The sequence below is a fragment of the Marinobacter sp. DUT-3 genome, from assembly GCF_050379435.1.
GTDB lineage: Bacteria > Pseudomonadota > Gammaproteobacteria > Pseudomonadales > Oleiphilaceae > Marinobacter.
In genome coordinates this window covers 1-56,701 of the sequence record NZ_JBNRMG010000012.1, presented here as the reverse complement: position 1 = coordinate 56,701, position 56,701 = coordinate 1, and the positions used below count along the sequence as shown (strand labels likewise).

At 56.2% G+C, this 56,701-nt stretch carries 52 protein-coding genes, 1 tRNA gene and 1 pseudogene; 25 read left to right on the top strand and 29 right to left on the bottom strand.

Annotated elements, in window-relative coordinates; genetic code table 11:
- The first annotated feature begins 573 nt into the window (after positions 1–573).
- The 6 genes from ACQUWM_RS16275 to ACQUWM_RS16250 all read left to right on the top strand — a co-directional run bounded on the left by ACQUWM_RS16275 (position 574) and on the right by ACQUWM_RS16250 (position 5,912).
- Positions 574–1,116: a PEP-CTERM sorting domain-containing protein gene (locus ACQUWM_RS16275; RefSeq protein WP_407001347.1), complete on the top strand. Its 543-nt coding sequence runs from the start codon at positions 574–576 to the stop codon at positions 1,114–1,116.
- Positions 1,117–1,365: 249 nt separating this feature from the next.
- Positions 1,366–2,043 carry an SOS response-associated peptidase gene (locus ACQUWM_RS16270; protein ID WP_428922849.1) on the top strand — a complete coding sequence of 226 codons (678 nt, stop codon included), beginning with the start codon at positions 1,366–1,368 and terminating at the stop codon, positions 2,041–2,043.
- A gap of 266 nt (positions 2,044–2,309) precedes the next feature.
- On the top strand, positions 2,310–3,149 hold the full coding sequence (locus tag ACQUWM_RS16265; RefSeq protein ID WP_428922848.1) for a hypothetical protein: 840 nt from the start codon (positions 2,310–2,312) through the stop codon (positions 3,147–3,149).
- Between the two features lie 53 nt (positions 3,150–3,202).
- Positions 3,203–3,955: a DUF3427 domain-containing protein gene (locus ACQUWM_RS16260; RefSeq protein ID WP_428922847.1), complete on the top strand. Its 753-nt coding sequence runs from the start codon at positions 3,203–3,205 to the stop codon at positions 3,953–3,955.
- A 183-nt stretch (positions 3,956–4,138) separates the two neighbouring features.
- Positions 4,139–4,540, top strand: a complete 402-nt coding sequence (locus ACQUWM_RS16255) for a very short patch repair endonuclease (RefSeq protein ID WP_428922846.1) — start codon at positions 4,139–4,141, stop codon at positions 4,538–4,540.
- A 109-nt stretch (positions 4,541–4,649) separates the two neighbouring features.
- Complete coding sequence (locus tag ACQUWM_RS16250; protein WP_428922845.1) at positions 4,650–5,912, top strand: DNA cytosine methyltransferase; 1,263 nt, start codon at positions 4,650–4,652, stop codon at positions 5,910–5,912.
- Here ACQUWM_RS16250 and ACQUWM_RS16245 read toward each other — a convergent pair.
- Positions 5,909–8,650: an ATP-dependent helicase gene (locus ACQUWM_RS16245; RefSeq protein ID WP_428922844.1), complete on the bottom strand. Its 2,742-nt coding sequence runs from the start codon at positions 8,648–8,650 to the stop codon at positions 5,909–5,911. The genes ACQUWM_RS16250 and ACQUWM_RS16245 overlap by 4 nt on opposite strands.
- 292 nt (positions 8,651–8,942) lie before the next feature.
- On the opposite strand from ACQUWM_RS16245, the gene ACQUWM_RS16240 reads away from it, so the two are divergent.
- Together ACQUWM_RS16240 and ACQUWM_RS16235 are read left to right on the top strand one after the other, a co-directional pair.
- Positions 8,943–9,713, top strand: coding sequence for a hypothetical protein (locus ACQUWM_RS16240; protein ID WP_428922843.1), 771 nt, complete (start codon positions 8,943–8,945; stop codon positions 9,711–9,713).
- 2 nt (positions 9,714–9,715) lie between these two features.
- Complete coding sequence (locus ACQUWM_RS16235) at positions 9,716–10,645, top strand: thymidylate synthase (RefSeq protein ID WP_428922842.1); 930 nt, start codon at positions 9,716–9,718, stop codon at positions 10,643–10,645.
- Between the two features lie 37 nt (positions 10,646–10,682).
- On the opposite strand, the gene ACQUWM_RS16230 is transcribed toward ACQUWM_RS16235, so the two are convergent.
- Complete coding sequence (locus ACQUWM_RS16230; protein ID WP_428922841.1) at positions 10,683–11,795, bottom strand: hypothetical protein; 1,113 nt, start codon at positions 11,793–11,795, stop codon at positions 10,683–10,685.
- Between the two features lie 43 nt (positions 11,796–11,838).
- A complete protein-coding gene (locus ACQUWM_RS16225) occupies positions 11,839–12,663 on the bottom strand; it encodes an XRE family transcriptional regulator (RefSeq protein ID WP_428922840.1) in 825 nt (274 codons plus the stop codon).
- Positions 12,664–13,051: 388 nt separating this feature from the next.
- On the opposite strand from ACQUWM_RS16225, the pseudogene ACQUWM_RS16220 reads away from it, so the two are divergent.
- Both ACQUWM_RS16220 and ACQUWM_RS16215 read left to right on the top strand, forming a co-directional pair.
- Positions 13,052–13,201 (top strand): annotated as a pseudogene (locus ACQUWM_RS16220) (phage integrase); the annotation flags it as partial.
- A gap of 78 nt (positions 13,202–13,279) precedes the next feature.
- Entirely contained in the window at positions 13,280–13,888 is a 609-nt protein-coding gene (locus ACQUWM_RS16215) for a hypothetical protein (protein ID WP_428922839.1), read from the top strand.
- A gap of 78 nt (positions 13,889–13,966) precedes the next feature.
- Here the strand turns inward: ACQUWM_RS16215 and ACQUWM_RS16210 are convergent.
- The 4 genes from ACQUWM_RS16210 to rpsU all read right to left on the bottom strand — a co-directional run bounded on the left by ACQUWM_RS16210 (position 13,967) and on the right by rpsU (position 18,277).
- Positions 13,967–14,043: transfer RNA gene (locus tag ACQUWM_RS16210), tRNA-Ile, on the bottom strand.
- Positions 14,044–14,144: 101 nt separating this feature from the next.
- Positions 14,145–15,992, bottom strand: coding sequence for an RNA polymerase sigma factor RpoD (rpoD, locus tag ACQUWM_RS16205; RefSeq protein ID WP_407001346.1), 1,848 nt, complete (start codon positions 15,990–15,992; stop codon positions 14,145–14,147).
- Between the two features lie 177 nt (positions 15,993–16,169).
- The gene (dnaG, locus tag ACQUWM_RS16200) at positions 16,170–17,906 is read right to left on the bottom strand and encodes a DNA primase (protein WP_428922838.1); all 1,737 of its coding nucleotides are present in this window, start codon (positions 17,904–17,906) and stop codon (positions 16,170–16,172) included.
- 155 nt (positions 17,907–18,061) lie between these two features.
- Positions 18,062–18,277, bottom strand: a complete 216-nt coding sequence (rpsU, locus tag ACQUWM_RS16195; protein ID WP_007153483.1) for a 30S ribosomal protein S21 — start codon at positions 18,275–18,277, stop codon at positions 18,062–18,064.
- Between the two features lie 238 nt (positions 18,278–18,515).
- Between rpsU and tsaD the strand changes: the two genes are divergently transcribed.
- A complete protein-coding gene (gene tsaD, locus ACQUWM_RS16190) occupies positions 18,516–19,571 on the top strand; it encodes a tRNA (adenosine(37)-N6)-threonylcarbamoyltransferase complex transferase subunit TsaD (RefSeq protein ID WP_428922837.1) in 1,056 nt (351 codons plus the stop codon).
- A gap of 7 nt (positions 19,572–19,578) precedes the next feature.
- Here the strand turns inward: tsaD and plsY are convergent, their stop codons facing one another.
- Positions 19,579–20,163 carry a glycerol-3-phosphate 1-O-acyltransferase PlsY gene (gene plsY, locus ACQUWM_RS16185; RefSeq protein ID WP_428922836.1) on the bottom strand — a complete coding sequence of 195 codons (585 nt, stop codon included), beginning with the start codon at positions 20,161–20,163 and terminating at the stop codon, positions 19,579–19,581.
- Between the two features lie 153 nt (positions 20,164–20,316).
- On the opposite strand from plsY, the gene folB reads away from it, so the two are divergent.
- The gene (gene folB / locus ACQUWM_RS16180) at positions 20,317–20,673 is read left to right on the top strand and encodes a dihydroneopterin aldolase (RefSeq protein ID WP_406988936.1); all 357 of its coding nucleotides are present in this window, start codon (positions 20,317–20,319) and stop codon (positions 20,671–20,673) included.
- Positions 20,673–21,194, top strand: coding sequence for a 2-amino-4-hydroxy-6-hydroxymethyldihydropteridine diphosphokinase (gene folK / locus ACQUWM_RS16175; RefSeq protein ID WP_428922835.1), 522 nt, complete (start codon positions 20,673–20,675; stop codon positions 21,192–21,194). Before folB ends, folK (ACQUWM_RS16175) begins: the two co-directional genes overlap by 1 nt.
- On the opposite strand, the gene pgi is transcribed toward folK (ACQUWM_RS16175), so the two are convergent.
- From pgi to dksA, 10 genes are all read right to left on the bottom strand, one after another.
- Positions 21,180–22,838, bottom strand: coding sequence for a glucose-6-phosphate isomerase (pgi, locus tag ACQUWM_RS16170; protein WP_428922834.1), 1,659 nt, complete (start codon positions 22,836–22,838; stop codon positions 21,180–21,182). The two genes, folK (ACQUWM_RS16175) and pgi, sit on opposite strands and share 15 nt — an antisense overlap.
- A gap of 32 nt (positions 22,839–22,870) precedes the next feature.
- On the bottom strand, positions 22,871–23,719 hold the full coding sequence (panC, locus tag ACQUWM_RS16165) for a pantoate--beta-alanine ligase (protein WP_428922833.1): 849 nt from the start codon (positions 23,717–23,719) through the stop codon (positions 22,871–22,873).
- The gene (panB, locus tag ACQUWM_RS16160) at positions 23,716–24,510 is read right to left on the bottom strand and encodes a 3-methyl-2-oxobutanoate hydroxymethyltransferase (RefSeq protein WP_428922832.1); all 795 of its coding nucleotides are present in this window, start codon (positions 24,508–24,510) and stop codon (positions 23,716–23,718) included. Before panB ends, panC begins: the two co-directional genes overlap by 4 nt.
- 114 nt (positions 24,511–24,624) lie before the next feature.
- Positions 24,625–25,134: a 2-amino-4-hydroxy-6-hydroxymethyldihydropteridine diphosphokinase gene (gene folK, locus ACQUWM_RS16155; protein ID WP_428922881.1), complete on the bottom strand. Its 510-nt coding sequence runs from the start codon at positions 25,132–25,134 to the stop codon at positions 24,625–24,627.
- 8 nt (positions 25,135–25,142) lie between these two features.
- Positions 25,143–26,462, bottom strand: coding sequence for a polynucleotide adenylyltransferase PcnB (gene pcnB / locus ACQUWM_RS16150; protein ID WP_407001415.1), 1,320 nt, complete (start codon positions 26,460–26,462; stop codon positions 25,143–25,145).
- 810 nt (positions 26,463–27,272) lie between these two features.
- Positions 27,273–28,682 carry a sigma-54-dependent transcriptional regulator gene (locus ACQUWM_RS16145; protein ID WP_407001338.1) on the bottom strand — a complete coding sequence of 470 codons (1,410 nt, stop codon included), beginning with the start codon at positions 28,680–28,682 and terminating at the stop codon, positions 27,273–27,275.
- 6 nt (positions 28,683–28,688) lie between these two features.
- Positions 28,689–31,652, bottom strand: coding sequence for an ATP-binding protein (locus tag ACQUWM_RS16140; RefSeq protein ID WP_428922831.1), 2,964 nt, complete (start codon positions 31,650–31,652; stop codon positions 28,689–28,691).
- Positions 31,642–31,818: a hypothetical protein gene (locus ACQUWM_RS16135; protein WP_406988948.1), complete on the bottom strand. Its 177-nt coding sequence runs from the start codon at positions 31,816–31,818 to the stop codon at positions 31,642–31,644. Before ACQUWM_RS16135 ends, ACQUWM_RS16140 begins: the two co-directional genes overlap by 11 nt.
- 70 nt (positions 31,819–31,888) lie before the next feature.
- A complete protein-coding gene (gluQRS, locus tag ACQUWM_RS16130) occupies positions 31,889–32,761 on the bottom strand; it encodes a tRNA glutamyl-Q(34) synthetase GluQRS (protein WP_428922830.1) in 873 nt (290 codons plus the stop codon).
- A 60-nt stretch (positions 32,762–32,821) separates the two neighbouring features.
- Positions 32,822–33,262, bottom strand: coding sequence for an RNA polymerase-binding protein DksA (gene dksA, locus ACQUWM_RS16125; protein WP_406988951.1), 441 nt, complete (start codon positions 33,260–33,262; stop codon positions 32,822–32,824).
- A gap of 176 nt (positions 33,263–33,438) precedes the next feature.
- Here dksA and sfsA point away from each other — a divergent pair, with 176 nt between their 5' ends.
- The gene (gene sfsA / locus ACQUWM_RS16120; RefSeq protein ID WP_428922829.1) at positions 33,439–34,167 is read left to right on the top strand and encodes a DNA/RNA nuclease SfsA; all 729 of its coding nucleotides are present in this window, start codon (positions 33,439–33,441) and stop codon (positions 34,165–34,167) included.
- On the opposite strand, the gene ACQUWM_RS16115 is transcribed toward sfsA, so the two are convergent.
- Together ACQUWM_RS16115 and ACQUWM_RS16110 are read right to left on the bottom strand one after the other, a co-directional pair.
- Positions 34,151–34,519, bottom strand: coding sequence for a Rieske (2Fe-2S) protein (locus ACQUWM_RS16115; RefSeq protein ID WP_407001334.1), 369 nt, complete (start codon positions 34,517–34,519; stop codon positions 34,151–34,153). The genes sfsA and ACQUWM_RS16115 overlap by 17 nt on opposite strands.
- Positions 34,516–36,138, bottom strand: a complete 1,623-nt coding sequence (locus ACQUWM_RS16110; RefSeq protein ID WP_428922828.1) for an AAA family ATPase — start codon at positions 36,136–36,138, stop codon at positions 34,516–34,518. Before ACQUWM_RS16110 ends, ACQUWM_RS16115 begins: the two co-directional genes overlap by 4 nt.
- 71 nt (positions 36,139–36,209) lie before the next feature.
- Here ACQUWM_RS16110 and mrcB point away from each other — a divergent pair, with 71 nt between their 5' ends.
- Entirely contained in the window at positions 36,210–38,537 is a 2,328-nt protein-coding gene (gene mrcB, locus ACQUWM_RS16105; protein WP_428922827.1) for a penicillin-binding protein 1B, read from the top strand.
- A complete protein-coding gene (locus ACQUWM_RS16100; protein ID WP_428922826.1) occupies positions 38,534–39,106 on the top strand; it encodes a tetratricopeptide repeat protein in 573 nt (190 codons plus the stop codon). The genes mrcB and ACQUWM_RS16100 overlap by 4 nt, the downstream gene beginning before the upstream one ends.
- A 49-nt stretch (positions 39,107–39,155) precedes the next feature.
- Here the strand turns inward: ACQUWM_RS16100 and ACQUWM_RS16095 are convergent, their stop codons facing one another.
- On the bottom strand, positions 39,156–40,049 hold the full coding sequence (locus tag ACQUWM_RS16095) for a DUF4382 domain-containing protein (RefSeq protein ID WP_428922825.1): 894 nt from the start codon (positions 40,047–40,049) through the stop codon (positions 39,156–39,158).
- Positions 40,050–40,289: 240 nt separating this feature from the next.
- Here ACQUWM_RS16095 and ACQUWM_RS16090 point away from each other — a divergent pair, with 240 nt between their 5' ends.
- The 4 genes from ACQUWM_RS16090 to ACQUWM_RS16075 all read left to right on the top strand — a co-directional run bounded on the left by ACQUWM_RS16090 (position 40,290) and on the right by ACQUWM_RS16075 (position 43,580).
- Entirely contained in the window at positions 40,290–40,877 is a 588-nt protein-coding gene (locus tag ACQUWM_RS16090) for an RNA polymerase sigma factor (protein ID WP_407001329.1), read from the top strand.
- Between the two features lie 10 nt (positions 40,878–40,887).
- The gene (locus ACQUWM_RS16085; protein ID WP_428922824.1) at positions 40,888–41,595 is read left to right on the top strand and encodes an anti-sigma factor family protein; all 708 of its coding nucleotides are present in this window, start codon (positions 40,888–40,890) and stop codon (positions 41,593–41,595) included.
- Positions 41,592–42,074 (top strand): hypothetical protein, encoded by a 483-nt coding sequence (locus ACQUWM_RS16080; RefSeq protein ID WP_407001327.1) that lies wholly within the window; start codon positions 41,592–41,594, stop codon positions 42,072–42,074. Before ACQUWM_RS16085 ends, ACQUWM_RS16080 begins: the two co-directional genes overlap by 4 nt.
- 270 nt (positions 42,075–42,344) lie before the next feature.
- Entirely contained in the window at positions 42,345–43,580 is a 1,236-nt protein-coding gene (locus tag ACQUWM_RS16075; RefSeq protein WP_428922823.1) for a tetratricopeptide repeat protein, read from the top strand.
- A 44-nt stretch (positions 43,581–43,624) separates the two neighbouring features.
- Here ACQUWM_RS16075 and ACQUWM_RS16070 read toward each other — a convergent pair whose 3' ends face one another.
- The 6 genes from ACQUWM_RS16070 to ACQUWM_RS16045 all read right to left on the bottom strand — a co-directional run bounded on the left by ACQUWM_RS16070 (position 43,625) and on the right by ACQUWM_RS16045 (position 49,730).
- A complete protein-coding gene (locus tag ACQUWM_RS16070) occupies positions 43,625–44,542 on the bottom strand; it encodes a lipase family alpha/beta hydrolase (protein ID WP_407001325.1) in 918 nt (305 codons plus the stop codon).
- Between the two features lie 186 nt (positions 44,543–44,728).
- Positions 44,729–46,009 carry a glutamate-1-semialdehyde 2,1-aminomutase gene (gene hemL / locus ACQUWM_RS16065; RefSeq protein ID WP_428922822.1) on the bottom strand — a complete coding sequence of 427 codons (1,281 nt, stop codon included), beginning with the start codon at positions 46,007–46,009 and terminating at the stop codon, positions 44,729–44,731.
- 4 nt (positions 46,010–46,013) lie between these two features.
- Complete coding sequence (gene thiE, locus ACQUWM_RS16060; protein WP_428922821.1) at positions 46,014–46,724, bottom strand: thiamine phosphate synthase; 711 nt, start codon at positions 46,722–46,724, stop codon at positions 46,014–46,016.
- A gap of 4 nt (positions 46,725–46,728) precedes the next feature.
- On the bottom strand, positions 46,729–47,487 hold the full coding sequence (gene thiD / locus ACQUWM_RS16055; RefSeq protein WP_428922880.1) for a bifunctional hydroxymethylpyrimidine kinase/phosphomethylpyrimidine kinase: 759 nt from the start codon (positions 47,485–47,487) through the stop codon (positions 46,729–46,731).
- A 41-nt stretch (positions 47,488–47,528) separates the two neighbouring features.
- Positions 47,529–47,951, bottom strand: a complete 423-nt coding sequence (hemJ, locus tag ACQUWM_RS16050) for a protoporphyrinogen oxidase HemJ (protein ID WP_407001322.1) — start codon at positions 47,949–47,951, stop codon at positions 47,529–47,531.
- 3 nt (positions 47,952–47,954) lie between these two features.
- Positions 47,955–49,730: a chloride channel protein gene (locus ACQUWM_RS16045; protein WP_407001321.1), complete on the bottom strand. Its 1,776-nt coding sequence runs from the start codon at positions 49,728–49,730 to the stop codon at positions 47,955–47,957.
- Positions 49,731–49,877: 147 nt separating this feature from the next.
- Here ACQUWM_RS16045 and argC point away from each other — a divergent pair, with 147 nt between their 5' ends.
- The 4 genes from argC to erpA all read left to right on the top strand — a co-directional run bounded on the left by argC (position 49,878) and on the right by erpA (position 52,550).
- Positions 49,878–50,915 carry an N-acetyl-gamma-glutamyl-phosphate reductase gene (gene argC / locus ACQUWM_RS16040; RefSeq protein ID WP_407001320.1) on the top strand — a complete coding sequence of 346 codons (1,038 nt, stop codon included), beginning with the start codon at positions 49,878–49,880 and terminating at the stop codon, positions 50,913–50,915.
- A gap of 9 nt (positions 50,916–50,924) precedes the next feature.
- Complete coding sequence (locus ACQUWM_RS16035) at positions 50,925–51,665, top strand: DUF6776 family protein (RefSeq protein WP_407001319.1); 741 nt, start codon at positions 50,925–50,927, stop codon at positions 51,663–51,665.
- A gap of 1 nt (position 51,666) precedes the next feature.
- Complete coding sequence (locus ACQUWM_RS16030; protein WP_407001318.1) at positions 51,667–52,131, top strand: bactofilin family protein; 465 nt, start codon at positions 51,667–51,669, stop codon at positions 52,129–52,131.
- 86 nt (positions 52,132–52,217) lie between these two features.
- Entirely contained in the window at positions 52,218–52,550 is a 333-nt protein-coding gene (gene erpA / locus ACQUWM_RS16025; protein ID WP_406988987.1) for an iron-sulfur cluster insertion protein ErpA, read from the top strand.
- Here erpA and ACQUWM_RS16020 read toward each other — a convergent pair whose 3' ends face one another.
- Together ACQUWM_RS16020 and ACQUWM_RS16015 are read right to left on the bottom strand one after the other, a co-directional pair.
- Positions 52,551–53,648: an anhydro-N-acetylmuramic acid kinase gene (locus ACQUWM_RS16020; RefSeq protein WP_428922820.1), complete on the bottom strand. Its 1,098-nt coding sequence runs from the start codon at positions 53,646–53,648 to the stop codon at positions 52,551–52,553.
- 3 nt (positions 53,649–53,651) lie between these two features.
- Positions 53,652–55,037, bottom strand: coding sequence for an OapA family protein (locus ACQUWM_RS16015; RefSeq protein WP_428922819.1), 1,386 nt, complete (start codon positions 55,035–55,037; stop codon positions 53,652–53,654).
- A gap of 304 nt (positions 55,038–55,341) precedes the next feature.
- Between ACQUWM_RS16015 and tyrS the strand changes: the two genes are divergently transcribed.
- Positions 55,342–56,544 carry a tyrosine--tRNA ligase gene (tyrS, locus tag ACQUWM_RS16010; RefSeq protein WP_407001315.1) on the top strand — a complete coding sequence of 401 codons (1,203 nt, stop codon included), beginning with the start codon at positions 55,342–55,344 and terminating at the stop codon, positions 56,542–56,544.
- Positions 56,545–56,701: the final 157 nt, after the last annotated feature.

Below are 56,701 nucleotides of genomic sequence, written 5' to 3'. Positions count from 1 at the left end.
TTATTGTGAGTCGTTGCAGTTCTTGTGACCGCTTTATCATTAGTGGAGATAGTAGGCCTGGTGATCTGACTAAAGGTGTGGCTTTGGAGACGTAGGTGTAGTTAGCGGCAGGTCAATCCAGCTCACAACCCGCATGGTTGCCCGGTTCGGGAATAAATGCGACGAGAGTCCGTGTTAATTTTTGTTGTGTTTTTGTGACGCGGTTTGCAGTTTGCCCTCCAGCAGTGCTTGTAAATAAAACTGACGTCGGCGCGATTACGCCCGGCTCGCAAGGGCGCGGGGCTGGTTGAGCGGCCCCGGATTTGCGAGTCCCCGCTTCTTTATGTCGATGAAATTTACATTAACATGAACGTCCTCCCCCGACTTGTTAAGTCTGCGTGTTTCAGGCCCTTGTTTTGGCTTCATATCACCCTTTTGGCGTGCCTTGTGCATCTATCAAGACAGAAGTCAGATCCGGACAACCGGTGGCTCTCCAGTCATAGAGCCCTGACTATCAGACGTAACGCGTCCAAATAAGGGAGATGTCTGTTTGAACGGTGACCATTAACAGGCGATGTATAGCGGAGAATAACTATGAGAACGTTCTCAAAATCCCTGGCGCTGGTGGCTTCCATGTCACTGACCGGCGCCGCTTGGGGAAACATGATCGGGGGCGTTGATGTCGGGGAAGTAGACCCCCTGGAAGCGGAAACCAATAGTCTGAGTCCTTGCACGGGCGGCAGTAGTCCATCAGCGGAGTTGTGCTGGATAAACTCCGTTCTTGGTGGAGATGCAACCTACGGCGTGAAGGAAGAGGATGTCTCCTACCAGTTCGTAGAGGGCAGCTCATCCGTGATCGGGTTCGAGTTGGGCAGTCCGACCGAGTATTTCATGATCAAGAACTCTACCTGGTGGGGGCTGTTTGAGAACAAAAGCAGCCTTGATTGGGCTGTCATTGATACAGCGCTGCTGAGTGCAGGATTCAACCTGCCGGACGGTGAAGAGTTGATCATCAGCCACGTTGCTCCTATCGGCGACACTGTCGTGAGAGTCTCAGAGCCAGGCACCCTGGCACTACTTGGCCTTGGCTTGTTTGCCATAGGTCTTAAAGGTCGCTGGTCCAAGAAGCGGTCATAAAACGGCGGCTTGCCGCCGTGACACGCTGATCAGTGTGTTCATAACGCTCCTCCATGAGGGGCGTTTTTTGTGGGGCGGGGATAATGGTGGGCCCAGCAGGGCGAAGCAGGAATGAGCGAAAGCAGTGGTCTTGTCGCCCTGCGTCTCTTGTTTTTAGGATGCTATAAGCTTGGTAGATTGCCTCGCTAGATGTAACTGTTGGGGCTTGGTGGCATTCATCTTCCCTAAAGTTTCCGCGGGGGAAATACAATGTGCGGACGCTACAACGTAATAGACGACCCAAAGGTCCAGTACCTGCTGGAAATCCTGGGCATCCCAATCCGCGCCCAAACCCGCCTAAACATAGCGCCAGGTGCAAAAGGCCAGATTGTTTACGAAAACAACCAGGGCAGAACTCTGGAAGACGCCATCTGGTCACTACTCATCGAGCGCAAACCGGATGGCACCGGCTACCGCCCCTCACCAAAATACAGCACCTTCAACGCCCAATCGGGAAGCCTGGGAAGTAGCCCCTTATGGAAAAAGCGGTTTCAATCCCAACGCGCCATCATCCCGGCAAGCGGCTTCCACGAATGGACGGGAGAAAAGGGCAGGAAGCAGTGCTACAACATCCATCCCCTGGACAGTGCCATAGCCTTTGCGGGCCTCTACGAACTCTGGGATTTCCAGGGCGAAACAGTGCCATCGTTTACCATCGTCACCTTGCCCCCGCACCCCAGGTTCAGCCACATCCACCCCAAGAGCATTCCATTGATGCTCACCCCTGAAGATTTCGACATGTGGCTGGACCCGTACCTCACCAATATCGATCCCCTGCAGCACCTGTTGAAAACACAGATAAGACAACCATTGGCAGTGGAGCCCATTCGAACACCGGCAGACCTTGAGCCAGTCGGGCAGGGTGAGGAAATAGAAGCGGACGAATAACGGTAAAGCCTTGTGTAGGACTTCTCGCACACGCCCTTCAGGGAAAGCGCCTAATAACCTAATGCAGAATCAGTACACTGGCAGCGAGCCATTTGGTCAGGACGATCAGGGTTCATCGCCGGCAAGGATGCCTGGCAAACGCGACACCTGCAGAGTGGTGTGACTGGTCAGGGAGAGTACTGGCACCAACTTCTTTTCCGTAGTTGCCTTCCCCCCTTTTAATTCATATCTTGCTTGGAGTTTTTCGTTAATTCGCGGGGGCTTGTATGCAAGGATTGCTAAATGAATCTCTTTGCGTGTATTCACAACTAAGGGATGAAGTCAGGGCATTGTTGGGAGAGATTAAGTCAACTGATGAAACCTACTATTCTTTCTCAGCGAGCCAATTAAATTACTTTGCTGACCGTTGCCAGTCGGTAAATGTGTTACTGCAGGTTTGGAAGCTTTGGGACGCGGACATCGTCATGAGGTCCGCTCTCGAGTGTGTAACCCGCTTTATCTTCATAGGCATCGCTACCCCAGAGGAAAGACAGCATCGTATCTATGAATATGTGGTGGGCCTCAATGAGATAGAGGAACTTCAGCGATCAGAAAAGGCTAAGAGTTTTGTTTCTGTGAGTGCTGACGATATCGGAGCAATGTTAGTAGGTGGTGTTGTGCTATCTCCTGAGAGGGAAGCAGAATTGAGGACTCGGTGGCCAAAGAGTAGGCGCCATGTAATCAAGCAAAAATGGTCTTTTTCGGAAATGGCCAGGGAAATTACAGGGTTTCAGGATGGACTGCTCGACCTGACGAGCTACAAGGCCCTCCTCCATAGCTACGGATTAAGTAGTCACCTGATCCACGCAGACCAGACCGCGATAGATTTAATCTGTGACCGTGAGGCTCGAGCCCCTGAGGTAAGGGAGGTTTTAGAGCAGGCTCACTATGCTCGCTTAGCTACTGAACAGGTATCGATGCTTTTTATGTGTTGGCGAGTGATGGCCTATGCGATTGGTGCTGATTCAAGCTGTGTAGAGGTTGAAAAAGGTTTACGCCGATTACTCGAACGGGCTGATGCGTATCACAAAGCCTTTGCAAAGACGCAGGAGCATTTGTACAAGTAAGGACCTTGCGATATATCAGTTAAGAAAACGAATCAGATAGGTTGATTGACCACATGTACACAATCGGCTCCACCTACACCCGGAAAGATATATACGAAATTCTCCAAGTTCCCACTGACCAGAGGGGGGGTGATTGGCTCAACGGCTACCACCGTCACGGCACTGACTATTACATCTTCTGCAATGTGGGGGTTCCTGGGCGAACCGGCCACGACTACGACAACCATTGGGAAGGCGAGAAACTGATCTGGTACGGTCAGGATAAGTCTCACTTCGGGCAGGGCGCCATCCAAAACCTGGTCTCAAGCGAGTACCGGGTTTTTATCTTCTACAGGGAACAAGACCGGGCACCCTTTACCTATGCGGGTGTAGGCACCCCGATACCCCATACGCAAATGCAACGGCCAGCGAGGGTCGATTGGATATTTGGTTCCGATAGCACCGATGAGGCTCCGGTGTTCACTGATGAATACTACCCTGGGGCGAGCTATAGGGAAGGCCAGCGTACCCAGGTGCTAGTGAACCGGTATGAACGTGACCGCAATGCCAGGGATGCCTGTATCCAGCACTATGGCCCCCGTTGCGAGGTTTGCACTCTGGATTTCGAGGAAAAGTACGGAGAAATTGGGAAGGGATTCATCCACGTCCATCACACTGTTCCTGTCAGTAAGCTAGGCGAGGAATATACCGTCGATCCCATAAAGGACCTGGTTCCGGTGTGCCCGAATTGTCATGCGATGCTACACCGAAGAAACCCACCCTATTCTATCTCAGAACTGAAGTCTGCTTTGGAGGGGGAGGCCTGAGCCTCCCTTTTAAACCTAGCCTAGTCGTATATTAACCGAGATGCTTATTTTGACCGGACCGATTATCAGGAGCACGCTGGATAGGGTCAGGAGACCAATTACGAGTTCTAGGTAGTACATTTTTCATCCCATTGTGGTGTATTCCTACAATAGACTTCTTCTAATGCGAGAAACTGGGGAAAAATGACCTCCGAAAATCGCAGAAAAATAATGCAGGCCAATAAACCTGCCAATACCCGCCCTGAAATCCGGGTTAGGAAGGCCCTCCATGCCCTAGGATACCGGTTCCGAATCCACCGTAAGGATCTGCCAGGAAAACCGGACGTTGTCCTTCCCAAGTACAAACTAGCGATCTTCGTACATGGATGTTTTTGGCACCAGCACCCTGGGTGTTATCTCGCATCCAGGCCAAAGACCCGCGAGGATTTCTGGAAGGCAAAGTTCGATGCAAACCGATTGAGGGACAAGAAAAATCAGATCGCCCTGGAAGAAACAGGATGGAGGGTCGAAGTGATTTGGGAGTGCCAAACAAAGGATGAAGGCAAGTTGTTTGAATTCCTCCAAGACCTCGTTAATCCACAGTAAACTACCGCCGGAAGCCCTGTTACAATTCACTTCAATTAATCCTGGACATTATCCTGGACATCAGTAGAATACAGACAGAGTCATAAAGTGTGCCTGCAAGGAAGCCGAAGTGAAAAACGCTCCTGTATTCATAGACCTGTTTGCCGGTTGTGGAGGGCTATCCCTCGGCCTACTCCAGGCTGGCTGGAAAGGCGCCTTTGCCATTGAAAGGACTGCAGATGCGTTCCTGACATACCGCCATAATCTTATCGACAGTGTCCGCTTCCAATACGATTGGCCCGAGTGGCTTCCCAAACACGAACACGACATTGAAGCCTTTCTGGATGAATACAAGGACCAGTTAGCAAGTCTGAATGGGGAAGTGGACCTTATCGCAGGTGGACCTCCATGCCAGGGATTCTCGCCAGCAGGTAAACGGAATCCTAAGGATCCTCGGAACCGAATGGCGGAAAAGTACATCGAAGTCGTCCGAATCGTTAAGCCAAAGTTCCTACTCCTGGAGAACGTCCGTGGCTTCAATGCTCCCTTCGAGAAAGCATCCAAGGGAAAGAAGGCCGTCCCATATTCCCACGTCGTGAAGCGCCGGCTACAGAAGGAAGGCTACAACGTAGAATTCCGTGTACTTGTCAGCGCCCATTGGGGCGTACCTCAAATGCGCCCCAGGTTTATCCTAGTTGCGACACGTAAGGACCTAGAGCTCGATTGGAGTCCCTTCGGCGAATTGCTGGAGAATCGTCATTCATTCCTAAAAAGCCACGGTTTGGACTTTGGGTGCCTGCAAACAACGAAAGATGCCATCGATGACCTACGCGTAGAAGGGAAAGAACTCATCGATAGTACGGATGGGAGTGTGCGCGGCTTCAAGCAAATCAAGTATCAGGAACTGGCTTCCCCTTCGGCATTCCAGCGGCTAATGCGCATTGGTATAGGGGAAGGGCAGGGGCCGAATAGTCTTAGGCTTCCCAGGCACCGGACACATATCGTTGAACGCTTTAAGCGTATCCTCGAAGAATGCCCCAAGGGTAGGACTTTGACCCAGGAACAAAGGGACCGTTACGGCATCAAGAAGCACTCTATAACTCCCCTGTGTCCAGATCGTCCTTCGGCAACAGTGACAACATTGCCGGATGATTACCTTCATTACTGCGAGCCTCGCATTCTCACAGTAAGGGAAATGGCCCGTATCCAGTCGTTCCCTGACTGGTTTGAATTCCTGGGGCAGTACACCACGGGCGGCTCCCAGCGGACCAAGTCCTGCCCCCGATATACCCAAGTGGGCAATGCAGTTCCGCCCCTCCTGGGAGAGGCGTTAGGTGAGATGGTGATTGGGGCTATTGCGCAACTAGGAGCTTCACAACGCAAAGTTGCCTAGTTAACCCGCTGGAACCTACAAGGGCAGTCCTTCTTACCACACCGTTCATCTAGATTGTTGTTACGGATCTTATCGGCGGCAACCTTTATCTCGTCCTCGGCTTTGTGCATGTGCTCATTGTTGAGTCGGAAGTTGTTTTCCTGACCAGATGCAAAGTCATAGATTTGCAGGTAGTCGGCATTCTCTCCAGTTAATGCCTTGTAGCCCAGGGCATACAACAGGAGCTGCTTGATCCCAACGGCGTTGCGTTGGACATCGTATTCGGACTTAAAGTCAACGATGTAGGTTCTTGGCTCACCGTTAAGGTCCCGCTTCTTGATCAAGTCCATACGACCGTTCACGATGATGCCGTCCCCAAGGTCCAGCTCGATATCTTTCTCCGCATATTCTACATTCGTAAATTCACCTTCGTACTTTCCGTAGTACTCGTTGACAGCTTCACGGGCCTTTTCATGCATTTGATCCTTAACATCTTGGATCGCATAGGGAATGTGGACATGTCGTTCGAGCAGCTCATCAAGCTCGGCCTTTGACGGCGTATTGCCATCCATTGCCCGACGATGGATTTCCATCAGGGTGTCATGGATCGACTTACCATAGCCCATTCTCGGGCTCAGGGGCTCTTTGAAACCATAGAGGGTGTAGTACTTGAAGGAGTAGGGGCAGTTATAGAACGCTTCCAGAAGCGTGAAGTTTAGGACGATATCGCTTATCGATTTCTCGTCGCGTCTTGGTGCGGTTGGACGGTCCTCAAAGTGGTATTCAGGGTTACTGAAGATGTAGTGGGTGCCCTTGATGTGCTTCAAGAAATCGGATGGTTTCTTATCGAAACGTCCTTCTCCAGGAGCTTGGCTTATAAACAGGAATTTCTTGCTACGGGTTAACGCAACGTAGAGGAGTCGAAGCTCGTCCTCCGTTGTGCCCTTCAATCCCTCGTAGTTCTTGATCAACTTTGGGTCGAGGATGTGCCAAGGACCCAGGCCGCCCCTCCCCTTGGGTGGAAAATAGTTCTTGTTCATCCTGGGAAGGAATACGACGGGCCACTCAAGCCCCTTAGCTTGGTGGATGGTGGTAATCGTGACAGCATTGGGAGTGGTGATTGACCTGTTGAGCCAGCCTTCCGAATAGTGGTCTTCGGCAGTGTAATAAAGGAAGTTCAGGAAGTTGGTGAGTTTTTCATCTTGTTTATCCCGGAAGTGGATAACTTCGAAGTCCTCGATCACCTGCGAGAACATACCCATGTTGTAGAATACTACCTCAGCCATAGATAGGCCCTGGTCTGAGGTTCCTTGGATGCGCTCTTCTGTTATCTCGGCATTCTCCCGGAACGTAATGAAGATTTCTTGGAGATTAAAATACTCATGCCATTTTTCATTATCTGGAACAATCTTCGCCAGTTCCTCAATTGCATGGGTTAGGCGTCCATCGTCGAGTCCTGCGGAAACTGCCTTCCAGGAATCAAAGAGCTCGTCCGGACCAATTTGGCGGCCGATAAACTTATAGATATTGACGCAGGCCTGGATCTCTTCCTTCTCGAATAGCTGCGACACGCCGGTAACAACGTATGGAATCCCAGCCGCCTTTAGGGCTTCTGAAAGTTGTGTGGCAGGTTTCCAGGTCCGAAGTAGGATTGCCATATCGGAGTAGTCCAGCCCCCTAGCTTCACTATTGGCCTTATCCTGAAAGGCTTTATTCCGGATGTCCTGAATCTGCCTGACAATATAGGCGTCTTCCTCGTCGTAACACGAGAACTGCTCTAGCTGGAGGTCACCTTCCTCATACTGTTGGTGTCCTGCGGGGTTCATCTCCTTGTCTAGTCGATGGCCTGGGGCAATTGCCTGGATGGCCTTGTGGGCAACCTCTACGATGCCCCTAGAGCTCCGGAAGTTGTCGTTGAGCGTAACCGTCTGGACGTTGTGGTATTTATCCTGAAAGTGGAGGATGTTATCCAGCGAACTGCCCCGCCACTGGTAAATGGTTTGGTCGTCGTCACCCACGACACAGAGTTTCACGCCAATGGAGTGTAGTTCCTCAATGATCTGTTCCTGGATGAAGTTAACGTCTTGGTATTCGTCAACAATCAGGTACTTGATCTGCTCCCCCATCTTAGCCTTGGTTTCTGGCTTCCGGAGTTCGTCCAGAAAGCGTGTAAGGATCATGGTGAAGTCAAAGTAAGAGTGTTTGTCGAGTTGCTCTTCGTATTTTTCGACCGCATTCTGGATAACCTGTGGTACCTCCATGCCGTCGTTTACCTGGCATTCCCGGATGATATTCATCGTGTCGATAAATACACCGGTATCCCTGTACCTCCAGAGTTCCCTTTCTTTACCCTGGACGGTGACAGGAAGGTCTGCCATGCCCATTTTCCTGTAGCGCTGGTTAATGAAGAGCTGGAGGCGAATTTGATCTAGGACGGAATACTTCTGGTACCCAAAGATGTTTTCTTGGAGGTAGTGCATACACCATGCATGGATGGTCCCAATGTACAGTTCCGCCATCCCCTCAACGGACCCCAGACGTTCGTTGGCAAGGGTCAGTACCCGGTGTTTCAGCTCGGCAGCAGCTTTCTCTGTGTAGGTGAACGCAACGATATTCCGAGGTTGAACTCCATCCTGTTGGAGGATGTTGATAATCCTCTCTGAGACGACCTGGGTCTTCCCAGAGCCGGCACAGGCGATAATCTGAAGGTTGTCATCAATGGTACTTATCGCCTCTCTCTGGGATTCTGTAAGCTCCATGGCTCCTCCGAGTAGTCCGTTAATGTTTGAGATATAGATGGTTAAGGTACACTAGGTCAAGGAAGAGTGGTAAGCCGAAATTGTGGTGCCTTGTAAAATGAGCTTCCTTTTTGAAGGTCTATGCTTGAGTAAAAAGCTCCGCAATAAGCCAATAGTTGATAGGCTGCAGACTTTATAAATTATCACTTATTGTTCTAATTGATTTGTTCTGAGGTTTTCTGAGATAAGAAGTCAACGTTCAGGTGGCAAGTCGCCATTTAACATCATCTGATAGGTCGAATTAAAGGTTTTTATGCTATTAACTAAAGAGCTTATTAAATACTATGGTCTGGTAAAGGAAGGTGTTGATGATGGGTATAGGTCAACTACCTACGATTTAAGAATTTCTAAAATAATTGATTCTGATGGAAAAGAAGTAAGCGATGATTGCTATATAGAATCGAGTGGGATAGTCGAGCTGATTTCTGAAGAAGTTGTTTCTTTGCCGAATTTTGTAACTGCGTTTGCTCATGTGAAGACAGGTTTGTCGTCAGAAGGATTGTTGGCCCTTAATATAGGTCTAATAGACCCAGGTTGGTGTGGGCCATTGTCAACCACGCTTGTGAATTTTGGTAAGCATAGGAAGTTGCTGCAAAAAGGCGATCCCTTTTTAAGGGTTACTTTTATTCAGTCTATGCCTGTTGAGGATTGCAAGACGGTTGCGAAATTACGGTATGACTATGAGAAGGATAAGCGGAAGACTTTTGTTACAAATTTTGATCGAACATTTCTAGGGTTGGAAACGCATATCAAGAATAAAGTTAAACAAGTTAGTAGTTCTGATTTTGAAAAAAGGATCGGTATTATAGCACTAGTTTTTACTACGGTGTTTATTGTTGTTCAAATTGGAGCTAGCTATTTTCTGTACAGTGATCCTTGGGATAAGTCTATTAAAGATTACTATTATGAGCGACTAAATGATGCTCATAATTCAGTTGAAGCCCATGATCTCTCTTTGAGAGTTCAGCGTCTGGAAGAAAGTTTTCATGATGGGGCCTCTGGTGAAGTGGGTGGGGTTGAATAGCGATGTTAAATACATTCAATGATGTAAATCAGGTCCAGGTTTATTTTGCGAAAAAGATACTTGAGGACGGCGAAACTTGTTGTCCAAGAGGCATGGAAACGAAAGAGTTGCTTGGGTGTTCTTTTAAGATTAATAATCCAAGAAATCGCTTGACAACTTTGACCGAAAGACGCTGGAGTTTGCCTCTGGCAATAGGTGAACTTTGTTGGCATTTATCTGGATCCGATGATGTTTCTCCATTATTGTTTTATGCAAAATCCTGGTCAAAATTTTCTGAGAATGGACGAGTGCAAGGGAGTTGTTACGGTAATAGTATTGGCTACAATCGTGACATCTCGTTTAGTCAGTGGAAGATGGTGAGGCAGTTATTAATTCGTGATCCGGGTTCCCGAAGAGCCATTATTTTCTTGAATGTAGCAGATAATAGGCTTGATCCATTAGCAAAAGATGTTGCATGTGTCTCGTCGATTCAGTTTATTGTTCGTCAAGGTAAGTTGCACGCCATGACAAATATGAGAAGTAACGACTTGATTCTAGGTCTTCCTTACGATGTTTTCTTATTTTCATGGCTTCAAGAGTTAATGGCTTCCGAGCTTGGCTATGAGCTTGGCGAGTATTATCACAATGCGGCTTCTCTACATATTTATGATCGGCATTATGATTTGGCCTCTAGAATTGTTGGGTCGGACTTCGTTTCTGATTGCAAAATGCCAAAAATGGATGAATTGGAGTCCGTTATCAAGTTTGTGGAGCTGGAAGACAGGGTTAGAAAAGGTGCAAAGTTAGAGGTAAGTGTTGGTAGATATTGGGATGCCTTGTTGTCAAGTGTTGAATATTATTCAAATAAAAGGAATGGGAGGTCGGGTGGTAAGGATGTTGATGGCGAGAACTTTAGTATATATAAAGCAATAGTAGATAATATGAATTTATAATTCAAGGGTGGAGAACTATTCTCCACCCTTGAATAAATTAATTCTTGCTAGAAAGCGAGGCAAGTAGCTCGGCTTGATGCCTGCTCGGCTGTGCGTCGGATGAGCCATCTTCAAGAGGGGTCGTATTATAATTAGGAACTTCTAATTTCAGGCGCTCGCGTGTCGAAGTGAAGTCCTCCGAGCCAATTTTGTCAATCATCAAGTCTAATAGTTTGTGGCGCGTCTCTAAATCAATTACTCCGTCCATTTTGAATGCAGGTGTCTCTATCCCAAAAATTGCTCCATACGCCAATAGCAAGCCCATTAATGTTGACGCCTTTTTTCCAGGTATGTCAGGAAGTCGGAATTTTGACCATACAGATCCTGGAGACATGAACTCAGCAACTGTAGACATTGTTAGTTCATTTTTAGAAGCTAACATGTTCACAGCATCATTTATGTTTAGGTTGCCGCTAGCTATTGATGAAAGCTCTTTAGAAAAAGCTTCAATGTATGAAAGGAATGTAAATAGTTTTGCGATGTCGAAGTTTGAAATGTCTTCTTTTTTCTCGATTCTGGTTGAGAAATATACTTGGTCATCAGATTTAAAGACTGGATAGATTAAGTGGTATATGTCCGACCAGTATTTATCGATACAAAATACAGTTTGTCGAGAGTTTATTGATCTTTGCATAACTCCCGGTAGGGAACTTCTCTTAAATGATGGCCCCCAAATAACATCTCTTCGCAGTTCGAAATCCATTTTTGATAAGAGCGTTCCTTCCTCATCCTCAATTCTGACGGCTTCTTTGGAAATATATGGATGACCAACTATCCTTCCGACCAGCAGCTTTGACCTATCCATCGAAACCACCAAATCTCCCGGCTTCATTTGGGCAATGAAATTTCTCACTTGGCCATAGTGAGATGCTGCCCTGAATTTCCATGATGGATTGCCAGTTTCTTGAGCTTTAACATTCAGAATATTCTGTACGGTGCCTAAATTAGGGAAGTACTCCCCAGGGTAGGTATTGCTTTGACTTTCTCCATCGAGGTGACCGATTGCAACACATCTTGATCTTTTGAAGTGTGGTATGAAATTGCCACTGGAAGAGGCTCTTACAGCCCAAATTCTTTGACCAGGTGGTTTTTCGATAACTTTTTCTAGCACGCCTCACCCCTAAGTAAGTCAAGGTAATAAATCTACTCGTTTTTTATAGGTCTTTTCCAACCCAAACAACCTTCCCAATAACCTCTAGGCTCTCCAGATCGGAACTAGAAATCTCTTGCGGGGGATATTCCTTGTTGTCACTCAACAACTGCACCCCATCATTCCAAAGCGTCTGAATCCGCTTAACCAGCAAGTGATCCCCGTTCCGAATCACATATATGTGCCCGTCCCGCAACTTCCTTTCACTGGTATCCACCATCACTGTTTCATTGTCAGAAATCGTTGGTTCCATGGAGTCACCCTTAGCAAACACCAGCGCCAGGTCCTGCTCATGAAATCCCCGGAACCTGAGCCACTTTCTTCGAAAGGCCAGCTCCCTGGTTGGTGCTTCGTCTCCGGCAATGGCTCCATGTCCTGCAGCAACCTGAACGTTGTAGCCAGGGATCAGGGCAAACTCTTCCTCAAATTGGGAATCCGATTTTGTTGGTTGCTTGCCGGTCGCCAGCCACTCCACTGAAACATGTGCCGCTTCCGCAATGCGCAATAAATTGTCCAGTCGAGGCATCGCACCATTTAGGATTGCTCTTAGAGTGCTGTCCCCCATTCCTGCTTTCTGCGCAAAGCTGCGCGCTGACTGAGTCCCTATCAGCGATTTCAGCCTCTCTGAGAAACCTGTCTCATCAACGTTTTCTTGTGAACTCATTATCGGCTCGACGAAAATAATAAAGAAATGCTCTTTATGAGCAAATAAACGCTGATATTTACCTGTTGGCAAGCTATATTTTGCTTGTAAGCCAATTAAACGCTCAATGGTGAGCGTATAAACGTGCAAAGTAGTGTAGCAGAGCGCAAAACAGTGGACGAGCAAAATCAGATCATCTTGCTAGCAACCCCGGTAATGACTCAGGGACGCTTTGTGCAACTGCCCGGGCCCGCGGAAGGGGGCACACGAATGCGCGAACTGAAACGTCATCAGATCCGTATCTCTACGTCGGTCAAACTGAGAGTGACGCTTCTGGCTTTATCTGAGAGAGGCTCGATGAAGGGGGAGCCTAGTCGATACGCCCTACTGGGTGACTTACAACGCCACCAAGTCCGGTAAAAGTCGGTCAGTTCCACTTTCCAAGGAAATCGATAACCAGGTTATCCAGGAACTGTCGTTCCAGGCCTGCTACAGCGCCTTTAGGTCAGCGTTGGAAAGGGCGGAAATAGCAATGCCGAAAGGCCAGTTGATCTACATCTGACGGCGCACTTTCGCGAGCCATTTTGTGATGAGCGGTGGCCACGCACATACGCTTCAGAAAGTTCTTGGACATTCGTATTTGAAGTTCACCATGCGTTACGCCCACCTGGTTCCTGATTATATGGAAGAGGTCATAGATAGGGGGGGCGCTTCTACAAACTGAAGCTCGTGCAGATTCGATCTGTAAGGGCTAGGGTTAAAAGGTATTAATTTTTCATTGTTGTAGTAAGGAGGCTGAATTTTGAGAAAGTCGATCATTATTGGCTTGTACATTTTTTTGTACGCCAGTTCTTTCGGGGCAATGGGTGAGGAAAATCAAGGGCTAAATGCTAGTGTATGGGGGTACGATACTGGATGGTTAATCTTAAAGAACACGGAGAGCATTGACGTCCATTTGAATGATGAAGTTCAAGATGGGTGTTGGACAGATCTGAGTGGGGTTAGGAACGTTGTCGAACTTCAATTAATTCGAAGTGGTTATGAAACCCAGAGGGGAGAAGATGGCAGTATTTTTGTTCCGGACGTGGTCATCGGTGCCGTAGGTTACGAAATACCTGGCTTGGGGAGTTGTGCTGTAGCCGTCAAGCTTGAGGCTTCTGTTCCTGATTTCAGCGAATACACTGTCGGAGACGGTGTGTTGAGTTCGTTACATAGCAAATCAGTTATTACCTATAGTGCGGTTTTAACCGCTAGGAAGGCTAACGCTAACTCCATGATCAAGGGCCAGTTCGAGAGTATGGTTCAGCAATTATTGGTGGATATGGAGCGGGTGAAGCAAAGAATGAGGGGGGCATTGGAGGAGCAGGAACAAGGTTCGGGTACTAGGTACTGGATAGAGCAATTGAAATGAGATGTTTCGTCTAGGTTGACGTTTGGTTGACACCTGAGCTGGTGTCGACGTTTCGGGGGTACCTAAGTCATTGAAAAATGGTGGGCCCAGCAGGACTCGAACCTGCGACCAAAGGATTATGAGTCCTCTGCTCTAACCAACTGAGCTATAGGCCCTTTTTCAGCGAGTGCTGTTTTGAAAGGTGTTTCCGGATGGGGAAACAAAGCGGGCGCCATTATACCGGTGAGGGGTGGCGCCCGCTACTGTTGTGGAGGTGTTATCCGTTGTTGCCCTGATCGTCAATGAAGCCGCGCAGGTGATCGGAGCGTGAAGGATGGCGCAGTTTGCGCAGGGCCTTGGCTTCGATCTGACGGATACGCTCCCGGGTGACGTCGAACTGCTTGCCGACTTCTTCCAGGGTGTGATCGGTGTTCATCTCGATGCCGAAGCGCATGCGCAGTACTTTGGACTCACGGGCAGTCAGGCCGGCGAGCACCATGCGGGTGGATTCGCGCAGGCCTTCAGCGGTCGCGGAGTCGACCGGCGAGAGCGCCTGGATGTCCTCGATGAAATCACCCAGATGGCTGTCTTCGTCATCACCGATCGGGGTTTCCATGGAGATCGGCTCTTTGGCGATCTTCAGTACCTTGCGGATCTTGTCTTCGGGCATTTCCATGCGCTCGCCAAGCTCTTCCGGCGTGGGCTCGCGGCCCATCTCCTGCAGCATCTGGCGGGAGATGCGGTTGAGCTTGTTGATGGTTTCAATCATATGCACCGGAATACGGATGGTGCGGGCCTGGTCCGCGATGGAGCGGGTGATGGCCTGACGAATCCACCAGGTGGCGTAGGTGGAGAACTTGTAGCCACGGCGGTACTCGAACTTGTCGACGGCCTTCATCAGGCCGATGTTGCCCTCCTGGATCAGGTCCAGGAACTGCAGGCCGCGGTTGGTGTACTTCTTGGCGATGGAAATAACCAGACGCAGGTTGGCCTCGACCATTTCTTTCTTGGCGCGGCGGGCCTTGGCTTCACCGATGGAAACGCGGCGGTTGATTTCCTTGATGTCCGTTACGTCCAGATCCACTTCCGTCTGGATGTTATGGATGCGCTTTTGCAGACGAACAATTTCGTCGATGCGCTCGCTGATAGCAGAGGCGTAGGGCTTCTTGCTGTTGCCAATTTTCTCGGCCCAGTCGAGGCTGGTTTCGTTGCCCGGGAACGACTTGATGAAATCCTTGCGTGGCATTTTGCACTCGCGCACGCAGATTTTCATGATCGCGCGCTCGTTCTCGCGGACCAGGTCGTTGGTGGAACGGACCACGTTCACCAGTTCGTCAAACGCCTTGTTGCCCAGCTTGAACGGTGCGAACACCTTGCCAAGCTCGTTCAGGGCTTCCTGGGTTTTCTTGTGGCTACGGCCGTATTTTTCCAGGCACTCGTCGGCGGCGCTGAGCTTTTCTTTCAACAGCTCGAAGCGCAGGCGAGTCTCTTCCGGATCCGGACCGCTCTCGGTTTCTTCTTCGCTGTCGTCATCGTCGTCGCTGTCGGATGAGTCGTCAGAGCTGCTGGTGTCCGGGGTGTTGTCTTCGTCCATGAACGGCTCGGCGCCGTCCGGGTCGAGGAAGCCGGTTACGATGTCGCTGATGCGGCCTTCGTTCTCGATGATGCGGTCGTAGGCCTGGATAACGGTGCCGGAGATGCCGGGGAAGTGCGCAACGGCTGCCATCACGTCGCGGATGCCTTCCTCGATGCGCTTGGCAATGACGATCTCGCCTTCGCGGGTCAGCAGCTCAACGGTACCCATTTCACGCATGTACATACGTACCGGGTCGGTGGTGCGGCCAGCGTCGGATTCTACGGCAGCGAGTGCGGCGGCGGCTTCGGCGGCAGCGGCTTCGTCGGCGGTGGAGTCGCCGTCGGTCATCAGAAGCGTGTCTGCGTCCGGTGCAACTTCAGACACCTGAATGCCCATGTCGTTGATCATGCGAATGATGTCTTCGACCTGGTCTGGGTCAGCAATGTCTTCCGGGAGGTGGTCGTTTACCTCGGCGTAAGTCAGGTAGCCTTGTTCCTTGCCCCGTGCAATGAGGTCTTTCAAACGTGATTTCTGCGAATTGCCTGACATAGACACCCTGTGAACTCGCTGTAAACGGAAAAAGTTAAACAGCCATTATAGCTGTCGCTCGGTTGCTCTGCCACCGGATGGTTAGATGGTGATCAACGCTTCAAGTTTCAAGTGCAATACAGGAATGTTCCTGTATTTTCCTCTGTTTATTCCCGCCGGGCAGCCGCAGCTCCCCGGTCAGTCTTCTGTGTGCCCGCTGAGGGCTTTCAGTTCCTGGCGTTCTTCCGGCGTAAGATCCGCAAGGCTGCGCTTGGCGGTCAGTAATGACGTCAGTCGCTGCTTGCGGGCCGCGTCCCGGTCGGGGGTCAGCAGTTCCCTTGCGCCGGCCAGGGTGCTTTCCCGCGACGGTATGTGTTCGATTCCGTCGAACAGGTGATAAAAGCGCGCCCGCGCCTGCTTGTCCGTCGCCAGTGTGTGTACCAGTTTGCGACGGTCGCGTATCTGGCGTTCCAGAATCCATTCCGCGAAGCCCCTTGCCTGGCCGAACTGTCTGGACTGGCGAGCCAGTTCTATGACGTCGCTGGCCATGTCCGGCGCTTCCAGCAGGGCCAGGCACAGCGTGCTGTCCTTGCTTAGCCTGACGTCAATTCGTTCTTCCTGGATCCGGTCCCGGCGATCGCCAAACCGCTTCTGGCCGTTTTGCGGTTGACGGCTCTGCCAGTTGTTCCTGCCGCCACACAACCGCAGCATTTCGTGCCACATGGCATCCCGCAGGGTGCTTCTGGGCATCTTGTTCAGCAGTGGTTCCGCCCGGGCCCGGAGTTCTCCCCGGTGCTCTGGCAGCTGCAGGTCCAGGCCCTCGCTCTGCCGGTCAAACAGGTAGCGGGACAGGGGCGTGGCGCCTTCTATTCGTTTCTTGAAAGCCTCCGGACCTTCCTTGCGGACCAGTGTGTCCGGGTCTTCGCCGTCCGGTAGCATCAGGAACTGGAGGTGGAGGCCATCCGCCATCAGCTCCAGGGCATTTTCCAGGGCGCGATCCGCAGCGCGGAACCCGGCCTGGTCGCCATCGAAACAGAAAACCAGGTGCCGCACCTGCCTGAGCAGGGCGGTCAGACTGTCCTGGTTGGTCGCTGTCCCCAGTGTGGCGACCGCAAAATGGATGTCGTGCTGTGCCAGCGCGATAACATCCATATAGCCTTCCACGACCAGCAGCTTGTCCAGTTGCCGTATGGCCTGCTTGGCTTCATACAGGCCGTAGATCTCGCGGCTCTTGTGGAAAACATCAGACTCCGGAGAGTTGATGTACTTGGCCTTGTCGTCGCCGAGGGTCCGTCCCCCGAAGGCAATGGTCTTGCCCCTGCTGTTGCGGATCGGGAACATCACCCGATTGCGGAACAGGTCCCTGGGGCGGCCGTACTTATCGGAAACCGTGCCGGTTTCAATCAGCGGCCCCTGCAAGTCCTTGCTGCAGGAATCAAACAGCGCAGTGCCAGTGCCGGGTGCATAACCCAACTGGTAAAGCTGGATGATGTTGTCGTCCAGCCCCCGCTGCCTGAGGTAGTCCCGGGCGAATTCGCCCTGGGGACTGCGCAATGCCGACTGGTAGAGGCGGCTGGCGTAATCCAGGGCGTCGGTCAGTGTCCGGGCCTGTTGTATTTCCTGTTTTGCGTTCTGATCGTAGGGCACTTCCAGGCCGGCGCGCCTGGCCAGTTCCTCGACGGCTTCGGTGAAGCCCAGCCCTTCAAATTCCCGCACAAAGCTGATGGCGTCGCCGTGGGCGCCACAGCCGAAGCAGTGGTAAAAGCCCTTGTCCGGGCGTACGTTGAAGGACGGTGTCTTCTCATCATGAAACGGGCAGCGGGCCTTGTAGCTGGCTCCGGCCTTTTTCAGCGTAATGCGCGATCCGATAAGCTCCGCAAGGTCTACCCGATCCAGTAGATCTTCAACAAAGCGTTGAGGGATCAGTCCGCTCATGATGACTCCGGTTGCGCAGAGGGTGCCGGCTTAGTGTCGTCAATAGCCAAAAATGCCGCCGAAGCCAGGCCTCGGCGGCATTTTGGAATCGCTCTGTGCAGCCTGCGGCTTAACAGGCGACTATTGGTATGCAGTCAAGCGGCGTCAGCTAAAGCTTAGTACAGACGCTCGAACTTGCGCTGTTCCCGCTGAAGCTTCTTGAGATGACGCTTAACGGCAGCAGCTGCCTTACGCTTGCGTACGGCTGTCGGCTTCTCGTAGTGCTCACGGCGACGTACTTCCGACAGTACACCTGCTTTTTCGCAGGAACGCTTGAAGCGACGCAGGGCTACGTCAAACGGTTCATTCTCTTTCACTTTAACAGCTGGCATTCGAAAATCACCTACCTGATGTATTCGGTTTCTGTTTTGTCTGATCGACTCGTGCGTCAAATCGACTCGATACCTGGTCAGATTGGCTAAAACTCGACCAGTGCTCATTTAAGGGCGGCAATGATAGCCCCTGCTCCGGGGTGAGGTCAATGTTTGTTCGATGAAACTGCCAGAGGGTTTCGGCTTTCTGCTAAAATACGGCGCTAACCATTCATGCCACCCGTTGTGATCCTTGTATATGCTGATTCTTGGAATTGAAACCTCCTGCGACGAAACCGGTGTTGCCCTCTACCACAGCAAGAAGGGGCTGCTGGCCCACGCCCTGTTCAGCCAGATTGACATGCACGCGGATTATGGCGGTGTGGTGCCGGAGCTGGCGTCTCGTGACCATGTCCGCAAATTGCTGCCCCTGTGTGATCAGGTGCTGGCGGACGCCGGGCACAGCCGCAAGGACCTTGAGGGCATTGCCTACACCGCCGGCCCGGGCCTGGTGGGGGCGCTGATGGTGGGTGGCTCCGTCGCCCACGCTCTGGGGTTTGCCCTGGGTATTCCGGTGCTGGGCGTACATCACATGGAGGGGCACCTGTTGGCGCCGATGCTGGAGCCGCAACCGCCGGCGTTTCCGTTTGTGGCGTTGCTGGTGTCCGGTGGCCACACCCAGCTGGTCCGGGTGGATGGTATTGGCGAATACGAGCTGCTGGGTGAATCCGTTGACGACGCCGCCGGTGAAGCCTTTGACAAGACCGCGAAGATGCTCGGGCTCGACTATCCGGGTGGGCCCAGGGTGGCGGCCCTGGCCGAAAAGGGCACCCCCGGCCGCTATCGCTTCCCACGGCCAATGACCGATCGCCCTGGGTTGGACTTCAGCTTCAGTGGCCTGAAAACGTTTACGCTCAATACCGTCACGGCGGCGGAAGAAGCCGGTGGCCTGGATGATCAGACCCGTGCGGATATTGCCCTGGCCTTTGAAGCTGCGGTGGTGGATACCCTGACCATCAAGTGCCGGCGAGCGCTGGAGCAGACCGGGTGCAAGCGCCTGGTCATTGCCGGTGGGGTGAGCGCGAACAAACGCCTGAGGGCAGGGCTGGAGAAGATGGCGGAAAAACTCAGGGCCGGTGTGTTCTACGCCCGCCCCGAATTCTGTACGGATAACGGCGCCATGATCGCCTACGCGGGTTGTCAGCGTCTGCTGGCCGGGCAGCGGGATGGGGATCGCATTGTCGCGGTGCCGCGCTGGCCCATGAATACCTTGCCGCCGGTGTCCCAGCCCCGGGCTAATGGGCTGGTGGACTGACGGGACACTAAAACTTGCTTTCCCGCCCCTGTGCCAGGCGAATCAGGTTGTTGCGGTGGCGCACAACGATCAGGATGGCGAGCAGGCCGAACAGGGGCAAGGTTCTGGGTTCGATCAGCGCGCTGATCAATGGGCCGCTGACGATGGCGATAACGGAGGCCAGTGCGGAAATGCGCCAGCGCCACATTACCAGCAACCAGATGGCGGCCATCAGCAATGTGGTTATGGGGGCCAGTGCCAGTCCGGAACCCAGTGCCGTTGCCACTCCCTTGCCCCCCTGGAAGCGATAGAAAATCGGTACCATATGGCCGGTCACGGCGCACAGCGCGACCATGGCCTGGGCCAGGATCGACAGGCCGGCGGCGTGGGCGATCCACACCGGAATAAACCCTTTGGCGGCATCCAATGCCAGGGTCAGGGTGGCGGGCAGCCAGCCACCGTTGCGATAGACGTTGGTGGCCCCGGGGTTGCCGGAGCCGAGGGCCCGGGGATCTGGCAGTTTCCAGAGTTTGCAGATTTCCAGGGCAAACAGCACCGATCCGGCCAAATAGGCCAGGGCACAGAGAAGTACGATCAGTAAAGGGTCGCTCATCGGATTCACGGGCAATTGTCCCGGAGCAAAGACGCGTCCGGGTGATATGTGCGAAAATGCCGGCCCCAAGTGCGGCAGGCCGAGAATCACACAGTATCCGTAGCCTGTACGTTATTCAATCAGCAAAGAGTGTAATCCGGGAGAAAACATCCGGTGGCAGACAGTGTTCTGATCGAAGGCCTGGCCGTAGACGCGGTGATTGGCGTGTATGACTGGGAGCGTGATATCACCCAGAGGCTGGTGGTGGACCTGGAAATGGCCTGGGATAACCGCATTCCCGGGGCATCCGACGACGTCGCCGATGCGCTGGACTATGCCGCCGTGAGCGAGGCAGTGACCCGCTGGTTGCAGCAGGCGCAGCCCCAGCTTCTCGAAACGGCGGCCGAAGGCCTGACCGCCATGATCCAGCAGGATTTCGGAGTGCCATGGCTGCGGCTGACGCTGCGCAAGCCGGGGGCTGTCCCAACCGCCAATGCCGTTGGTGTCCGTATTGAGCGAGGGCAGGCGTGATGCCGGCCATGGCGCGGGTCTATGTCAGCATCGGCAGCAACACAGATCGCACGCGCTACGTCACGGCAGCGCTGGATACCCTTGCTCAGTGGTTTGGCGAGCTAACGATTTCACCGGTCTACGAGAGCGAAGCCGTCGGGTTCGACGGCTCACCGTTCTATAACCTGGTGGTAGGCGTGGATACCGACTGGCCTGTAGGCGAGCTTTCACGCCGCTTCAAACAGCTGGAAGCCGATAACGGCCGCCGTGCCGGGGCCCCCAGGTTCAGTGCGCAAACTCTCGATCTGGATATCCTCACCTACGACGGCATGGTCGGAGAGATTGACGGGGTGGAGCTGCCGCGCGTCGAAATCCTTCGCAACGCCTTTGTGCTCTGGCCGTTGTCTGATGTGGCGCCGGACACCCGCCACCCGGTCTGTGGCAAGACCTATCGGGAGCTGTGGCAGGCGTATTCCAGCGACCAGAAGCTCTGGCCCGTGGAATTCACCTGGCAGGGAAAGCGGATCTCACGGGCGTTTTGACCGGAACAGTCGGATCAGTTCGTCTGTTGAGCTATCGCTGGTCGTCTCGGCGGGCTGATCACCGATAATCTGGTCAAGAATGCCCTTGCCCATCTGTTTGCCCAGCTCCACCCCCCACTGATCGAACGAATCCACATCCCAGATTACGCCCTGTACAAAGGTGCGATGCTCGTACAGTGCAATCAGGGCGCCAAGCGTCTCCGGCGTGAGCTTGTCCATCAGCAGGGTATTGCTCGGTTTGTTGCCCGGGATCACCTTGTGGGGCGCCAGCGCTGCAATGTCGTCTTCTGCCAGCCCGTCCCGCGCCAGTTCCTGGCGGGCTTCGTCCTCGGTCTTGCCCGCCATCAGGGCCCTGGTCTGGCTCAGGCAGTTGGCAAACAGGGTGGCGTGATGCTCACCCACCGGGTTGTGGCTTTGCAGGGGGATAATGAAGTCTGCGGGAATCAGTCGCGTACCCTGGTGCAGAAGCTGGTGGTAGGCGTGCTGACCGTTGGCGCCGACACCGCCCCAGATAACCGGGCCGGTGGGGTAAGTCACCGGTTGGCCGTCCCGGGTGACGCATTTGCCGTTGCTTTCCATGTCCAGTTGCTGCAAATGCGCGGGCAGGCTTTCCAGGTAATGGTCGTAGGGCAGGATGGCGTGGGTCTCGGCGCCCCAGAAATTGCTGTACCAGATGCCCAGCATGGCCATGATCACCGGAAGATTCTGCCCCAGTGGGGTATGGCGAAAGTGCTCATCCATGGCGCGTGCGCCGGCCAGCAGTTGCCGGAAGTTCGCCATCCCCACCAGCAGTGCGATCGGCAGCCCGATCGCTGACCACAGGGAATAGCGGCCGCCGACCCAGTCCCACATCGGGAATATGTTCTCACTGGCGATACCGAAGGCCTCAGCCTCCCGGGGGTTGGCTGTCACGGCGACGAAGTGCCGGGCAATCGCCTCCTCGGTGCCCCCATTGTTCAGGAACCAGTCCCGCGCGATTCGACCGTTCTCCAGGGTTTCCTGAGTGCGGAAGGACTTGGACTGAACGAGGAACAGGGTGGTTTCCGGGTCCACCTGACGCAGAACCTCTGAAACATCGGAGCCATCAATGTTGGCCACGAAGTGCCCGCTGAGCTGATCGCTCTGGTACGGCTGAAGCGCTTCGCAGACCAGTTTGGGGCCCAGGAATGATCCGCCGATGCCGATGCTTACAACGTCCGTAAAGGCTTTCCCGCTGAAGCCGGTGCGCTGACCTGAAAGAACGTCGTTGGTAAACGCCTCCATGCGGGCCAGCGTCTGTTCCACTTCGGGCATGATGTCGATTCCATCGACCACTATCGGGTCGCCGCCCGTATTTCGCAGCGCAGTGTGCAGGGCCGGGCGGTCTTCGGTGACGTTGATGCGGTCGCCACGGAACATGGCTTCTGTCTGTTCCGGTACCCCGCACTGTTTCGCCAGGGCCATCAGGTTGGTCAGGATATCGTCGGTGACCCGGTTCTTGGAGTAGTCCAGTGACAGGCCCGCCCCGGTGGTGAAAAATCGTCGTGCGCGATCCGGGTCCTGCCGGAACAGGTCCCGCATGTGGGTGTTGTCCAGCCGTTGCCGGAGGTCGGAAAGAATCCGCCACTCGGGGCGGGTGGTGAGCGGCACGGGATCCTGGGGCATGATTGATTCCTTTCGGCTGAAGGGGCTTTTGATCACCGGGTGACAGACAGGTTATCGATCAGGCGAGTGGTCCCAAGGAATGCGGCGACCAGTATGGTCAGTTCGGTATCCTCGGGCATCGCCGGCTTCAGGGTCACGCTGTTGACGATATTGAAGTAGTCCGGCCGCAACCCGGCTGCGGCCAGGGCGTCGTTGGCTTCCTGCTCGAGGGCGCTGAAGTCGGTACGACCTTCACTAAGCTTGCGAGCGCTTTCCTGAAGGGTCTGGTAGACCACCGGTGCAATGGCTCGTTCGTCGTCGGTCAGGTAGCCGTTGCGGGAGCTCTTTGCCAGCCCGTCATCCTCGCGAATGGTGGGAGCACCGATCACTTCCACCGGAATCATCAGATCGCGGACCAGTTTGCGGATAACGGCCAGTTGCTGGAAGTCTTTCTCGCCAAACACCGCAATGTCCGGCTGTACCATGTTGAACAACATGGTGACCACGGTCGCCACGCCTTCGAAATGGCCCGGGCGGCTGGCCCCGCAGTGGCCATCGCTGACTTCCGGGACAATCACCTTGGTTTGCTGGACCAGGCCGTTGGGGTAGATTTCCTCGACGCCGGGGGCAAAGACCAGGGTATTGCCGGCCGCCTCAAGCTGCCTCTGGTCCTCATCCAGGGTGCGGGGATAGGTGTCCAGATCTTCACTGGCGCCGAACTGCATCGGGTTGACGAAAATGCTGGTCACCACCACGTCGGCGGCTTCGCTGGCCTTGCGGACCAGGGAAATGTGACCTTCGTGCAAGTTGCCCATGGTCGGGACCAGTCCAATGGTTTTGCCTTCCCGGCGATAGCCGCGAAGGATGGTGCGTAATTCTTTCAGGGAGTTGACGGTTCTCATGCCTTGAACGTGTGCTCCTCGGCGGGGAATGAGCGGTCGCGTACTGCTTTGACGTAGGCTTCAACAGCCTTTTGTACGGAACCGGTGTCGGCCAGGAAATCCTTGACGAAACGGGGTTTGCGGCCAGTGGTGATACCCAGCATGTCGTGCACGACCAGCACCTGGCCGTCGGTGTCTGCGCCCGCGCCGATGCCGATCACCGGAGCCTTGACGGCCTGGGTAATGCGAGCCGCCAATGGCGCTGGTACGCATTCCAGAAGAATGATGTCGGCCCCGGCGGCTTCCAGTTCGCAGGCATGCTCAATCATCATTTCCGCCGCGTGGTCGTCGCGGCCCTGCACTTTGTAGCCGCCGAACTTGTTGACGAACTGCGGAGTCAGGCCAAGGTGGGCGCACACGGGTACGCCGCGTTCGCTCAGGGCGGAGATGGTGTCGGTCATCCAGTCCGTGCCTTCCAGCTTGACCATATGGGCGCCGGCACGCATCAGCTCCGCGGCGTTTTCCAGGGCCGCTTCTGTGGTGCCGTAGGTCATGAACGGCATGTCCGCCATGATCAGTGAGCCACGGTTGCCTTTGGCGACCGAGCTGACGTGATAGATCATCTGATCCATGGTGACGGGCAGGGTGCTGTCGTGGCCCTGAAGCACCATGCCAAGCGAATCGCCAATCAGGATCACATCCACGCCGGCTTCACTGACGATCTGTGCGAAGGTGGCATCGTAGGAGGTGAGGACGGAGAAGGCTTCGCCCTTTTGCTTGTATTCCCGCAGGGTATTGATGGTAACAGCCATAAAATCCTTGCCTTGTGGGTGGATGGGCCAAGACCGCGCCGGGGTCAGCCGGCATTCAGGTGTTAAGGGTAATCCGGGGGTGTGGCTGAGGCAATAGTACCACGATCCCCGGGATCAACCGGGTGGGAACGGTTCCCGTGGGATCGGGGGCAGCAGGCGCAGATTGTTGTCGGGGCATTGCTGCCTCAGGTGGGCAATGGTCTGCCCGTCGGGCAGTGTCAGATCCGCCTTCAGGTCCAGCAGGGGTTGCAGTGCAAAGTCGCGGTTGGGAAGTTCCGGGTGGGGGACTGTCAGGCGCTCGGTGTCGATGGTGGCATCTCCGAACACCAGCAAGTCCAGGTCCAGTGTTCTCGGCCCCCAGTGCTGCGTTCTCTCCCGGCCATGGCGGTGCTCAATGGTCTGAAGGTGATCGAGCAGTTCCAGGGCGCCAAGTGACGTACGCAGCCATGCCGCGCCGTTGACGAAATCAGGCTGATCCTGAGGGCCAACGGGGCGGCTGCTGTAGAACGCCGACTGTGCCACCAGTGTAGTGTCTGGCAAGGTCGCCAGTTCAGTCATCGCCCGGGCCAGCTGCGACGTGGGGTCCGCAAGGTTGCTGCCAAGCCCGATAAAGGCGTCCGTCATCGGCATGATCAGGTCCGGTTGGCGGGCTTACGTTTGCGCCGGCGCTTTTTGGGCGCGTCGGCGGTCAGCTCGCTGAGCATTCGCTCCTGGCCGCGCTCGTCGGTCGCCTGGAAGTCGGTCCACCATTGCCCCAGTCCCGGTTCGATCTCACCTGCAGATTCCCGCACCAGCAGAAAGTCATAGGCTGCGCGGAATCGAGGGTGCGACATCGCCATGAAGGCCCGCTTGCCCTGGCGGCGGGGCAGGCGCATCTGCATTTCCCAGATTTCCTTCATCGGGCCGGAGAAGCGCTTCGGAATGGACGTAGCCTGGACCTGGCGGCCAATCACCGTGGCGATGGCGCCATGAAGAGCCGGCTGTACCGGGTCGCCGTTATCCTGGCGGTGGCGCCACTCTGCCTGCAGCGCCGGCCACAGCATCGCCGCGAACAGGAAGTAGGGGGTGACGGACTTGCCCCTGGCAATGCGGGCGTCGGTGTTGCGCAGAGCCTGGCGAATCAGTTCGTCCGGCTCGCCGTTATCCAGTGCCCTGACGGTTTCGGGGAACAGCGGAGCCAGCAGGTTGTACTTTCTCAGCAGGTCGTAGGTGGCTTCGCCATACCCGGCAGAGAACAGTTTGAGGACTTCCTCGAACAGCCGGGCCGGTGGGATGTGGGTCAGCAGCGGCGCGAGTTCGCGAATCGGTTCTTCGGTGCCCGGCTCGATGTCGAAGCCAAGTTTGGCGGCAAACCGTATCGCCCGGAGCATCCGCACCGGATCTTCGCGGTAACGGGTTTCCGGATCACCAATCAGTCGCAACTGACGGTTGTTCAGATCTTCCACGCCGCCTGCGAAGTCGATGACGGTGAAATCGCGGATGCAGTAATACAGGGCGTTGACGGTGAAATCCCGCCGCAGGGCATCTTCTTCCTGGGAGCCGTACACATTGTCCCGCAGCAACAGGCCATGCTCGCTGGTGCGACGATCATCGTCGTCTGCTTCGTCGTCCGCTTCCACAGCGTTGCCACGGAAAGTGGTGACTTCGATGATTTCACGACCGAAGACCACATGAACGATACGGAACCGGCGGCCAATCAGGCGGGAATTCCGGAACAGGTCGTGGACTTCTTCCGGCGTGGCATTGGTGGCGATATCAAAGTCCTTGGGCTGGCCGCCCAGGAGGATATCACGCACACCGCCGCCCACCAGGTAGGCTTCAAAGCCGGCTTTGTTCAGCCGGCTCAGCACTTTCTTGGCCGGTTCGCTGATCGCGGAGCGGGAGACGTTGTGCTGGTCCCTCGGGATTTCACGCCGCTGGTAGGCGCGTTGCTTCTTTCCGCTACCCGGCATGAAGGACTGGATTTTTTCGACAAACTTCTCGAAGGGTGAGGTATTTGAGTTAGACATTGAATTCCGTTATTGCGAGAGCAAAAAACGAGAGTTTAACGGTTTGGACAGGATTTGCACACGTTTGCGGGCGAATGGCCGGGAAAAGCGGGCAAGAAATGTCCAATCCGGGGCCGGGAGCGGACTTTCCGTGGGCCAGATAATCAAAAGGCGGATCCGTTCTCACGAATCCGCCCTGAAAGCGTTGACGATCTGCATTGTTTTTGTTGTTGCCGGGATTTTTCTTCGTTTTTGTACCCCACTGTGTATCCCTAAATACAGGGATCTCAGTAGCGCAAACGGAAGGCTTTGAATACACAGAGCAGTCAGAAGCATCGAGCAAGTCAGGAGTAAATGCAGTGCCGCCTGGAAGGCGATTCTTCTCTACATCTACAACTCGCACGTGCCAAGGGACCACTAAAAAGCACAGTACCCAAAACACTCAGTTCGCTTACGCTCTAATTCTTGTTTTTGTTACCGAACGTTTTCCTGCAGCTTTTTGTTTTTGTTTTGACGCTGCGTTGTCACTCTTGTTTTTGTTGTTGTGCGCTTAATAGAGTGCAGGGCGTGTGCCAGTTTTTGGAATATCAATATTAACAATGACTTAGAAAAATGGTGGTCGTAAGTGTTACCCCGTATGCGACCTAAGTGTTACTGAGATCTCGTTTTGTTTTCCGGGAGTGTTACCGTACGGAACGCGCGGTAACAACTGAGCTGGGGTTCACACTTTTAGGTAGCTAACCATGCCGATGATGCCAGCGGGTAGCTGATATTTCAGTTGCCTGAGCTTTTCTTGCGGGGGATGCCAAGGCGTTGGCGACGTTCCCACAGGGATTTGCGGCTGATCCCCAGCTTCTGCGCCAGTTCGGTCTCGCTCATTTTGTCCTGATTCTCCAGAACAAAATGCTGGAAGTAGTCTTCCAGGGACAAATCGTTGGAGGATTCCGGCTCACGGTTGCGGACCTGCTCGTTATTGCCCTCTACCAGGGTTTCCGGAATGTATTCGTCGTCGCCTTCGTACTCCAGGTCCAGCAGGGACGGAGTGATCAGGTCGGTGTCACACAGGATGGTGGCGCGCTCAATGGCGTTCTCCAGTTCGCGCACGTTGCCTGGCCAGCGGTGTCTCTGCATGGACCTCATCGCTTCGGGGCTCAGGTTCAGGTCGGGTTTGCCCATTTTCTCGCCCTGACGACGGAGGAATTTCTGGGCCAGCCCAAGAATGTCTGCCTGCCGTTCCCTCAGTGGCGGAATGCGGACCTGCATGACGTTCAGGCGGTAGTAGAGGTCCTCGCGGAACTCGCCGGTTCGGGTCATGGCTTTCAGGTTACGGTGTGTCGCGGCGATCATGCGCACGCTGACCTTGCGGCTCTGGGTTGAACCGACCTTGCGAATCTCGCCTTCCTGAAGTACCCGCAAGAGCCGCGCCTGGGCTTCCGGTGGCAGTTCCCCGATTTCATCCAGGAACAGGCTGCCGCCGTCGGCCGCCTCGATCAGACCGGTGCGGGCGGAGACGGCGCCGGTGAATGATCCTTTCTCGTGGCCGAATAATTCGGATTCAATCAGGCTTTCCGGTATCGCGGCGCAGTTTACGGAAATCAGTGGTTTGGTGGCGCGCGGGCTGAGCAGGTGCAACGCCCTGGCGGCCAGCTCTTTGCCGGTGCCGGACTCACCCTGGATCAGTACCGTGGTTTCTGTGGGTGCCACCTTGCGAATCAGGGTGAAGACTTTCTGCATGGCCTCGCACTTGCCGAACATGATGCTGGCGGGGTCGCTGCGGTTAATGTCCCCGCTCTGGTCAACCGTATCGGCGTCTGTGTCATCCGTTGGCGGGGTGTGTTTCCGCGCCAGGATGTTTTCCACGGCCGCGAGCATCTCGTCGTGATCAAACGGCTTGGCGATGTACTCCACTGCCCCCATTTTCATGGAGTCCACGGCTGAGCGCAGGCTGGCGTAGCTGGTCATGATCAGCACGGGAGTATTGGGTGCGCGGTTGATCAGTTCGGTGCCCGGGGCGCCAGGCAGGCGCAGATCGGAGATGATCAGGTCGAAGTCATCCGGATCCTGATTCTGTTCGGCTTCCTCAACGGAACCGGCATCGGCGACCTCATAGCCGGCGTGCTGCAGTAACTTCCTTACTGCAGAGCGAATGATCTCTTCGTCTTCTACGATCAGAATGCGAGGCATAGGGTTTTACAACCTTTCGTTCTGGCTGGTGGCAGCATTTTCGGGTTCCGGTTCGTAAGCGGGCAGTTTTAGCTGTACCCGGGTGCCCTGGTCGGAGGTCGGGTTGGCCGGGCTCTCCACATGGATGTTGCCGTAATGCTCTTCAATGATGCTGTATACCAGCGATAGACCAAGGCCGGTGCCCTTGTTGGGGGCCTTGGTGGTGTAAAAGGGTTCGAATATGTGATCGAGTTGATCCCGGGGGATGCCCGACCCCTCATCGGTGACTTCGATGATAGCGGAGTAGCCATCGCGGTTTCCACTGGCTCTTATGGTGCCTCCTTCCGGGGAGGCGTCGCGGGCATTGGCCAGCAGATTTACAAAGACCTGAACCAGCCGTTGCTCATCGCCCAGCACCATCAGGTGATCGGGGCAATCGTTGATGTACGTGATGCCCATGCCACGGTCACTGAGAGACAGGAGGTTGATGGATTCATCCAGGCAACGGCGGATAACCACCGGTTCGTAGCGGTTGGCCTGAGAGTGGTTGCCGGTGCGGGCAAAATTCATCAGTGACTGCAGGATGGTCGAGATTCGCCGCGTTTGCTGCTGAATCTGCTCCGCCGTTGAGAGAATCTCCGGGTCTTCGGTTTCCAGTTTCAGGTTCTGGGCCAGGGAGGATATCCCCGTCACCGGGTTGCCGATTTCATGGGCTACGCCTGCCGCCAGTCGCCCGACCGAGGCCAGGCGTTCGCTGTGCATCAGTTCGTCTTCCAGCAACCGGGTTTCGGTCTGGTCTTCCACCAGGATGATGCTGCCCCCTTCCGGGTGGTCGGGGCCGCTCAGGGCTGCCTTGTGCAGGTTCAGCCAGTGAGGTTTGCCGTTCAGGTCCATCCGGTGTTTGTAGCGGTGCAGGTCCTCACCACTGTTGAAGTCATCCAGCAGCAGGTGCCAGTGTTCCGGGAGGGCCAGCAGGCGGGCGCCCACCACGTCATCCGCAGTGATATTGGTGAGCTGTTCGATGGCGTTGTTCCACATCAGAATCTCGCCGTCGTCACCCACGGAGCAGGCGGGAATGGGCAGGTTCTGAAGGGTTTGCCGGTAATGTCGGCGCAGGTTGTCCAGTTCTCCCGCCAGGCCCGTTAACTGGTTCTGGTAGTCACCCAGGGCCCTCTCCACGTAGCGGATGTCCTGGGCGGTGCCGCCGCTGGCCATGGGCTTGTAGCCCAGGTGGCGCTTGACCAGGTCCCTGGCGACAGCCGGGCCCAGAAGGCCTGACAGGTTGATCTCCACCTGGTCCCTCAGCCGCCTCAGCTGGTAGGGGCGGTATTCCATGTTAGGCAACTTGAGCTGCGCCAGGGCGCGTTCGACCTCGCGCCTGGCCACGCCATGGCCCAGGGGATCGGCCAGCTGGACGACAAAGTCCGCCGATGAGGTGGCGACAAGTTCCCGGCGGTGAGGCCGGGACAGGGCTCCGAGGGAACACGCCTGGGCGGCACTGGTTTCTTCGGCGGTGCTGGTACTGAGAATAGAGATCAGCGCGAACACCGTGACATTAACGGTGAGGCTGATGAACGTAAAAATGTGCCAGTTGCTGTAGTCAGGTACCAGCGGCGCGCCAAGCCATTCCAGCAGGTTGGCGGTATGGGAGAACGGCAACACCAGGGTGAAGATCCAGATCGCGAGCCCGGAAACCAGTCCGGCGATCAATCCGCGCCGGTTGCCTTCCGGCCAGTAGATCACGCCGAGCGCGCCCGGCAATAACTGCAGCGTGCCGGACAGCGAGATAGCGCCGAGAATGGACAGGTCGAGCCTGGTGCCAATGGTTTCATGGAACAGCAGCGCCGCAAAAATAATGACGGCAATCAGCAGGCGCTTGATCCATTGCAGCCAGTGATAGATGTCACCATGGTCTTTCGGGGTGCGCAGCGGCAGCACCACGTGGTTCAGTACCATGCCGGCCAGCGCCAGGGTACTTACGATCATCAGGCCGCTGGCGGCGGACAGGCCGGCGATATACATCAGCAATGTCAGCGCAGGACTGCCCAGGGCCTGGGCAGTGCCGATCGCGAAAAAGTTCGGGCCCGTGGTTGCCGCGAGTTCCTGACCACCCCAGAGAATCAGAGGCACCGGCAGCCCGAGCAGTAACAGGTACAGCGGCAGTCCCCAGCTGGCCTTGGCGAGCGCCTTGGGCGAGGGGTTCTCACTGAAGGTCATGTGGTACATGTGGGGCAACACCAGGGCGCCGGCGAAGGACATCAGCATCAGTGCGCGCCAGCTGCCGTCGTCAATGCTCATGGCCATGGTGTTGGCCGGGGAGCTCTGGTTTTCCAGCCAGACTTCCAGGCCGCCCATGCCACCGAAAACGCTGAACAGGATGACGCCGCCCAGGGTCAGCAGGGCCACAAGCTTGACCACGGAATCGAAGGCGATTGCCAGGACCAGCCCCTGATGGCTTTCGGAGCCCTGGTTGCGCCGGGTACCGAACAGCATGGCAAACAGTACCACGGTGATGCTGAACATCACGCTGATCAGGTTGCGGGACGTGTCCGGGGCCAGCAGGCTGGCCGAGGTGGACACGGCCTGTATCTGCATGCTGAGCAGCGACAGGATGGCCGCGCCGGAGCAAATGGTCACCAGGGTGCCCGCCCACTGGCTGCGATAGCGGTAGGCGAACAGGTCGGCCAGTGACGTCAGTTGATAGGCGCGACCAATGCGCATGACCGGGTTCAGCAAGACCGGAGCCAGCAGGAAGGCGCCACTGATGCCCAGGTAATAGGCCAGGAAGCCGAAGCCGGATTCGGCGGCAACACCGACAGCGGCATACACCGCCCAGATACCGGCATACACCCCCAGGCTCAGGGTGTAGACCAGGGGGTGCCTGACCCAGTGCCGTGGCACGACTCCGCGCTCGGTAATCCAGGCAACGCTGAAGAGGATGATCAGGTAGAACAGGCTGGCCAGCAGCAGGCCGGTAGCGCTAAAACTCATTTGGGTCTCGCCGCCACTCAAGCCAGAACCCGATGGCGATCAGTCCGGCCCAGATAACATAGGGGGTGTACCAGGCGTTGCCCGGTGAGGTCCACCAGTCGAGGATGTTCGGTGAAAAAATATAGATGGCCAGAACCAACAGGAAGACCAGACGATAGATATACATCAGGCATGGTATCCGCGCTGAAGTTTGTGAAAGGCTCGGAGCCTCTGAACAGCTCCTTATACCATGTAGCTTACCGGGATGTCAGGGGGATTGCCTCCCGCTGCCAGTGTCTGGTTGCCCAGGCAAGAACATCGGCGACCGGCTGCAGGTGCAGCTCTGGTGGTGGATTTTGCCCCAGGGCTTCGAGAGCCTGGGCCAGGTTCCGGGCAGGTTGCTGATCGTCCAGTGCCGGGGCGTGGTTCTGCTTGCTGAGTTTCTGACCTTCGGCATTGAGAATGACTGGGATATGGAGCCAGCGCGGCGGGGTTGCGCCCAGCGCCCGGTAAACCTGTTGTTGCTGGGCTGTCATGTCCAGCAGGTCGGATCCCCTTACCACGTCGGTAATACCCTGATCGATATCGTCGACCACTACGGCCAGCTGGTACGCGTAGAACCCCTCCTTGCGCAGAATGACCGGGTCGTCCACCTCGGCGGTGACCGGTTGAACCTGCGGCCCCAGCAAATCGTCCGACCAGTGGCAGGTTTCATCCTGAAGGGCGAATCGAATTGCATAAGGGCGGTCTGCCGGCGGGCGGTTACCGTCACGGCAATGGTCCGGATGCCGGCCGTGATGCTGTTTCAGCTGTTTTCGGGAGCAGCCGCAGCGGTAGGCCGACCGGGTTGTCAGTAGTTGATGGATAGCGGTTTGATAGGCATCGTGCCGCTGTGACTGAAAGCGCACGGGTTCGTCTGGCTGCAGTCCGTGGCAGTCGAGGCTGTGAAGGATGCTGTCGGTGGCTTCCGGGCTCTCCCGCAGGGGATCAAGGTCTTCAATGCGGACCAGCCAATGGCCCTGCCGGGTCCTGGCTTCCAGGTAGCTGGCCAGTGCGGTCACCAGGGAGCCAAAGTGCAACGGGCCTGTGGGGGAGGGGGCGAACCGACCGCGGTAAGGGATATCAACCATAGCAATCAGTTGACCGGCCCGCTATTGCTACCAGGCCGGTTGGTCTGACGATGGTCCGGCTCAGATGCCGGTCTGACGCTCGCGGATTTCCGCCAGGGTCTTGCAGTCAATGCACAGGGTGGCCGTCGGACGTGCTTCCAGGCGGCGAATGCCGATTTCCACGCCGCACTGGTCACAAAAACCGTAGTCGTCCTTGTCAATGCGATCGATGGTCTGGTCGATTTTCTTGATTAACTTTCGCTCACGGTCACGGGTGCGCAGTTCCAGGCTGAATTCTTCTTCCTGGGTTGCGCGGTCGCTTGGATCCGCGTAATTTGCGGCGTCTTCCTGCATGTGGTGCATGGTGCGGTCCACTTCTTCCATCAGTTCCTGCTTCCAGCGCAGCAACAGATTCTTGAAGTGCTCCAGCATTTCAGCACTCATGTACTCTTCACCCTTCTTCATTTCATAAGGGGTGAAGTTGGTAAAACGTTCGCGTGGTTGTTCTGCAGTGTTTGCCATTGAACCCGGCCTCTTGTTTGTACTTCACAAGAACGCTTTGCTTCCCGCCGCGCCAGCCTTGGCTGCGCGGTTTAACCCTGGATGAAGCATTCGTCCTGAAACGGGAATTTGCGGAAAATAGCAGATAAGTCACAGGGGTGCCAGCCTTGTGATCAGACTTTCACACGGAGACCTCCATGAACTTCCCCCAACCCCTGATTAAAGGCAAATTGATTCGACGTTACAAGCGTTTTCTGGCGGATGTGCTGCTGGACGATGGCTCAGAGGTGGTGGCCCATTGCCCCAACACGGGCTCAATGCTGGGCTGCCAGCCGGATAATGCGCGGGTTTGGCTGAGTGAGAGTGACAACCCCAAGCGGAAGCTTCGCTACACCTGGGAGTTGGTGGAGACCGCGCCCGGGGTGCTGGCCTGCATCAATACCGCGCGCCCCAATGCCCAGGCGAGAGAGGCCATTGAGGCCGGTCGGGTGAAAGAGTTGTCAGGCTATGGTAGTTGCCGGAGTGAAGTCCGTTACGGGGCTGAGAAAAGCCGTATTGATCTCCACTTGTCGGGGCACGACGAGCTCGCCGATGCCTGGGTCGAGGTCAAGAACGTCACCCTGTGTGAGGACGGCTCAGGGTTTTTCCCGGATGCCGTGACCACGCGGGGGCAGAAACACCTGCGGGAACTGATGGCGCAAGTGGCGGCGGGGGATCGTGCGGTCTTGCTGTTCGTGGTCAACCACACCGGGATCGAGTCGGTGCGTCCGGCGGACCATATTGATGCCACCTATGGGGTGTTGCTCAGAGAGGCGGTCGGCGCGGGGGTGGAAGTGCTCGCTTACCGTGCGGATCTTGGCAATAAGGCGGGGCCCACCGGCAGGCTGGCGCTGACCAGCCCTGTGCCCGTTATTCTGGACGCCTGACCAGAAGATCGTCACCGGTTTCGGTCACCTCCAGGGGGATCAGGGCGTCCCCCTGGCAGGGGCCGGCGATGCACTCACCGCTGTCTGGCAGAAACAGTGCGCCATGGGTGGCGCACTGAATGAAGCAGTTATCCGCATCCATGAAGCGACCGGGCATCCAGTTCAGTTCAATGCCCAGATGCGGGCAGCGGTTGAGATAAGCATAAACCTTGCCGCTGCGGCGGAACACGAAGCCCCGCTGATCCATTGTTTGTTGCTCAGGATTGCCCTTGACGAGTGTGAACTCGACAAACTGGCCCTCCCTGAGTTCAGCCGGTTGGCAAACCCGTTGCCATGATGGGGCGCTGGTCATCCCAGCCCGAAGTGCTGACGTATCCGGTCAGCAACCGCCTCGGCAACGTGCTCCTGATCGGTGTGGAGGTGGATGGTGTGGGTCTTTTCCTCGGTCGTCAGCGGTTCAAACCAGGTTTGCTGGGCATCGAGGATTTCTTCAGTGGCTTCTGAGGCATCGCCGGAGCGTTTGCGAATCCACTCTCTGCGCAGATCTTCCGGGGCTTCACAATGGATCAGCGCGAACGGAATCCCCTGGTTTTCCGCCACATCCGTCAGCAGTGTCCGCTCACTCTGTTTCAGGGAGGCGGCATCCACTATGACCGGAAGGCCGGCGCCAAGCAGGTTGCTGGCGATGTCGGCGAGCCGTTGATAGGTCTTCCCGGTGGCTTCTGGCGTGTAAATGTTGCCGCCGGCGGGCGATTTGCTCTGATCCAGTGGCCCCAGGCCAAACAGTCGTTTGCGCTCGACATCCGATCGCAAGCGAACCAGTCCGAGCTCCTCCGCCATTGCTGCACTGACGCAGGTTTTACCGCTGGCGGACAGGCCGGTAGTTGCCAGCATGTAAGGATTGGGAATGGCGCTGTAGCTTTCCGCCAGTTGGGCGTAGTCCTGATAACGCTGCATGAGCCCGGCTTTTTCGGCTTCCGAGAGCGAGGGATTGCCCAGGGTGAACAGCGCGATCTTGGCCCGGACCATGGCGCGGTAGGCCTTGTACAGGGGCAGCAGCGGCAGGGCGCCGAAGTCGTCCCGGTATTCCAGGTAGGTGTTCAGCACCAGATTCGCCAATGCCGGCTCGCGGCGGGATTCCAGGTCCATCAGCAGGAACGCCAGGTCATTGATGACATCAATCCAGCGGAAGGGCTCATTGAACTCGATGCAGTCAAAGACGGTAACCTCGCCGTTGAATACGGTGATGTTGGAGAGGTGGAGGTCACCGTGGCATTCGCGGACAAACCCGTTTTCCCGTCGGCTGGCAATCAGCTCCCGCTGGCGCTCGAACGTGGTGCGCGTCCACTCTTCCAGGTTGTCCAGCTGTTGCAGCAATGACTTGTCATCAAGCAGGGGGCGGATCTGGTCAAAGTTTTCCTGCATGGCGGCGTAGACCGCCTCCGGCGTGCCCAGGGGTTTGTCGCTGGCCACTGTCGGCAACTGTTCGTGGAAACCGGCGGCCTGCCGGGCCAGGCTGGTCAGCAGCTCCGGTGTCAGCGCGCCTTTTTCCTGGCGAACATCGAACAGCTCGTTCTGATCGAACTGGTGCATGCGGATGGCATACTCAAACGCTTCCCCATCGCCTCCGATTTGTGGGTTGTCCGGGGTTCCGGTGATCGGCACTACGTCCAGGTAAAGGCTTTCCGCGAGGCGGGAATTCAGTCTCAGCTCTTCTTCGCAAAAGTGCTTGCGGCGGTCCAGCGTGGAGAAATCGAGAAAGCCGAAATCCATGGGCTTCTTGATCTTGTAAGCATAATCGCCAGTCAGGATGACCTGGGAGATGTGAGTCTCGAAAACCTGGAATTCCGTGACCGGATGGTCATACAGCGCCTCATTCTGTAGCGCCAGAATCAGGTCGTGGGTGTTGGTGTCGCTCAAAGCTCTCTCCTCGCATTCCCTGAACTTGTTGATTTTTCTTGGACCTATCATAACGGGCAGATTACAGAAATAACACATGGATAACCTGCCTTCCGGGCCGATGCTTTCGTTATAATCGCGCCATGAAAAAAACATCACCCCCGAAAAAGTCTGCGAAGAAAAAATCCGGTAAGGGCAGTTCTGCAAAGCGGCCCTGGTTCTGGCGCCTGTTCTGGCGCGTTTCACTGACCGGGCTGGTATTGCTTGCCGGCTGGATGGTGTATCTGGATGCGGTGGTCACTTCCCGCTTCGAGGGACGGCGGTTTGAGGTACCCTCCCGGGTCTATGCCCGCCCCCTGGAGCTTTATGACGGCGCCAGCATCAGTTCCGGCGACCTCCAGCGCGAGCTGGAATTGTCGGGGTTCCGCAAGGGCGACGGCATCAGGCCCGGAACCTACAGCCGTAATGGCGGCCGTTTCGTGATCAGCTCCCGTGGCTTCCTGTTTGCCGATGGCCTGGCGCCCCGGCGCCGGCTTGCGTTAACGATCTACGGGGATCAGGTTCAGGATTTCCGGGTGGTGTCCGGCGAGAACTCCCCCATCGTCCGTCTCGAGCCTGCCCAGATCGGCGGTATCTATCCCGCTCATAAGGAAGACCGGGTGCTGGTGCAGCTCGATGAGGTGCCCGGGCTGGTCAAGGAAGCGCTGCTGACGATTGAGGATCGCGGGTTTTATGATCATTACGGTGTCGCACCGTTGTCCATTGCCCGGGCCATGATGGTCAACCTCCAGGCCGGTCAGATTGTTCAGGGCGGAAGTACGCTGACCCAGCAACTGGTCAAGAATTTCTTCCTGACCCGGGAGCAAACCCTGATCCGCAAGGGTAACGAAGCGTTGATGTCTGTGCTCCTTGAGCTGCACTACGAAAAAGACGACATTCTTGAAACCTACCTGAACGAGGTGTATCTGGGGCAGGCGGGGACCCGCAGCATCCACGGTTTTGGACTGGCCAGCCAGTTCTATTTCGGGGAGTCGATCCGGGATCTGGGATTGCATCAGGCTGCGCTGCTGGTGGCCATGGTCAAAGGGCCGAGCTACTACAACCCGCGCCGTCACCCGGAACGGGCCATGGAGCGCCGGAACCTGGTTATCGATGTGATGGCAGAGGAAGGCATTGTCAGCGAGTCCGAAGCGAATCAGGCGAAAGCCCGGCCACTGGGGGTCAGTGAGAAGCCATCGTATTCGGAAAACCGTTATCCGGCGTACATCGATCTGGTCCGTCGTCACCTGGCGCGGGATTACAAGGAAGAGGACCTGCAAAGCGAGGGGCTGCGCATCTTTACCACCCTGAACCCCGGGATACAGAATGCCGCCGAGTTCGCCGTGGAAGACATGCTGTCCCGAATGGATTCGGGGTCGAACGACACCACCCTGGAGTCCGCCATGGTTGTTACCTCCCGTGACAGCGGGGAGGTGCTGGCGATGGTGGGTGGTCGCGATCCCCAGTTTGCCGGTTTCAACCGGGCTCTGGATGCAAGGCGCCCGATCGGCTCACTGATCAAGCCGTTCATCTATCTGACGGCCCTGAAGAATCCGGAACGCTACACGCTGATCTCGCCAGTGGAAGACAAGAAGTTTTCCCTGGTCTTCGACGATGATCGCCGCTGGGAGCCTGATAATTACGATCACAAGGAGCGTGGCGAGGTTCCGCTGCACGAGGCTCTGTCCCATTCCTATAATCTGCCGGCGGTCAGGGTTGGCCTTGACGTAGGGGTGGATTCGGTCCGGGATACGCTTCAGGATTTCGGCGTGACCAGTCCGATATCCCAGTATCCCTCCATGCTGCTGGGGTCTGTGTCCATGACGCCGGTGACCGTGGCGCAGATCTACCAGGGGCTGGCGACGTCCGGCTTCAATACGCCACTGCGGACGATCCGCCAGGTAACGGATGCCGGTGGCGAGGCTTTGTCCCGCTACAGCCTGGAGGTGGATCAGGTGGCGGACCCTGCTGCCGTTCACCTTGTACAGTACGCAATGCAGGAAACCATGCAGGAGGGAACTGGGCGTTCGGTGTACCGGTTCGTGCCACAACAACTGAGCCTGGCAGGAAAAACCGGTACCACGGATGATGGCCGGGATTCCTGGTTTGCCGGTTTCAGCGGCGATTTGATGGCGGTTACCTGGGTGGGGCGCGACGACAATGGCCCGACATCCCTGACAGGGGCGACCGGTGCCTTGCCGGTGTGGGCAAGGTTCATGTCACAGGTGCCCCAGCATGGGTTTTCCCCGGTGGTACCGGATGGCGTGGATTACCACTGGGTCAACACACAACGGCAGGCTCTGAGTGATGAGCACTGCGACAATGCACGCCTGGTTCCGTTTATGGCCGGTAGCGAGCCTGACCAGCAGGTATCCTGCTCAGGCAATCTGGAGCGGCGGATCCGAGGCTGGTTTGAAGGACTTTTCCAATGAACACGACAACCCTGAGAAATGCCGGTTTGCTGGCGTTGACGCTGACGGTCGCCGGCTGTGCCTCGCCCGGCGGTTCCATATACGTTCCGGCGGGTGGCGCCTCCCGCGATGTGGAGGAAGCCCCCGAGCCGCCCCGCACGTCTCCGAGGGAAGAGGAGACCCGCACCGAACGCAAGAGTGAGCAGCCACCAGAGCCGGCGCCGGACCGGCGCACAAGTTCACCGAGCTATCAGGACTCCGGTGATCAATTGTCTCCGGCGGCACAAAGCCTGATCAGGAAGGCCGATGGCTACCTGGCGCAAGGGGATGCCGCGGCGGCGGTGGCGCAGCTCGAACGGGCGCAGCGGATTGCGCCACGATCAGCGGAAGTGTACTTCAAGCTGTCCGAAGCTTATGTCGCCATGGAGCAGCTTGGTTCAGCCGAGCAGTTTACGCTTAAGGGTCTGTCTCTGGCGGGGAGTGATGCCCGGCTGCAGCGGGCCGGATGGTTGTTGCTGGCGGATATTCGCAGGGCCCGGGGAAATGTGGCGGGTGCGGATCAGGCTGAGCAGAGGGCTGGGGCTCTCTAAAAATACTGGCATTAAAAAACCCCGCCTTGGCGGGGTTTTTTGTGTCAGGTTATTCGAAGTCGGCGGGTGTTTCTGTTTCCGCTTCGACCGTTACATCCTGTTTGCCAACGAACGTCAGATCTTGATCAATTTCGTTGTCGTCGGCTGAGCAGGAATAACTGACGGTGTAATTGCCTTCGGTAAGGAATGCCGCCTTGTAGGTATAGGTGCCATCGTTGTCCTCGTCAGATACCGGGACTGCCACGAGAGGTTCGTTTTCACTTCCCAGGTCATCCAGAGTGGCATCTGATCCTTCATACACGTAAACCATGCCAGAGTAGTTTGTTGCATTCTCACATTCGGTCGCGATAACCGTAGATGCGTCCACAGTGCCTGCAATGGAGCCAACCTCCAGGTTGTTCACCAAGCGCAGGGCAGGTCTCAGCATATAATCGGCCAGCGCCTGCCCAGCAGGATTGACGACGGCTTTCTGGACGTCGAAGTCGATGGTGAAGTCGGTGCTGGTATCGGCCGCCACAACAAACTCGCCCTGCAGCTTGAGGCCGCTCTGTTCGCCAGAGGGTACGGCCAGCGTAAGCGGAGCGTCAGGATTGTCGACAAGGGTCACGAACGAATTTTCGGTATCAACAATCAGGCGCAGTTGCGTGTAGTTGCCCGCCACGACTTCTTCATCGGTAATGAGTGGTTCGGTGACGCCACCCTGCAAGTCCAGCAAGTTAACGGTTTCAAACCCGTCCAGCGGGAATGAAATCCAGTCACCATCGGCAGGCTTCAGCTGGATCTCTGTAAACGCAACGGTGACGTTACTGAATTCAGTTGCCGGCGCATCCGTAAGGCCAAAGGAAACGGTGCCGGTTGCGTCGGAATCCGAACTGCCACCACCACAGGCAGCAACCCCTGCAGCCAGGGCAGCAACCGTAAAGAGTTTCAGAGAGCGGTTCATATAAACCTCCGTGGTCTATTATTTTGAAAGTGCAGAACGCTGGAAACGCGCTACATGTCACTTATTAAACGATAGGAGTGGTTACCGGGTTCCTGCATTATTGTGAACGTTTTCTCATTTTCTGGACATAAAACTCAATCGGTCGGATAAAGTCTGCGTATGACGTATCCGCTAACTGGTATAGACTTGTCGACCGACTCCAGTCAGACAACGCTTTTAAAGCAAGGGCGAGTACCTGTTTTGGCATTACTTCCTTTCCGACCTTCACAGTCCAAACGATTTGAAAAGCTGGTTCAGCCGCATTTGCAGGCCATGTACCGCTTTGCCTTTCGTCTGGCGGGGCAACAGCAGGATGCGGAGGATCTGGTTCAGGACGTCGTCGTCAAGCTCTATCCCCGTCTGGATGAACTGGAAACGGTAGATCAGTTGAGGCCCTGGCTGAACCGTGTTCTGTACCGACACTTTATCGACCAGGTGCGCCGCAAGGGGCGGCAGTCAGATCGCCCCCTTAGTGAAGTTGTGGATGCGGAAAGCCAGTCGGCCTATCTGGAGAGTTTTGCGTCGGATGACGCGGGGCCGGATGTGCAGCTGGATATCAGTCGTCTTGGGCCTGTCCTGGATCAGGTCATGGCGACCCTGGCCCCGGACCAGCGTGCCCTGATCATGCTCCACGATGTCGATGGCTGGCGGCAGGAGGACATTGCAGAGGTTCTTGATATCCCGCTGGGTACGGTTAAATCGCGGTTGCACCGGTGCCGGGCGGCATTGCGGGAAAAACTGCAAAGGGAACTGGAACCTTTTTCAGACATCGGACGTGTGAAAGAATGAGGTGATGGATATGTCTTGTCGTGAATACCGGGAACTGTTGGTTCCCTACCTGTTAAATGAGTTGTCTGCGGATCAGGCTGCCCGGATGGAGCGGCATGTGGCGGACTGTGCTCATTGTGCGACAGGGCTGGCCAATGAGAAAGTGCTGCAGTCGACCTTTGCTGATCGTTATGCCATTCCGGATCCATCACCGGATTTTGAGACCCGGGTATTGGCTGCTGCCAGCGCCCGTGCCAACGGAGGATCCGCTCACCGTGGCTGGAGCACCCCAGTGGTTGGTGGCGCTATCGCTGCCGCGTTGGCACTGGGTATAGCCTTGGGGGTGGGTTTGAAACCTGGCGTGGATACGTCTCAGCCTGCGGTTGCGACCAGTCAGTCGGAGACTTCTGAGCCGTCGGTCAACGCCTCTCCGGTGGCCAGCGAGCCGGTGATCCAGACGGTGCGCCTGGCCTTCAGTTCAGGTCAGCCGCTTGAGAACGTGACACTGACGCTGGAATTGCCTGCCAATGTCGAATTGGCAACGTTCCCCGGCAGGCAACAGTTAAGCTGGAAAGTCGATCTGGAGCAGGGCGAGAATGTTCTGGCATTGCCGCTCCGGGTGCTGTTCCCCGGAACCGGGGACCTGGTGGCGCACATTGACGATGGCCAGCGCCAGAAAACCTTCAGGGCAGCGATCCCCGGTCAGACCAGGGCAGATAACACGGAGCCAGCATCATGACAACGCACGACAGGCAGTGGTTAAAGCCGGCACTGATGTGCCTGGTGGCGCTATTTGCATTACCAGCAATGGCTCAGGCCAGGGATGACCTGGATGTGACCATGCGAATGGTTGTGGATGACGAAGATTTGACCAGTTCAGTGGTTCGGGAGATCGAATTGCCCGAGCCCATGGTGTCGGGGAAAGCTGATCGCCGGGGCGCGCCTGACGTTCCTGCCCGTCCGGAACGGCCGGATATTGACACTGCTCTGGACGCCATGGAGCGTGGGCAGGAGATTGGCGAGTCGGCTTCCGAAAGGGCGAGCGAAGCGCGCGAGATCATTGACTCTGATCGTCCCGGCAATGATGGACTGCTGGACACGTTACCCGGCAAGGACGATATCAGCGACTTGCCGGGGACGGGTGATGTGACCGATGGTGTTGGTGAACTATTGGACGGCGCCAGCGATAAGCTTGATAAGGATAACCTCGAGCTGTAACCGTTCGACAACAGAACAGAAGTTTCCCTTTGCTGGTACGAAGCGGTGCGTACTTACGGCAGCGCACTTTTTTCCTGCCTCTCCTTGTTATACTCTCCTGAACTAACGTCGGCGATACTGGCCTTGAAGCCAGCACGCCGGTGAACGTTTTCCTCAGGCTCCGGAGAGATCTGTTTGCAGGCTGCAGTTCGGCTTTCCACTCTATCTTGCTTGTTGCTGATAGCGACCATTTCTGCTCCGGCAGCTGCCTCCGACGTTCCCAGAGAACGGATGGCTGCCGGTATTGAACACTTCCAGAGCGGGGATCTTGAGTCGGCCAGACATGCGTTTGAAGACGCGCGGGCGGCAGGGCTTGAGAGTCATTCCCTGCTGTACAACCTCGGTGTTGTGTATTACCGGTTGGGTGAATACGATCTGGCCGAAGACGCATTCTCTGCGCTGCTTGAAACCGCCAACAAAGCACTGGCGGAATATAACCTGGGGCTGGTAGCCAAGGCCGCGGGTGATTTGGAGGCTGCCAACAGGTGGTTCGTCCGCGCCTCTGCAGAGTCTTCTCCCGAGAAAATTCGGGCGCTGGCCGCTATCCAGCTTGAGGAGGCAGGAGAAACCGAATCGGCCGCCCACCCCCCGATGCCCTGGATGGGCTATGTGTCCCTGGCGGGGGGCTACGATAACAACATTGCCAGTGTCCCGGAGTCCGGGAGCTCCGGCCGCGAAGGCGGCTTTGGTGAGTTGCTGGCGGCAGGGTCGGCAGATGTCTACCAGTCCGGCGACTCGGTTTTTCGGCTGGAAGGCGCGGCATACTCTCGCCAATATCCTTCGGAGTCCGAATTTGATACCGACCTTCTTCAGTTCGGAGCTGGCTGGCTGACAGGCCTTGGGCCGGGCAGAGCCGGCGTCACCGCTGGTATCAGCCAGTCCTGGTTTGATTCTGATGCACTTGAGCGTACCTATCGGCTCGATCTCTCCTATCGGCTTGACCAGTGTCCCTATGCAGGTTCCGGCTCGCGGTGTCAGGCATCGGTGTCATCCGGGTATGTTGAAGGCGGTGACGGGTTTGAGGCCTATGACGGTCAGTGGTACCAGGCCCGCCTGAAGGGGCGTAAGGATTACACCCACTGGCGCATTGATGCTCAGTATCGCTGGGACCTGAATGCCCGAGAGGACCTGGAAGCGGGTGAGCAGTTCGTAAGCGTGTCTCCACAGCGGCATATGGCAGAGTTAACACTCCGCTATAAGGTGTCGCAACGTTGGAGCGTCGGAGTTGAAGGCAGTTACCGTCACAGCCGCTATGCGGATCCCCACCGTCTGTTCAGTTCACAGGGCGTTCTGGAAACCGAGCGCCGGGTCGACAAGCGCACGCAGGGCACCCTGTTGACGGAATACGCCTTGAGTAACCACTGGTTCGTAAGGGGCGAATGGATGTTCAGGGATAACCAGAGCAGTCTCACTCGCTATGACTACCGTCGGCAGACGGCTTTGGTGGGGATTGAAGGCGTGTTCTGATGCCCGGTGGCTGAGTCAGCCACCGGGACAGTACTGCTGTTTTGTTATAACCCGGCGTTTTTCAACCGGTTGGCGTGTTGCTGGAACACGGCCTTCGGATCAGTTTCGAACAGGCTGTGCAGGCCCAGGGTCTGATTGACCTCATCCAGATGGTTCATGAAGTAATTGTCCCGGATGACCTTGCCGAAGTGGTTGCTGCAGCGCCCCACCAGGCCGTCGTTGTCACTGAATGCGAAGGCCAGGCTGGTGGTGCCGAGCAGGGCATCGGACAGGTCCAGGGCGTTGGTCAGAACGCCGGTGCCCCCCCAGGAGTAGAAACGCACCCCATTGGCGGAATACGCGCCCTCACCGCAGGCAGTGGACGGAACGCCGTCTGGTGCAAAGTTGTTGAATTCAGCGCTTCCCTGGGTAGTCAGTGAATACAGGCTGGCGCTCATATCCTGGTCGTAGCCGCCGCCTGACAACAAATCAATGAGACCGCCCAGCGCATTGCCCAATGTGGCGCCCAGGCCTTCGGCCGGAGAGCCGACAATCAGGTCGGCAACCGGAGACCCTTTATGGGGTGAGCCCACGGAAGTAACGGAAGCGACCAGATCCGGTCGTACATGGGCGACGTATCGGGCGGTGGGGCCGCCGTGGCTGTGACCGACCAGGTTAACCTTGCCATGAACTGCCGCGATGGCCTCAACCTGAGGCAGGAGCGCTTCGCCGCGGGCAATCGTGCTGTCCAGGGCCGGTACCTGGGTGGTGTAGACGTCAGCGCCGTATTTGCGCAAATCTTCAGCAACACCGTACCAGTAATCAACACCGGCAATGGAATCAAAGCCAAACATTCCGTGTACCAGCACAACGGGGTATTGGGTATCGGTGTAGTCGGATGGAGTAGAGTCCCACCATGCGAGGGTGGGTGCGGACCATGCGAGAACACACAGCATAGCTGCTGCTTTAAGCCATTGTTTCATTGTTAGACCTACATTGTTGTTGTTTAATTGATCATCTCGTATGAGATTTGCACATACTTTGATCAAGTAGGTATCAAGTCAATGTCCGGGGCAGGTGTTGTGGCTAGAAAGGACTGAATTTGTGAGGGGGGTCACGGGCGTGGCCCCGAATGACAAGCGAAAGGCGCTTGTCATTCGGGTGCGGGTTTACAGTGTCTTCATGACCCGTTTTGCCGCGGCGATGGTGTGATCAATGTCATCCTGTGACAAGGCAGCGTTAGTAAACCCGGCTTCAAATGCGGAGGGAGCCAGATAGACGCCTTCCTTCAGCATGCCCTGGAAAAAGGCCTTGAAGCGTTCCACGTCACACGCCATGACTTCGTCGAAACGGGTGATGGCCGGTGCGTCGGTGAAGAAGAAGCCAAACATGGCGCCCGCGCTCTGCACCGCCAGAGGAATGCCGGCTTCATCCGCGGCTTCCTTGAGCCCGTCGCGCACGGCATTGGTTTTCTCGGTCAGCTGGTCATAGAAGCCTGGTTCGGAAATCGCGTTCAGCGTGGTCAGCCCCGCACACATGGCCAGCGGGTTACCGCTCAGGGTTCCGGCCTGGTACACCGGGCCGAGAGGAGAAATATGCTCCATGATCTCCCGCTTGCCGCCAAAGGCGCCCACCGGCAAACCGCCACCGATGACTTTGCCCAGGGCCGTCAGGTCCGGGGTGATGCCGTAGTATCCCTGTGCTCCGCCCAGTGATACGCGGAAGCCGGTCATCACTTCATCGAAAATCAGCACCGTGCCGTGTTCATCACAAACCTCGCGCAGTGCTTCCAGGAAACCCGGAGCCGGCGGAATGCAGTTCATGTTGCCGGCAACCGGTTCCACGATAATGGCGGCGACTTCATCACCCATCCTGGCAAAGGTTTCCCGCACGTTGTCGATATCGTTGTAGGTCAGCGTCAGGGTGTGCTCGGCAAGGCTGGCGGGAATGCCGGGGGAATTGGGTACGCCAAGGGTCAGCGCGCCTGAACCGGCCTTGACCAGCAGGGAATCCACGTGGCCGTGGTAGCAGCCTTCGAATTTGACGATCTTGTCCCGGCCGGTGTAGCCCCGGGCCAGACGGATGGCGCTCATGGTTGCCTCGGTACCGGAGTTCACCATGCGGACAAGATCAATAGAGGGGACCAGTTCGCACACCTTCTTGGCCATTTCAGTTTCAATGGCGGTGGGTGCGCCGTAGCCGACACCGAGATCAATCTGGGTGTGGAGCGCGTCCTTGATCAACTGGTTGGAGTGGCCGAGGATCATGGGCCCCCAGGAACCGATGTAATCGATATAGCGCTTATCATCCTCGTCGTAGAGGTAGGCGCCCTCGGCATGCTTGAAGAAAATGGGCGTGCCACCCACGCCGCGGAATGCCCGCACCGGAGAATTAACGCCGCCGGGGATGTATTTCTGGGCCTCGGCAAAGAGGGTTTCGGAGTGAGTCATGGTTTCAGGGCTCCTGAATATTTGAAAATGTGTCGTGAGTTGTTGTCCGGGACTGGAACAGCGGATGGTGGGCGGCAAACAGTCGCGCGAATGCTTTCGCCTGTTGTTCCGTGTGTTCTGGGCCGCCTCCGAACAACCCGCCGACGACAGCCAGCATATCCGCCCCGGCCTTGATAAGAACTCCCCCGTTCCGGGTAGTAATGCCGCCAATGGCGGTCAGCGGCCGATGATACTGGCGGGCTTCCGCCAGTATCGACAGCTCCGCAGGCGGGGCATCGGGCTTGGTGGTTGATCCGAAAAAGCGCCCGAACGCAAGGTAGTCTGCTCCTTCCCCGGCTGCTTTCGCGGCCAGCGCCAAATCACCGTGGCAGGTAGCGCCAATGATTGCGCCGTCGCCGAGTTTTTTTCTGGCGTCCAGAAGCGAGCCATCGGTCTGACCCAGGTGAACGCCGTCTGCGCCGACACGCTGCGCCAGGTCGGGATCGTCATTGATGAGCAGGGGCACGCCCGCGTTGCAGCAGGCAGCGACGAGGTTTCGGGCCTGGTTCAGGCGCGTCACCGCTGAGCTGTGTTTGTCACGGTACTGGACCAGTACCGCGCCGCCCCTCAGTGCAGCCTCCACCGCCGGGAGCAGTTTGTCCTCCGGCAGCAGATCGCTGTCGGTAATGGCGTAAAGGCCTGGTGTGAGGCGCTTCGGAAAGGGAGTGGCTGTCATGAGCTCAGCGCTCCCAGGGAATGCCGCGATCCGGTACTGGCTGGCCGCGGCCAACCTCCAGGGCGTGGAGTATGGCGTGGTTAACGAAATTCTGTGCCTGGGATATCGCAGCCCGCTGCGACAGTCCCGCAGCGCGACCAGCGGCAATGGCAGCCGCCAGCGTACACCCGGTGCCGTGATATTCCCCGCCTACCCGCTCAATCTGCCATTGCAGGGGATCGGCATGGTGAGTGAAGAGGGTGTTGGTGATTTGCGGGCCCTCGCCGTGACCGCCGGTGGCCAGAACCGATTGGCAGCCTGCTGCCATCAGCCTCTGCGCGGCTTCGGCCGGGTCATCGCTGTCGCCAAGCATGGCCAGCTCAATCCCGTTGGGGGTAATCATCTCCGCACAGCTGAACAGGTTCTCCTTCATTGCCTGGATCAATGCGGCGTCTGCCAGATCGCCGCCTCCCGCGGCTTTGATAACCGGATCGGTAATCACGGGGATGTCGGCGTTCCGGTGCAGAAACTCCACCAGAACATCAACGACTTCGGCATTGCCCAGGGCGCCGGTTTTAATGGCGTGAATGGGGGCGTCTGCCGCCACACGGTCCAGTTGCCTGCGGATAAGGTCTGCATCAACAGCGCTGGCGTCGTATACGTTGCAGGTATCCTGAACGGTCAGGCAGGTCAGGATCGGCAACGGATGGCAGCCCAGTGCGGTGATGGCCTGAATGTCGGCCTGGATGCCGGCCCCTCCCGACGGGTCAAGGCCAGACAGGATCAGTACTTGGGGGCGAGTATAGCGTTTTATGGCTCAGCTCCTCAGAATGGTTTGACAACGACCAGGATGACCACGGCTACCAGTACCAGTACCGGCAGTTCGTTAAACCAGCGATAAAATACATGGCCCCGGGTGTTCCGGTCATCCCGGAAAACCTTGACCAGGTGGCCGCAGTAAAAGTGGTAGGCAATCAGCAGCGCGACCAGTGCCAGTTTGGCATGCATCCAGCCCTGACTGAAATAACCGGACACATTGTAACTGATCAGCCAGATGCCAAAAATGAGGGTGGCTATCATCGATGGGGTCGTGATGCCCCGGTACAGCTTGCGTTCCATGATTTTAAAGCGTTCACGTCCGGGCTGATCCTCGCAGGCAGCGTGGTACACGAACAGGCGCGGCAGATAGAAAATGCCGGCGAACCAGCAGACCAGGGAAATAATATGGAGGGCCTTCACCCAGAGCATCGCTTAACTCCGTCGGTATTGGTAATAACTTTCAATGTCGGATTTCAGCACGATGCCGTATACGCGCTGAATCATCGGGGCAACGTGGCGCTGTACGTACAGTGCTTCCGCGTTGGTGCTGTCGAATACATCCAGCGCCTCTTCCAGGGTGGCCTGGTATTGTACTGGGGCAACATCCCGGCGGTTGGCGGGAATTTCCATCAGGTCGATGGTTTCCGGAAGTTTTGCCTCCTTTTCTTCAGCCAGTTTTCCAGCATCTTCGATATAGCGGGCAAGGTCCACGGCGGGAAGCAGTGCAGTGGGGCCGCTGCTGCCTTCCACGACCAGCCATTTGGGTTCTGATTTCAGTATCTTGCGAGCTTCGTCCATCGACAGGTGTCTTTCAGTACGTAAAATGCTGCGGTCCATGATGGCGCCGACGGACACCCGTCGCAGAGCCTGGATGACGGGGGAGTTCTGATAGCTGAGGCCCTGGCTCTTCAATATTGTCAGGAACAGGGATTTCTTGCCGAACACCTCGCTGGTTACCAGGCTCGCGGTGGTGATAATCAGCATGCCAGGTAACATGATGTGCGGGTTTCGGGTCAGCTCCATCAATGCCATCAACGCCGCCAGTGGCGCCTGCAGTACCGCACCCATCATGGCTCCCATGCCCAGCATGGCGTAGAAGCCAACGGAAGATGCTGTCTCTGGGGCAATCTGGGCGCCGACAAGTCCCATTGCGCCACCCAGGGTAGCGCCCATGAAAATGGTGGGGCCGATGACGCCGCTGGGCATTCCGAGCCCAATGGTCAATGAGGTGATAATCAGTTTGGCGATGCCTGCCCCCAGGAGCAGCCAGAACGCCAGGTGACCGTGGATGGCGAGGTCGACGGTATCGTAGCCGATGCCCATCACTTCCGGAATCAGCAAAGCGAAGGGCACCATCATCAGACCACATACTGCGAGACGCAGCAGTACCGGACGATGGTGGTAACGGCCCATCGTGTCTACTAGATGAATAAATATGGCGGCGGCTACGCCAATAATGATGGCAATGACAAGAATCCAGGGGATTTCCATCAGGGAATTCATGGTCAGGGCGGGCACGCTGAATGCAGGCTCCGATCCGTAGATCGCCTGCGAGACAATCGCTGCACTGACTGCGGCGAGAATGATCGGTGTAAATCCGGCGATGGTGTACTCCATCATGACCACTTCCATGGCGAAGATCACGCCAGAAATCGGCGTGTTGAAAGAGGCGGATATCGCTGCTGCACAACCGCAGGCCACGAGGGTTCTGATGCTGTTATTCGGCAACCTCATCCACTGCCCCATCAGGCTGGAAAAGGCGGCCCCAAGGTGTACAGCCGGGCCTTCACGACCGGCGGATTGTCCGGTGACAACGGTGCTCACGCCGGTGATGAACTGAACGATGGCGCTACGAACCGGAATATAACCCTGATGATAATTCAGGCGCTCCATGACGTGTACGATGCCCACTTTGCGGTCGTGAGTAGCCAGGCGATGGAGAAACAGGCCAAGTGCCAGGGCGCCTGCCAGCGGGAGCAATCCACGGGTCAGAAGGTCGAGTTCCTCGAAGGATTCTGACCCTTCGCCCGGGAGGAAATACTCTAACGGCCATTCAATGGCCAGGCGGAACACCAGGATGACGCCCCCGGTGATCAGCCCCGAGAGCAGACCCAGTACGGCCAGTTGTGGCAAGGCGTCAACGCCGGAGAGCCTGCGGCGGAATACGGGAATCAGGTGCTCGGTAATCTGGTGCCAGATCTTTCGCATGAACGCCGGAGTTCCGGTTGAGGGTGGATCGTAGGGTTATTGTAACGGTCGCCTGTCGGGCTGCAATAAGTCGTTGGTTTATCATGTTAGACTAGTAGTCAAAACATGACTCGTATTTTGCAGAACCGAATGAGGCTGGAGTAACAGGTGATAAAAGTAGGCATTGTAGGCGGAACCGGCTACACCGGTGTGGAGCTTCTAAGAATTCTTGCGGTCCATCCTGAAGCAACGGTGAGCTGTATCACTTCCCGTTCGGAAGCGGGCCTCCCGGTTGCGGAGATGTATCCGAATCTTCGCGGCTATTATGATCTGGCGTTCTCTGAGCCGGATGTAGACACTCTCTCTGCCTGTGACCTGGTGTTTTTCGCGACCCCCCATGGCGTGGCCATGCGCATGATGCCCGAGTTGATGGCGGCGGGCACCCGGGTTGTTGATCTGTCCGCCGATTTTCGCCTGAGGGATCTGGACGTGTGGGCCAACTGGTATGGCATGCCCCACGAAAGCCCGGAATGGGCCGCAAAAGCCGTTTATGGCCTTCCCGAGGTGGTGCGGGACGAAGTACGGGATGCGCAACTGGTGGCGAATCCTGGCTGTTACCCGACGGCCGTCCAGTTGGGCTTCCTGCCGCTGTTGGAGAACAATCTGGTGGATCCATCACGGCTGATTGCCGATGCCAAATCCGGTGCCAGTGGCGCCGGCCGTCAGGGTAAGATCGGCATGCTCCATGGCGAAGTCGGTGAAAGCTTCAAGGCCTATGGGGCTTCAGGACACCGGCACCTGCCGGAGATTCGTCAGGGCCTTAGTCATGCCGCCGGAAAAGACGTGGGTATCACATTTGTGCCTCACCTGGTTCCCATGGTGCGTGGTATAGAGGCAACCCTGTACGCCGAGCTGAAGAATCCGCAGGACTTTGATCAGTTGCAAGCGCTTTACGAGCATCGTTTCCAGGATGAGCCTTTTGTGGATGTGATGCCATTTGGCAGTCATCCCGAAACCCGCAGCGTACGGGGAGCAAACCATTGCCGGATGGCCCTGCATCGTCAGGAAAACAGCAATATTGTGATTGTTTCCTCTGTCATCGATAACCTGGTGAAGGGTGCGGCAGGGCAGGCGGTGCAGAACATGAATATCATGTTTGGCCTGAAAGAAACTCTCGGGCTGGAAACGCCCGCGTTGCTGCCATAGGAATCGCCGGTGAGTGAACCAAGAAAGCCGGCGGAAGAATATGTTGTTATCCGCCACCGACCGGGGTACAGGCTAAGGCGCACCCTGATACTGCTGGTGTTTTCAGTGGTTGCCGCAGTTGGCGGATATGCTGCGGGGCTCGCCCAGGGCGGCTTCCGCTTCTCCTCCGTTGAGGATAGCCGTGACCAGCTTGAGCAGGAAGTGGAGGATCTTCGGGCAAATTATCGTGATGCGTCCCAGCAGTTAACGAATCTGGAGCGGGGGCGCGCGATTGACCAGCAAGCACTGAATCAGACTCGCAAGACCATCGTTGGTCTGGAAACGCAGATTGCTTCACTGAAGGCTGACCTGACTTTCTATCAGAATATCATGGCGCCTTCGGAGACCAGTAAGGGGTTACAGGTGGACCGGTTGTCACTGCAATCAGGGCGCGACGAGAATGATTACGGCTTCAAACTTGTCCTTACCCAGGTGGGAAACAACAAGAGTTATATTTCAGGCGTTGTCGCCGTTAATGTGATTGGCATGCGTAGTGATGAGAAAGAAGTCATCGCGCTTCGTGACCTTTCCGGTGATATCGACGATCTGGGCGTAAAATTCCGCTTCCGCTACTTCCAGGATATCGAAGGCCAGCTTGAGCTGCCGTCGGATTTCCAGCCAATGGAGGTGCAGGTAGTTGCCCGGTCCGAAGGCAGCAAGGCCGCACAGGCGGAACGTACATTTAATTGGGTTGATTTAACGGAGAACTGACATGCTCGGCAAGAAAAAACAGGCACCCCGTCGTCCAACTGGGCATTTTGACACGTTGGTTTCATCGCGCACGACGGTGGAGGGGGATGTACATTTCTCCGGCGGATTGCACGTTGATGGCCGCGTTCGTGGCAAGGTGGTCGCGGAGGAGGGTAGCGACGCAGTGCTCAGGGTGTCTGAAGTGGGCGAAATTACCGGCGATATTGTCGCACCCCATGTGATTATCAATGGTAACGTCAATGGCGATGTCTATGCTTCAGCCCATCTTGAACTGGCCGAAAAAGCCTCTATCAATGGTAATGTCTATTACAACCTGATCGAGATGGCGATGGGCGCCTCGGTGAATGGTAACCTGGTACACCAGCGTGAGCCGGTGGGGTTGCTGAACAGTGACGCCCATCAGCATGGCGCCAGAGAGGCTGCGGAACGCCCGGATGACGTGGAAAACCGGGTGGAAACGGAATAGTTGACTGATTTGGTCAGGAATATGATAATCGTGTGCATCACACGTACAGTAATCCGGAGGCGGACTTGAGTGTAGTTCAGCAACAAATGGCCACACCGCTGTTTCTCAGTGATAGCGCCGTGGCAAAAGTGCGCGAGCTGGTTGAGGAAGAGGGTAATTCCCAACTCAAGTTGCGGGTTTTTGTGACTGGCGGCGGTTGTTCCGGGTTCCAGTACGGTTTCTCGTTCGATGAAAGTCAGGACGAGGAGGACACCACCATCGAGAAGGATGGAGTGACGCTACTGGTGGATCCGATGAGCTATCAGTATCTGGTAGGGGCAACGGTGGAATATACCGAAGGTCTGCAGGGCTCCCAGTTTGTGGTGAGCAACCCGAATGCGAGCTCCACCTGTGGCTGTGGCAGCTCTTTCTCTATCTGATCAGGCGAAATAGACCGCCCCGAGAATTCTCTCCCTTGACGCTCCGGTTACTTCAGGCAAGTTGCCGGGGCGTTTCTCCAGTGTTTGCTTTGCCAGCCAGGCAAAGGCGACAGGTTCCACCCACTGTGGATCCAGCCCTAAATCTGCGGTCGATGCGATCGTCAGCGGACTGCAGGTTCGTTTCAGTTCCCGCATCAAAAACACGTTCCGGGTTCCGCCGCCACAGGTAAATACTGTCATCCCCGGCGATTGCGGCAGTTGGCGTGCAATGGAAACCACTGTCAGCTCCAGCAAGGTGCGCTGGACGTCGACGGCTGAAGCATCGCTGTGTCTGTGGGCCAGCGTCTTTACCCACTCAAGATTGAACTTTTCTTTGCCGGTGCTTTTGGGGGCCGGTCGGGAAAAATAGCCATCCGAGAGCATGTCTCCGAGTAATTCATGGTGAACAATGCCTTCCTCGGCCCAGCGTCCGGCTTCGTCATAGGGGCGTCCGGTTTGGTAGTGGCACCATGCGTCCAGCAGCGCGTTGGCGGGGCCGGTATCGAAACCGCTGACCTTTTGATGTTCGCCTGCTGGCAGCCAACTGATGTTGGCGATTCCGCCCAGATTGAGAATGCAGCGGTCCTCGGTCTCCGAACCGAAAAACATTTTGTGGAAAGCGGGAACCAGTGGTGCGCCCTGGCCGCCTGCCGACATGTCACGTCGGCGGAAGTCGGCCACGGTAGTGATGCCGGTGCGTTCGGCTATCAGGTTGGGGTCGCCAATTTGCAGGGAAAAGGGCGCATTGCCCCCCGGCTGGTGGCGAACGGTCTGACCATGGCTGCCGATAGCAGCGATGTCGCCCGGGGGCATGCCGGCCTTGTCGAGAGTCTGGATAGCCGCTTTGGCAAACAGGCTGCCAACAATATGGTCCAGCTCGCCCAATTCGTCGGGCGTTCCCTGATTCTGACTGAGCTGAGCCAGGCGGTGGCGAATGTCGTCGGGGTACGGAATGCTGTGGGTGGCATGTATGAAGATCCGGTCACCCGGAAACGACACCAGCACGGCATCAATACCGTCCATGCTGGTGCCGGACATCAGTCCCAGCCACGTGCTCACGGGTTACTCGTCCTGATCTTGGGCCAGTGCGAGTTGCTGGTGGCCATCGCGGTACACTTCGAACTGGGCGACCCGCTGCTTCGCAAACTGGCTGAAACGGGCCATCTCGGATTTGGGTACCGGTTTGGCATCCGGCAGATCCACCGTGCGGGAGTTTCGTGGTGCACCGTTCTTGCGGAATTCATAGTGCAGGTGTGGCCCGGTGACCATACCGGAGGAGCCAACGTAGCCGATGGTCTCTCCCTGTTTCACTCGGGAGCCGTTCCTGATGCCTTTGCCCAGGCGGCTCATGTGAGCATACAGTGTGGTTATGTTATCGCCGTGAGAGAGAATCACGGTGCGGCCATAGCCGCCCTTCCAGCCAGCGAAATGTACGCGGCCATTGCCGGCGGCTTTGATGGGGGTTCCGGGAGGGGCGGCATAGTCAGTGCCCTCGTGAGGTCGAACGACGTCAAGAACAGGGTGGCGACGTTGCATGTTAAAGGGGGAGGATACCCGTGCATTGATCGGCGTCCTCAGGAATGCCTTGCGCATGCTGGAGCCATCGGGAGCATAGTAGTCGCTGTCACCATTGCTGTCGGTGTACAGAAGCGCTACGTTGTCTTCGCCCCTGTTAATAAAGCGGGCAGAAAGAATGCGGCCGGTGTCGAACTTTTCGCCGTCGAGGTAAAGTTCTTCATAGACCACCTCGAACCGGTCGCCTTTGCGAACATCGTATACAAAGTCGATGTCCCATCCGAAGATGCCGGCCATCTCCATGGCTAGCCGGTCGCTCATTCCGGCCTCCCGGGCTGCAACATAAAGGGAGCCGTCGATTACACCGGAAGCGAAGGCGGGGCGGGCCTCGGGTTCGCGGACAATGGTTTCACCCTTGAAGCCATCTTCAACTCTGGAGATGTGAAGCGTTTCCAGTAAGCTGCGTTTCAGGTCGATAGCGGCCAGGTCACCATTGGCATCGGTTGCGAAGGCAATGGTTTCGCCTGCATAAAGGCGTTGCAGCTTGTCTGCTTCGCCTTCGCCATGGATGACCTTCAACATAATGCCGTCGTTGAATCCGGCATCACGAAACAGGGAAGACAACGTGTCCCCGGACTTGATCTTGTGTTCCTGCCAGTTCAGCTTGGGCGCCTGGTCTTCTGCTGGACTGTTGATTGCCAGCTCCGCTTTCGCTGGAACTGCGCTATCGTCCGAATCTGGAGTACTGTTACTTGAGGTCGGCGTGCCTTCTTTGGGCGCAGAATTGGTGACAGGGTTGCCATTCAGGTCCAGGGAATAGGACATCCTCTTGGCCTCAACATCAGAGCTGGGGCTCATTAGAATGGCGGCCGTTACTACCACGGTGGCCGCGGCGGCAATGGTAATGTGTGTTTTGGGAAGCGTTTTCAGCACGTGTGGCACCCGTTTTAATCGGTATTCCGGTAGGTTGAACTACCTAATTAAAGCTGTTGATAAAGTATAGTCCAACAGATTACCGCATAAAATGCGTGTGGGACAGCTCGGAACATTACAGTTACTGGTCCATTCTCCAGATTTCTGGTGGCGTCATTGCTATAATACGCCGCCCTGAATGTTCGGGTCTGTTCAAAAACTGAACGACTCTAATGTATCAGGGGATCGGGTAACTCACAGATTTCTTTTGTAGAGGTCTGTAACTGACAGAATCTTTCTAGATAAAACTGGGGACGTGTAGTTCATGGCATCTATCGATGAGGCGTTAGCCATAATCAAGCGTGGCGTTGACGAGCTGATTCCGGAAGACGATCTGGTGGCGAAGCTGAAAGAAGGCCGCCCTCTGCGCATCAAGGCGGGGTTTGATCCCACGGCGCCCGATCTTCACCTTGGGCATACTGTCCTTATTAATAAGCTCCGGCAGTTTCAGGATCTCGGCCACGAGGTTATTTTCCTGATCGGGGACTTCACGGGTAAGATCGGTGATCCGAGTGGCAAGAGCGCTACCCGTCCTCCATTAACAGACCAGCAGGTGGCGGAAAACGCCATTACCTATAAAGAGCAGGTGTTCAAGATCCTGGATCCGGCCAAAACCCGCGTAGTTTTCAACTCCGAATGGATGGGGAAGATGACCGCGGCGGATATGATCCGGCTGGCGGGCCAATATACGGTGGCCCGGATGCTGGAGCGTGATGACTTCACCAAGCGTTACCGCGCCGAGCAATCCATCGCTATTCACGAGTTCCTGTATCCGCTGGTTCAGGGCTACGATTCTGTGGCGCTGGAAGCTGACGTGGAACTGGGCGGGACCGACCAGAAGTTTAATCTTCTCATGGGGCGCATTCTGCAGAAGCACTATGGGCAACCGGCCCAGGCTATTCTGACCATGCCGATACTTGAAGGGCTGGATGGTGTTCAGAAGATGTCCAAGTCCCTGGGGAACTATATCGGTGTTAATGACTCTCCTGGTGAGATGTACACCAAGCTGCTTTCAATGCCAGATGATTTACTGTGGCGTTACTTCGAGCTGCTGAGCTTCCGGCCGCTGGCGGAAGTGGAAGAGTTCCATGCTGCCGTAGACGGTGGCGCTAATCCCCAGGAGTACAAGAAGCTGCTGGCGGAAGAGATTATTACCCGTTTTCATGATGCCGAGGCGGCGGCGACCGCTCATAAGTCGGCGGGCAACCGGGTTGGTCTTGGTGAGATTCCCGAAAATGTGCCAACGGTGGAAGTGTCCCTGGCGGGGCGCGGGGAGTTGCACATCGTGTCGTTGCTGAAAGAGGCGAACCTGGCGAGCAATGGTAAGGCCGCAAAAGATGTGTTTGGTCGTGGGGCGGTATACATCAATGGTGAGCAGGTAACCGATGAGCGGATGTTTGCAGCCGGTGATGACTGCGTTGTCCAGGCAGGCAAGAAGAAGATTGCCCGCGTTTTGGTTAAGGATTGAACGGAATCCGGGGTTTTTGAGAAAATATCAAAAAGCTCGTTGACACCTCGCCTGAGCTCTGTAGAATGCGCATCTCTTTCGAGGGGTAAGCCACTTAGGCGGCTCCGGATTCGGAAGGCAACTGTTTGAAAGTATTGAAGAAAACGAGTTTCAAATT

Excerpts from the sequence above, each read along its gene's own strand:
- ACQUWM_RS16275 (WP_407001347.1), top strand. The coding sequence starts at position 574 with ATGAGAACGTTCTCAAAATCCCTGGCGCTGGTGGCTTCCATGTCACTG.
- ACQUWM_RS16270 (WP_428922849.1), top strand. The coding sequence starts at position 1,366 with ATGTGCGGACGCTACAACGTAATAGACGACCCAAAGGTCCAGTACCTG.
- ACQUWM_RS16265 (WP_428922848.1), top strand. The coding sequence starts at position 2,310 with ATGCAAGGATTGCTAAATGAATCTCTTTGCGTGTATTCACAACTAAGG.
- ACQUWM_RS16260 (WP_428922847.1), top strand. The coding sequence starts at position 3,203 with ATGTACACAATCGGCTCCACCTACACCCGGAAAGATATATACGAAATT.
- ACQUWM_RS16255 (WP_428922846.1), top strand. The coding sequence starts at position 4,139 with ATGACCTCCGAAAATCGCAGAAAAATAATGCAGGCCAATAAACCTGCC.
- ACQUWM_RS16245 (WP_428922844.1), bottom strand. The coding sequence starts at position 8,650 with ATGGAGCTTACAGAATCCCAGAGAGAGGCGATAAGTACCATTGATGAC.
- ACQUWM_RS16240 (WP_428922843.1), top strand. The coding sequence starts at position 8,943 with ATGCTATTAACTAAAGAGCTTATTAAATACTATGGTCTGGTAAAGGAA.
- ACQUWM_RS16235 (WP_428922842.1), top strand. The coding sequence starts at position 9,716 with ATGTTAAATACATTCAATGATGTAAATCAGGTCCAGGTTTATTTTGCG.
- rpoD (WP_407001346.1), bottom strand. The coding sequence starts at position 15,992 with ATGTCAGGCAATTCGCAGAAATCACGTTTGAAAGACCTCATTGCACGG.
- dnaG (WP_428922838.1), bottom strand. The coding sequence starts at position 17,906 with ATGAGCGGACTGATCCCTCAACGCTTTGTTGAAGATCTACTGGATCGG.
- rpsU (WP_007153483.1), bottom strand. The coding sequence starts at position 18,277 with ATGCCAGCTGTTAAAGTGAAAGAGAATGAACCGTTTGACGTAGCCCTG.
- tsaD (WP_428922837.1), top strand. The coding sequence starts at position 18,516 with ATGCTGATTCTTGGAATTGAAACCTCCTGCGACGAAACCGGTGTTGCC.
- plsY (WP_428922836.1), bottom strand. The coding sequence starts at position 20,163 with ATGAGCGACCCTTTACTGATCGTACTTCTCTGTGCCCTGGCCTATTTG.
- folK (WP_428922835.1), top strand. The coding sequence starts at position 20,673 with ATGCCGGCCATGGCGCGGGTCTATGTCAGCATCGGCAGCAACACAGAT.
- pgi (WP_428922834.1), bottom strand. The coding sequence starts at position 22,838 with ATGCCCCAGGATCCCGTGCCGCTCACCACCCGCCCCGAGTGGCGGATT.
- panC (WP_428922833.1), bottom strand. The coding sequence starts at position 23,719 with ATGAGAACCGTCAACTCCCTGAAAGAATTACGCACCATCCTTCGCGGC.
- panB (WP_428922832.1), bottom strand. The coding sequence starts at position 24,510 with ATGGCTGTTACCATCAATACCCTGCGGGAATACAAGCAAAAGGGCGAA.
- folK (WP_428922881.1), bottom strand. The coding sequence starts at position 25,134 with ATGACGGACGCCTTTATCGGGCTTGGCAGCAACCTTGCGGACCCCACG.
- pcnB (WP_407001415.1), bottom strand. The coding sequence starts at position 26,462 with ATGCCGGGTAGCGGAAAGAAGCAACGCGCCTACCAGCGGCGTGAAATC.
- ACQUWM_RS16145 (WP_407001338.1), bottom strand. The coding sequence starts at position 28,682 with ATGCCTCGCATTCTGATCGTAGAAGACGAAGAGATCATTCGCTCTGCA.
- ACQUWM_RS16140 (WP_428922831.1), bottom strand. The coding sequence starts at position 31,652 with ATGAGTTTTAGCGCTACCGGCCTGCTGCTGGCCAGCCTGTTCTACCTG.
- ACQUWM_RS16135 (WP_406988948.1), bottom strand. The coding sequence starts at position 31,818 with ATGTATATCTATCGTCTGGTCTTCCTGTTGGTTCTGGCCATCTATATT.
- gluQRS (WP_428922830.1), bottom strand. The coding sequence starts at position 32,761 with ATGGTTGATATCCCTTACCGCGGTCGGTTCGCCCCCTCCCCCACAGGC.
- dksA (WP_406988951.1), bottom strand. The coding sequence starts at position 33,262 with ATGGCAAACACTGCAGAACAACCACGCGAACGTTTTACCAACTTCACC.
- sfsA (WP_428922829.1), top strand. The coding sequence starts at position 33,439 with ATGAACTTCCCCCAACCCCTGATTAAAGGCAAATTGATTCGACGTTAC.
- ACQUWM_RS16115 (WP_407001334.1), bottom strand. The coding sequence starts at position 34,519 with ATGACCAGCGCCCCATCATGGCAACGGGTTTGCCAACCGGCTGAACTC.
- ACQUWM_RS16110 (WP_428922828.1), bottom strand. The coding sequence starts at position 36,138 with ATGATAGGTCCAAGAAAAATCAACAAGTTCAGGGAATGCGAGGAGAGA.
- mrcB (WP_428922827.1), top strand. The coding sequence starts at position 36,210 with ATGAAAAAAACATCACCCCCGAAAAAGTCTGCGAAGAAAAAATCCGGT.
- ACQUWM_RS16100 (WP_428922826.1), top strand. The coding sequence starts at position 38,534 with ATGAACACGACAACCCTGAGAAATGCCGGTTTGCTGGCGTTGACGCTG.
- ACQUWM_RS16095 (WP_428922825.1), bottom strand. The coding sequence starts at position 40,049 with ATGAACCGCTCTCTGAAACTCTTTACGGTTGCTGCCCTGGCTGCAGGG.
- ACQUWM_RS16085 (WP_428922824.1), top strand. The coding sequence starts at position 40,888 with ATGTCTTGTCGTGAATACCGGGAACTGTTGGTTCCCTACCTGTTAAAT.
- ACQUWM_RS16080 (WP_407001327.1), top strand. The coding sequence starts at position 41,592 with ATGACAACGCACGACAGGCAGTGGTTAAAGCCGGCACTGATGTGCCTG.
- ACQUWM_RS16075 (WP_428922823.1), top strand. The coding sequence starts at position 42,345 with ATGGCTGCCGGTATTGAACACTTCCAGAGCGGGGATCTTGAGTCGGCC.
- ACQUWM_RS16070 (WP_407001325.1), bottom strand. The coding sequence starts at position 44,542 with ATGAAACAATGGCTTAAAGCAGCAGCTATGCTGTGTGTTCTCGCATGG.
- hemL (WP_428922822.1), bottom strand. The coding sequence starts at position 46,009 with ATGACTCACTCCGAAACCCTCTTTGCCGAGGCCCAGAAATACATCCCC.
- thiE (WP_428922821.1), bottom strand. The coding sequence starts at position 46,724 with ATGACAGCCACTCCCTTTCCGAAGCGCCTCACACCAGGCCTTTACGCC.
- hemJ (WP_407001322.1), bottom strand. The coding sequence starts at position 47,951 with ATGCTCTGGGTGAAGGCCCTCCATATTATTTCCCTGGTCTGCTGGTTC.
- ACQUWM_RS16045 (WP_407001321.1), bottom strand. The coding sequence starts at position 49,730 with ATGCGAAAGATCTGGCACCAGATTACCGAGCACCTGATTCCCGTATTC.
- ACQUWM_RS16030 (WP_407001318.1), top strand. The coding sequence starts at position 51,667 with ATGCTCGGCAAGAAAAAACAGGCACCCCGTCGTCCAACTGGGCATTTT.
- erpA (WP_406988987.1), top strand. The coding sequence starts at position 52,218 with ATGGCCACACCGCTGTTTCTCAGTGATAGCGCCGTGGCAAAAGTGCGC.
- tyrS (WP_407001315.1), top strand. The coding sequence starts at position 55,342 with ATGGCATCTATCGATGAGGCGTTAGCCATAATCAAGCGTGGCGTTGAC.